51 protein-coding genes are annotated in these 57,466 nt (G+C 60.4%); 17 read left to right on the forward strand and 34 right to left on the reverse strand.

What is annotated here, in order from left to right:
- Positions 1–234: 234 nt before the first annotated feature.
- The 5 genes from apbC to ASD36_RS02800 form a co-directional block, all read right to left on the reverse strand.
- Positions 235–1,431, reverse strand: coding sequence for an iron-sulfur cluster carrier protein ApbC (gene apbC / locus ASD36_RS02780; protein ID WP_060504781.1), 1,197 nt, complete (start codon positions 1,429–1,431; stop codon positions 235–237).
- A 472-nt stretch (positions 1,432–1,903) separates the two neighbouring features.
- The gene (locus tag ASD36_RS02785; RefSeq protein WP_060504780.1) at positions 1,904–4,300 is read right to left on the reverse strand and encodes a methyl-accepting chemotaxis protein; all 2,397 of its coding nucleotides are present in this window, start codon (positions 4,298–4,300) and stop codon (positions 1,904–1,906) included.
- 322 nt (positions 4,301–4,622) lie between these two features.
- Positions 4,623–5,378 carry a LuxR family transcriptional regulator gene (locus ASD36_RS02790; RefSeq protein ID WP_060504779.1) on the reverse strand — a complete coding sequence of 252 codons (756 nt, stop codon included), beginning with the start codon at positions 5,376–5,378 and terminating at the stop codon, positions 4,623–4,625.
- A gap of 112 nt (positions 5,379–5,490) precedes the next feature.
- Complete coding sequence (locus tag ASD36_RS02795; RefSeq protein ID WP_060504778.1) at positions 5,491–6,231, reverse strand: LuxR family transcriptional regulator; 741 nt, start codon at positions 6,229–6,231, stop codon at positions 5,491–5,493.
- A 219-nt stretch (positions 6,232–6,450) separates the two neighbouring features.
- The gene (locus ASD36_RS02800; RefSeq protein ID WP_112834570.1) at positions 6,451–7,263 is read right to left on the reverse strand and encodes an IclR family transcriptional regulator; all 813 of its coding nucleotides are present in this window, start codon (positions 7,261–7,263) and stop codon (positions 6,451–6,453) included.
- A 161-nt stretch (positions 7,264–7,424) separates the two neighbouring features.
- Between ASD36_RS02800 and ASD36_RS02805 the strand changes: the two genes are divergently transcribed.
- The 4 genes from ASD36_RS02805 to ASD36_RS02820 are packed head-to-tail and all read left to right on the forward strand — an operon-like array spanning position 7,425 to position 10,638.
- Entirely contained in the window at positions 7,425–8,195 is a 771-nt protein-coding gene (locus tag ASD36_RS02805) for an SDR family oxidoreductase (RefSeq protein WP_060504776.1), read from the forward strand.
- Entirely contained in the window at positions 8,195–9,112 is a 918-nt protein-coding gene (locus ASD36_RS02810; RefSeq protein WP_060504775.1) for a 2-dehydro-3-deoxygalactonokinase, read from the forward strand. Before ASD36_RS02805 ends, ASD36_RS02810 begins: the two co-directional genes overlap by 1 nt.
- A 12-nt stretch (positions 9,113–9,124) precedes the next feature.
- The gene (locus ASD36_RS02815; protein WP_060504774.1) at positions 9,125–9,757 is read left to right on the forward strand and encodes a 2-dehydro-3-deoxy-6-phosphogalactonate aldolase; all 633 of its coding nucleotides are present in this window, start codon (positions 9,125–9,127) and stop codon (positions 9,755–9,757) included.
- The gene (locus tag ASD36_RS02820; protein WP_060504773.1) at positions 9,754–10,638 is read left to right on the forward strand and encodes an SMP-30/gluconolactonase/LRE family protein; all 885 of its coding nucleotides are present in this window, start codon (positions 9,754–9,756) and stop codon (positions 10,636–10,638) included. Before ASD36_RS02815 ends, ASD36_RS02820 begins: the two co-directional genes overlap by 4 nt.
- Positions 10,639–10,715: 77 nt before the next feature.
- Here the strand turns inward: ASD36_RS02820 and ASD36_RS02825 are convergent, their stop codons facing one another.
- Positions 10,716–11,933 (reverse strand): hypothetical protein, encoded by a 1,218-nt coding sequence (locus ASD36_RS02825; protein WP_156393798.1) that lies wholly within the window; start codon positions 11,931–11,933, stop codon positions 10,716–10,718.
- A 324-nt stretch (positions 11,934–12,257) separates the two neighbouring features.
- Between ASD36_RS02825 and ASD36_RS02830 the strand changes: the two genes are divergently transcribed.
- Positions 12,258–12,884: a PRC-barrel domain-containing protein gene (locus ASD36_RS02830; protein ID WP_060504771.1), complete on the forward strand. Its 627-nt coding sequence runs from the start codon at positions 12,258–12,260 to the stop codon at positions 12,882–12,884.
- 56 nt (positions 12,885–12,940) lie between these two features.
- Here ASD36_RS02830 and ASD36_RS02835 read toward each other — a convergent pair whose 3' ends face one another.
- Both ASD36_RS02835 and ASD36_RS02840 read right to left on the reverse strand, forming a co-directional pair.
- On the reverse strand, positions 12,941–14,989 hold the full coding sequence (locus ASD36_RS02835) for an NADH:flavin oxidoreductase (protein ID WP_060504770.1): 2,049 nt from the start codon (positions 14,987–14,989) through the stop codon (positions 12,941–12,943).
- 31 nt (positions 14,990–15,020) lie between these two features.
- Entirely contained in the window at positions 15,021–16,574 is a 1,554-nt protein-coding gene (locus tag ASD36_RS02840; protein WP_060504769.1) for a trimethylamine methyltransferase family protein, read from the reverse strand.
- A 90-nt stretch (positions 16,575–16,664) separates the two neighbouring features.
- Here ASD36_RS02840 and ASD36_RS02845 point away from each other — a divergent pair, with 90 nt between their 5' ends.
- Positions 16,665–17,588, forward strand: a complete 924-nt coding sequence (locus tag ASD36_RS02845; protein ID WP_060504768.1) for a LysR substrate-binding domain-containing protein — start codon at positions 16,665–16,667, stop codon at positions 17,586–17,588.
- Between the two features lie 4 nt (positions 17,589–17,592).
- Here ASD36_RS02845 and ASD36_RS02850 read toward each other — a convergent pair whose 3' ends face one another.
- Entirely contained in the window at positions 17,593–18,954 is a 1,362-nt protein-coding gene (locus ASD36_RS02850; protein ID WP_060504767.1) for an EAL domain-containing protein, read from the reverse strand.
- A gap of 199 nt (positions 18,955–19,153) precedes the next feature.
- Positions 19,154–20,890: a response regulator gene (locus tag ASD36_RS02855; RefSeq protein ID WP_060504766.1), complete on the reverse strand. Its 1,737-nt coding sequence runs from the start codon at positions 20,888–20,890 to the stop codon at positions 19,154–19,156.
- A gap of 282 nt (positions 20,891–21,172) precedes the next feature.
- Between ASD36_RS02855 and mutL the strand changes: the two genes are divergently transcribed.
- Together mutL and ASD36_RS02865 are read left to right on the forward strand one after the other, a co-directional pair.
- On the forward strand, positions 21,173–22,972 hold the full coding sequence (gene mutL, locus ASD36_RS02860; protein ID WP_060504765.1) for a DNA mismatch repair endonuclease MutL: 1,800 nt from the start codon (positions 21,173–21,175) through the stop codon (positions 22,970–22,972).
- A gap of 161 nt (positions 22,973–23,133) precedes the next feature.
- The gene (locus tag ASD36_RS02865) at positions 23,134–23,361 is read left to right on the forward strand and encodes a DUF2093 domain-containing protein (protein ID WP_060504764.1); all 228 of its coding nucleotides are present in this window, start codon (positions 23,134–23,136) and stop codon (positions 23,359–23,361) included.
- A gap of 41 nt (positions 23,362–23,402) precedes the next feature.
- Here the strand turns inward: ASD36_RS02865 and lpxK are convergent, their stop codons facing one another.
- A complete protein-coding gene (lpxK, locus tag ASD36_RS02870) occupies positions 23,403–24,434 on the reverse strand; it encodes a tetraacyldisaccharide 4'-kinase (RefSeq protein WP_060504763.1) in 1,032 nt (343 codons plus the stop codon).
- 319 nt (positions 24,435–24,753) lie between these two features.
- Here lpxK and ASD36_RS02875 point away from each other — a divergent pair, with 319 nt between their 5' ends.
- Positions 24,754–25,836 carry a flagellin gene (locus tag ASD36_RS02875; RefSeq protein ID WP_060504762.1) on the forward strand — a complete coding sequence of 361 codons (1,083 nt, stop codon included), beginning with the start codon at positions 24,754–24,756 and terminating at the stop codon, positions 25,834–25,836.
- Between the two features lie 15 nt (positions 25,837–25,851).
- Here the strand turns inward: ASD36_RS02875 and ASD36_RS02880 are convergent, their stop codons facing one another.
- From ASD36_RS02880 to ASD36_RS02900, 5 genes are all read right to left on the reverse strand, one after another.
- A complete protein-coding gene (locus ASD36_RS02880; RefSeq protein ID WP_060504761.1) occupies positions 25,852–26,559 on the reverse strand; it encodes an HAD family hydrolase in 708 nt (235 codons plus the stop codon).
- 23 nt (positions 26,560–26,582) lie between these two features.
- Positions 26,583–27,896: a lipid IV(A) 3-deoxy-D-manno-octulosonic acid transferase gene (waaA, locus tag ASD36_RS02885; protein WP_060504760.1), complete on the reverse strand. Its 1,314-nt coding sequence runs from the start codon at positions 27,894–27,896 to the stop codon at positions 26,583–26,585.
- A 100-nt stretch (positions 27,897–27,996) separates the two neighbouring features.
- Positions 27,997–28,233, reverse strand: coding sequence for a DUF4170 domain-containing protein (locus tag ASD36_RS02890; RefSeq protein WP_060504759.1), 237 nt, complete (start codon positions 28,231–28,233; stop codon positions 27,997–27,999).
- 59 nt (positions 28,234–28,292) lie between these two features.
- Positions 28,293–29,105, reverse strand: a complete 813-nt coding sequence (locus ASD36_RS02895) for a 3'(2'),5'-bisphosphate nucleotidase CysQ (RefSeq protein WP_060504758.1) — start codon at positions 29,103–29,105, stop codon at positions 28,293–28,295.
- A gap of 55 nt (positions 29,106–29,160) precedes the next feature.
- Complete coding sequence (locus tag ASD36_RS02900) at positions 29,161–30,507, reverse strand: TldD/PmbA family protein (protein WP_060504757.1); 1,347 nt, start codon at positions 30,505–30,507, stop codon at positions 29,161–29,163.
- A gap of 170 nt (positions 30,508–30,677) precedes the next feature.
- On the opposite strand from ASD36_RS02900, the gene ASD36_RS02905 reads away from it, so the two are divergent.
- Positions 30,678–32,537: a monovalent cation:proton antiporter-2 (CPA2) family protein gene (locus tag ASD36_RS02905; RefSeq protein WP_060508735.1), complete on the forward strand. Its 1,860-nt coding sequence runs from the start codon at positions 30,678–30,680 to the stop codon at positions 32,535–32,537.
- A 6-nt stretch (positions 32,538–32,543) separates the two neighbouring features.
- On the opposite strand, the gene ASD36_RS02910 is transcribed toward ASD36_RS02905, so the two are convergent.
- From ASD36_RS02910 to ASD36_RS02920, 3 genes are read right to left on the reverse strand one after another with little or no spacing between them, the layout of a single operon-like run.
- On the reverse strand, positions 32,544–33,413 hold the full coding sequence (locus ASD36_RS02910; RefSeq protein WP_060504755.1) for a patatin-like phospholipase family protein: 870 nt from the start codon (positions 33,411–33,413) through the stop codon (positions 32,544–32,546).
- Between the two features lie 19 nt (positions 33,414–33,432).
- Positions 33,433–33,990, reverse strand: a complete 558-nt coding sequence (rsmD, locus tag ASD36_RS02915; RefSeq protein WP_060504754.1) for a 16S rRNA (guanine(966)-N(2))-methyltransferase RsmD — start codon at positions 33,988–33,990, stop codon at positions 33,433–33,435.
- A 6-nt stretch (positions 33,991–33,996) separates the two neighbouring features.
- Entirely contained in the window at positions 33,997–36,003 is a 2,007-nt protein-coding gene (locus ASD36_RS02920; protein WP_060504753.1) for a pseudouridine synthase, read from the reverse strand.
- A 76-nt stretch (positions 36,004–36,079) separates the two neighbouring features.
- Here ASD36_RS02920 and ASD36_RS02925 point away from each other — a divergent pair, with 76 nt between their 5' ends.
- On the forward strand, positions 36,080–36,529 hold the full coding sequence (locus ASD36_RS02925; protein WP_060504752.1) for a nucleoside deaminase: 450 nt from the start codon (positions 36,080–36,082) through the stop codon (positions 36,527–36,529).
- A gap of 18 nt (positions 36,530–36,547) precedes the next feature.
- Here ASD36_RS02925 and ASD36_RS02930 read toward each other — a convergent pair whose 3' ends face one another.
- The 3 genes from ASD36_RS02930 to ileS all read right to left on the reverse strand — a co-directional run bounded on the left by ASD36_RS02930 (position 36,548) and on the right by ileS (position 40,684).
- Positions 36,548–37,024 (reverse strand): GNAT family N-acetyltransferase, encoded by a 477-nt coding sequence (locus ASD36_RS02930; protein ID WP_060504751.1) that lies wholly within the window; start codon positions 37,022–37,024, stop codon positions 36,548–36,550.
- A 6-nt stretch (positions 37,025–37,030) separates the two neighbouring features.
- Positions 37,031–37,648: a hypothetical protein gene (locus ASD36_RS02935; protein WP_060504750.1), complete on the reverse strand. Its 618-nt coding sequence runs from the start codon at positions 37,646–37,648 to the stop codon at positions 37,031–37,033.
- 135 nt (positions 37,649–37,783) lie between these two features.
- Positions 37,784–40,684, reverse strand: coding sequence for an isoleucine--tRNA ligase (gene ileS / locus ASD36_RS02940; RefSeq protein ID WP_060504884.1), 2,901 nt, complete (start codon positions 40,682–40,684; stop codon positions 37,784–37,786).
- A 341-nt stretch (positions 40,685–41,025) separates the two neighbouring features.
- Here ileS and ASD36_RS02945 point away from each other — a divergent pair, with 341 nt between their 5' ends.
- A complete protein-coding gene (locus tag ASD36_RS02945) occupies positions 41,026–41,277 on the forward strand; it encodes a DUF1902 domain-containing protein (RefSeq protein WP_060504749.1) in 252 nt (83 codons plus the stop codon).
- Positions 41,278–41,531: 254 nt separating this feature from the next.
- Here the strand turns inward: ASD36_RS02945 and ASD36_RS02955 are convergent, their stop codons facing one another.
- The 5 genes from ASD36_RS02955 to ASD36_RS02975 all read right to left on the reverse strand — a co-directional run bounded on the left by ASD36_RS02955 (position 41,532) and on the right by ASD36_RS02975 (position 45,998).
- Positions 41,532–41,771 carry a BrnA antitoxin family protein gene (locus tag ASD36_RS02955; protein ID WP_060504747.1) on the reverse strand — a complete coding sequence of 80 codons (240 nt, stop codon included), beginning with the start codon at positions 41,769–41,771 and terminating at the stop codon, positions 41,532–41,534.
- A gap of 12 nt (positions 41,772–41,783) precedes the next feature.
- Positions 41,784–42,782 (reverse strand): bifunctional riboflavin kinase/FAD synthetase, encoded by a 999-nt coding sequence (locus tag ASD36_RS02960; protein WP_060504746.1) that lies wholly within the window; start codon positions 42,780–42,782, stop codon positions 41,784–41,786.
- Positions 42,783–42,828: 46 nt separating this feature from the next.
- Positions 42,829–43,677 carry a TIGR01459 family HAD-type hydrolase gene (locus tag ASD36_RS02965; protein WP_060504745.1) on the reverse strand — a complete coding sequence of 283 codons (849 nt, stop codon included), beginning with the start codon at positions 43,675–43,677 and terminating at the stop codon, positions 42,829–42,831.
- A 124-nt stretch (positions 43,678–43,801) separates the two neighbouring features.
- A complete protein-coding gene (gene chrA / locus ASD36_RS02970) occupies positions 43,802–45,172 on the reverse strand; it encodes a chromate efflux transporter (RefSeq protein ID WP_060504744.1) in 1,371 nt (456 codons plus the stop codon).
- Positions 45,165–45,998, reverse strand: a complete 834-nt coding sequence (locus ASD36_RS02975) for a sulfurtransferase/chromate resistance protein (RefSeq protein ID WP_060504743.1) — start codon at positions 45,996–45,998, stop codon at positions 45,165–45,167. The genes chrA and ASD36_RS02975 overlap by 8 nt, the downstream gene beginning before the upstream one ends.
- A 269-nt stretch (positions 45,999–46,267) precedes the next feature.
- Between ASD36_RS02975 and groES the strand changes: the two genes are divergently transcribed.
- From groES to ASD36_RS02990, 3 genes are all read left to right on the forward strand, one after another.
- Entirely contained in the window at positions 46,268–46,564 is a 297-nt protein-coding gene (gene groES, locus ASD36_RS02980; RefSeq protein WP_037105991.1) for a co-chaperone GroES, read from the forward strand.
- 66 nt (positions 46,565–46,630) lie between these two features.
- Positions 46,631–48,274, forward strand: coding sequence for a chaperonin GroEL (gene groL / locus ASD36_RS02985; RefSeq protein ID WP_060504742.1), 1,644 nt, complete (start codon positions 46,631–46,633; stop codon positions 48,272–48,274).
- Between the two features lie 604 nt (positions 48,275–48,878).
- Complete coding sequence (locus tag ASD36_RS02990) at positions 48,879–49,328, forward strand: hypothetical protein (RefSeq protein ID WP_060504741.1); 450 nt, start codon at positions 48,879–48,881, stop codon at positions 49,326–49,328.
- A gap of 21 nt (positions 49,329–49,349) precedes the next feature.
- On the opposite strand, the gene ASD36_RS02995 is transcribed toward ASD36_RS02990, so the two are convergent.
- The 6 genes from ASD36_RS02995 to ASD36_RS03020 all read right to left on the reverse strand — a co-directional run bounded on the left by ASD36_RS02995 (position 49,350) and on the right by ASD36_RS03020 (position 55,821).
- Positions 49,350–50,567: an FAD-dependent oxidoreductase gene (locus ASD36_RS02995; protein WP_060504740.1), complete on the reverse strand. Its 1,218-nt coding sequence runs from the start codon at positions 50,565–50,567 to the stop codon at positions 49,350–49,352.
- Between the two features lie 93 nt (positions 50,568–50,660).
- Positions 50,661–51,368, reverse strand: coding sequence for a glutathione binding-like protein (locus ASD36_RS03000; protein WP_060504739.1), 708 nt, complete (start codon positions 51,366–51,368; stop codon positions 50,661–50,663).
- A 122-nt stretch (positions 51,369–51,490) separates the two neighbouring features.
- Positions 51,491–52,189: an ATP phosphoribosyltransferase gene (gene hisG / locus ASD36_RS03005; RefSeq protein WP_060504883.1), complete on the reverse strand. Its 699-nt coding sequence runs from the start codon at positions 52,187–52,189 to the stop codon at positions 51,491–51,493.
- Positions 52,186–53,307: an ATP phosphoribosyltransferase regulatory subunit gene (locus ASD36_RS03010; RefSeq protein WP_060504738.1), complete on the reverse strand. Its 1,122-nt coding sequence runs from the start codon at positions 53,305–53,307 to the stop codon at positions 52,186–52,188. Before ASD36_RS03010 ends, hisG begins: the two co-directional genes overlap by 4 nt.
- A gap of 267 nt (positions 53,308–53,574) precedes the next feature.
- The gene (hisS, locus tag ASD36_RS03015) at positions 53,575–55,086 is read right to left on the reverse strand and encodes a histidine--tRNA ligase (RefSeq protein WP_060504737.1); all 1,512 of its coding nucleotides are present in this window, start codon (positions 55,084–55,086) and stop codon (positions 53,575–53,577) included.
- A gap of 111 nt (positions 55,087–55,197) precedes the next feature.
- On the reverse strand, positions 55,198–55,821 hold the full coding sequence (locus ASD36_RS03020; RefSeq protein WP_060504736.1) for a helix-turn-helix transcriptional regulator: 624 nt from the start codon (positions 55,819–55,821) through the stop codon (positions 55,198–55,200).
- Positions 55,822–56,104: 283 nt separating this feature from the next.
- Between ASD36_RS03020 and ASD36_RS03025 the strand changes: the two genes are divergently transcribed.
- Positions 56,105–56,515: a hypothetical protein gene (locus ASD36_RS03025; protein WP_060504735.1), complete on the forward strand. Its 411-nt coding sequence runs from the start codon at positions 56,105–56,107 to the stop codon at positions 56,513–56,515.
- Positions 56,516–56,554: 39 nt separating this feature from the next.
- On the opposite strand, the gene ASD36_RS03030 is transcribed toward ASD36_RS03025, so the two are convergent.
- Positions 56,555–56,695 (reverse strand): hypothetical protein, encoded by a 141-nt coding sequence (locus ASD36_RS03030; protein ID WP_156393799.1) that lies wholly within the window; start codon positions 56,693–56,695, stop codon positions 56,555–56,557.
- Between the two features lie 326 nt (positions 56,696–57,021).
- Here ASD36_RS03030 and ASD36_RS03040 point away from each other — a divergent pair, with 326 nt between their 5' ends.
- Complete coding sequence (locus tag ASD36_RS03040; RefSeq protein WP_244482200.1) at positions 57,022–57,405, forward strand: DUF305 domain-containing protein; 384 nt, start codon at positions 57,022–57,024, stop codon at positions 57,403–57,405.
- Positions 57,406–57,466: the final 61 nt, after the last annotated feature.

Below are 57,466 nucleotides of genomic sequence, written 5' to 3' on the forward strand. Positions count from 1 at the left end.
TCACGGTCATGCGGAGCCCGACGGAGGGCAGCACCGCTGGTGCATCCTTTCGGATGCGGGGAGGCATATGGAGCAAGGCACGTTCAAAATCAATGCAGAAAGTGGCACGACGCCACATTCTCGCCTAAAGACTTAACGACGCTCCCCGCCCGAATGTCAACAGCGAGCGTTTGTCAGCGCTGTTTTCACTCAGTGTTACAACAGATATGGGAGACCGACTGGTTTCTTCGGCATCTACTCGAACACGATGTTCGGCATGGTCCGGGCCTTATCCCCCTGGTGGGCGCCAACCTGTTCCCAGACCTTCTTGGCGATCTCGCGATAGACGCGGGTGATTTCGCTGTCGGGCTCCGACGCAACGACGGGTGTTCCTGCATCGGATGTCTCGCGGATGCCCATGGTCAACGGCACTTCACCGAGGAACGGCACACCGATACGCTCGGCCTCCTTGCGGGCACCACCATGACCGAAGATGTCGTAGCGCTTACCCGTATCGGGCGCGATGAAATAACTCATGTTCTCGACGATGCCGAGCACCGGCACCTCAACCTTGCGGAACATCGCCAGCCCCTTGCGGGCATCGATCAGTGCCAGGTCCTGCGGCGTCGAGACGATGACGGCGCCAGCCAGCGGCACCTGCTGCGCCATGGTCAGCTGCGCATCGCCCGTACCCGGCGGCATATCGACCACCAGCACGTCGAGATCGCCCCAGGCGACTTCGCGCAGCATCTGCAGAAGTGCCGATTGGATCATCGGGCCGCGCCAGATCATCGCGACCTCCTCATCAACGAGGAAACCCATCGACATGACCTTCAGGCCATAATTTTCCATTGGCCGGATCATCCGGCCCTCGATCTGCTGCGGCCGCCCGGAAATCTTCATGAGGCGCGGCATCGACGGGCCGTAGATATCAGCGTCGAGAATGCCGACGCGCAGGCCGTTGGCCTTCAGGGCAAGGGCAAGGTTGACCGATGTGGTGGACTTGCCGACACCGCCCTTGCCCGAGGCAACCGCAATGATCGCGCCGACACCCGGAATGCCGGCTTTTGCCGCAGCCGTCGGTGTGCGCGGGGCGGCGGGCGCATGGCTATGGCCCGCATGGGAATGACCGGCATGCGAATGGCCGGTCTGGGATGGTGCAGCGGCAGGCCGTTGAACCGGGGCGGAAGACGAAGCGCCCTTCTTGTCGGCGGTCAGGGCTACCATGGCACCCTTGACGCCCGGCATATCCTTGACCACCCGCTCGGCTGCTGCCCGCAAGGGATCCAGTTCGCGGGCGCGCTCGGCCGGAACCGTGATCGAGAAATAGACCTTGGAATCAGAGATGAAGACATCCGAGACCAGGCCCATATCGACGATATTGCCGTCCATATCCGGTCCGCGAACGCCTCTGAGCTTGTCGAGAACCTGTTCCTTGGTCACGTCGGTCATGTCATTCACTCCTGCCGCCAGCGCGGCTGGTTCGCCCTGCTGTCTCTGCCATGCGTTATGCGCTGACGTTCATACGAAGCCGCGCTGATGAAAGCCCATCATCGAAACTTGGTATTAGATAATCGAGCCGGAGTGTTTCGCCAATGAGGTGGATCAGAAAAACCGGCACAAAAGAAAAGGCCGCTCTCTGCCGGGGGGTGTCCGTACATCCGGGATCACCTTTGGCGGAGAGCGGCCTTACCTGTCGCGACCTTCTTGGGCGCAGTCTTTATTGCAGTCCCCTCTGGACATGCTTTTTACAAAGCAGGAACCGTGCCAGTTTGGGAAAGCCGCTGAAAACCAGCGTTTGATGATCAGCACCACTGCGATGCAGCATCGATTTCGACTACTTATTGTGCAGTTGCGTTGTCCAGATTTCCGCATTGCCGGATTTTGCGACAGGAGCGCCGGCGGGCGGCGCCCCTGTTTTCATTCAGAATTCATCCCAGCCGTCATTGGCTGGCGCCGCTGCAGCACTACCATGCCCCTGAAACGCGCCGGCGAGCTTTTGACCGAGCGACCGGGCCGGTGATTGCACAGCCGGTGTTGTCACCGAGGCCGGGCGGATGCCGGGCTTTGACAGGGAGGAACTGCGGATCGGAGCGGCCGGAGCCCGGTGCGAGCCCGCCTCGGCCGCAGCGCGGTGCATGTTCGCCTGCGACACCTCTCCAAGCTGGAAGTTCGCCAAGAGCGCCGTCAGTGCCGAAGCTTCCGCCGCAAGCGTGTGGCTGGCAGCGGTCGATTCCTCGACCATGGCGGCATTCTGCTGTGTACCCTGATCCATGACGTTGACAGCACGGTTGATGTCGTTGAGGCCGATCGACTGTTCGCGGGCCGCCTCGACGATCGAGGAAACGCGCAGATTGATCTCGTCGACCTCATGGACGATCACTTCCAGCGCCTTGCCGGCCTGCCCGACCAACTCGACACCGGTCTTGACCTGCTGGCCGGACTTCGAAATCAACGCCTTGATTTCCTTGGCGGCATTGGCCGAGCGCTGAGCCAGTTCACGCACTTCCTGGGCAACGACCGCAAAGCCCTTGCCCGCATCGCCTGCACGCGCGGCTTCGACACCGGCGTTGAGCGCAAGCAGATTGGTCTGGAAAGCGATCTCATCGATCACGCCGATGATGCTGGAGATTTCCTGCGACGACGTTTCAATCTGGCCGACGGCATCAATAGCGCTTTTGACGACAGCGCTCGATGTCTGCGCGCCGGATTTCGCCTTGGCAACCAGCTGGCCTGCCTCCTCGGCCCGCACCGTCGAATCGCGCACCGAAGCGGTGATCTGGTCGAGGGCCGCGGCTGTTTCCTCGACAGAGGCAGCCTGCTGTTCCGTGCGTCGGGCCAGATCGTCGGCCGAGGTGCGGATTTCTGCCGACCCGGCCTGAATGCCGAGTGCATTGTTGCCAACCGATTGCAGGGTCTGCTGCAGGGTGCCCATTGAACTGTTGAAGTCTTCGCGCAGCGCATCGAGCGAGCCGATGAACGGCGTCATCAGGCGGAACGTCACGTCGCCATCGGCCAACCGCTGTAGGCCTGTACCAAGTTCGGTGACAGCAAAGCGCATCTGGCGTTCGTTTTCCTGTGTCTCCGCAGCGCGGCGCTGGCGTTCTTCCTCGCCAAGCGTGCGGGTTTCGGCAGCTTCAGCCTCCAGACGCTGCTTGGCGATCGTCGCGTCACGCAGAATGGCAAGCGAGCGGGCCATGTCGCCGATCTCGTCGTTGCGCTCGGCGTCGGCAATAACGATGCCTGTATTACCCCGTGCGATTTCGCCGGTTGCATTGACGATGGCCTCGAGACGGCGCCGGAAGCGGTTGGAGATCATTACGCCAAGCAACACGAGCAGAACCGAGGCGACGCCAATGATGATGACGGAGATCCAGGCCATATGGGTGAGGTAGGCAAAGACTGTCGATTTCGGAACGGAGACGATCGCGTACCAGGCGGTATCCGGCAGCAGTTGCACGGGAACCGCGACGGAAAGGAAAGCGGTCCCATCCTCGCCTGTGACATCGACCGGCTTGCCCGGATTGTCGATCATCTGCTGCCAGGTGGCGGCATCGATGCTGCTATCCTTGAAGGCCTTGCCAAGATTGGCGGCGTTGACATGACTGAGGAAGTGTCCACCTTGCGAGATCAACGCGACATTACCATCACCCAGTGGCTTCATGTCGGCGAGTTTCGATGTCAGGCTGTCGAGCGCAATGTCGATACCGGTCACGCCGAGCGGCTTGCCATCGACGGTGACGGGACCGACGAGCGTGGTCATCATCACGTCCTTGCCGTCGATGACGTATTTGTAGGGCTCGATCACCACCATCTTCTGTGCCTTGAAGGGCAACTGGTAATAATCGCCGGGGCCTGGCTTGTCGTAATCGACCAGCGGCGTCACCTCGATCTTGCCGCCGGAGCGCACCCAGTACGGTACGAAGCGGCCGGTCGCATCATGTCCCGGCTTGTTGACGTAATCCGCATCCTTGCCGTCGAAGGCATTCGGCTCCCAGCCAGTCCAGACGCCAAGCGCAAACGGACTATCCTCCAGCGCCTTCTTCATCATCGCATCCGCCGAGGTCCGGTTCGCGGTACCGGATGTTTCGAGCGCTGAAAAAACGCTCTGGAAGGTGGCGACGAGTTGCAGTCCCTGCGACATCTGCCCCTTCAGATCAGCAGCCGTCAGCGCAGCCGCAGCGTTCATTTCATCGACACTGCGCCGTTTGACTTCGGAATAGGAGATCCAGAACAGGGTGCCCGCCGTTACCACCGTGGCAAAAAGCCCGGTAGCAACAACGGAGAATATATTACGGGAGGTCGCAGTCTTGAACAGCATCTCGTATCCTCGCAAGCGCGACGGCAACGGGCGAATGCCTCAAGTGTTGCTACGTCACATGAATATCATTCTGGAAAAAAGGTGCGGAGGATATCGTTCATGCGACAGTAAAGTTCGTCCTTCCAGACGAACAATGCCGGCAACGTAAAAGCGTTTCACGATCCCTCCCCGATAAAGATCGGAGACAGGAATGTTCACGCACCCTCCCAGTGAAATCATTTCACCGGCAGTAAAAGTGCGCCGCAAATCTTAATGTTCATCTAAAATGCCAGTGATAATTGCAACCGCTGCTTAATTCTTCGCGGCAGGCGAAGGATTGCACTCAGCTGATGTAACCCTTCTTCATGGCCTTAACGACAGCCTGAGTACGGTTGACCGCATCCAGCTTTTTGCTGACATGGTTGAGGTAATGATTGACCGTGTGCTCGGACAGACCGAGGATCCCCGCAATCTCAGAACTCGTCTTGCCGGCGGCGGTCCAGTTGAGACATTGGATTTCACGCTCCGACAGGGTGACGGGAGCCCCCTTCCAGAACGAACCGATTTCGGTCAGGCGATTGTAGACGTGGATGGCGATCATCTGCAGTTCCATCATCACAGACATCGGCAAGTCAGCCCGCCGTCCCATCCAGATGACGGTCGCCCGGCTGCCGTCGGCGTCGTGGACCGGGAAATAGTTGGCCTGCAAAATCCCGTGCTCGCGCAACAGGGTGATATAGCCATTTGTCTGAGGCAGGCGGCCGCTCTCTTTCTCCCACTCATCCACTGTCAACTGGAAGGGTGTCGTAGTCTCCCTCAGACGGCGAATGCCGGTCGAATGCTTCAGGAGCGAGATACTGTCATATGCATTGACCAGATCGGCCGGCATATTGGACAGGATCGAGGTGCTGGACAGCTTTTCCGCATCGAAAGACGGAACCATGCAGACAAGGAACGCCTTGAAGCCGAAGGCCTGCGTGATCTTCTTCATATAGCGGATCGCGTCGAACTGGGTTTCCAGTGCTGCGATATCCGAGGCGAAATCGCCGCCGCGCGACTGCTCTTTTTCAACCGGTTCAGCCATCAACGTATCGCGCATTCACAAACTCCACCGCACATCCGAGTGCGTTGCCGGCCAAGCGCCCCGAGGCTTGCCCGATATTTCACTCTATTCATCATGCCGGTTTCCTGCTTGCATTCATAAACATTTCTCAATTGATCAACCCGGCCCGTATCGCTTTTGCCACGGTTTGCACGCGATTGACAGAATCCAGTTTGCGGGTGGCGCGGCTGAGGTAGTGATTGACTGTATATTCCGACAGATCCAGGATTTTCGCCATTTCCGTGGTCGTCTTGCCGGCCGCTGCCCAATGCAGGCATTCGACTTCACGGCGCGACAGCACTGCGGGCATGGGCGAGCGGATCTCCTTGATTTCACTCAGCCGGCCGAACAGGTAACCGGCCTCGTAGGTCAGTTCCTTCAACTCGGCGGAACTGACCACGTCGCGATTGCCGCCGAAAGCGATCGCACCGCAGGTGCCATGCACATCATGAACCGGAATGTAGACACCGCGCCGCAGGTTGACCCGTTCGAACAAGCTAAGGACCTCGTTTCCCTTGCCGTCGGAGCGCCGATGGGAATCAAGAGTGGTATCGTAGGTAAAGGGAATGGTGCTTTTGCGCAGACGTGCGATGACCGGGCTGCCTGCCATCATGTTGGCCGCATCGTAGTTGATCAGGAAATCAGTGGGCCAGTTGGTCATGACGACTGTATCGGACAGACTGGCGCATGTTTTCCCCGGCACGACCATCACTAGAAAACCTTGAAAACCATACAGACGCGAGACTTTCTCCAGCGCCTGGCGGATATCCGCTTCACGCGTCATCTCCTCAGTTCCCCGCTGGCCAACGGCAACCGTTCCGGGTGATAGATGTCCGCTGAAATCCACCATTTTCTACCTCTTCCAGGCTCGCGCCCAATGGATCAGGCGTCACGAAAACCCGTTGCGACACCACCCCAGGCATTCTCACCGGTCAAATCCCAGCGACCCGTCTTTCGAGGCGGGAGTTCGAGCGTCGGCAGGCACAGAATCTGATATATTAAAACTACAGCTCCGATTTTCCCACGTCCAGTCGATTCACCTAATTAACCGTAAAGGTATCACGAAAGTCTAACGGCCAGGACCGAGACGGATTTCGACGTCTTCGCTGATGGCCATCGCCACCTGTCGAACCGGGCGCGCCCAGTTTTCCAGCTGCTCCATCGTCACCCGATATGCCGGCCCCGTAACCGAGATACCGGCGACAAGATCGAACCCGGCATCATGGATCGGAGCGGCAACACAGCGGATTTCCGTTTCATGTTCCTCGCGATCAAAGGCATAGCCCTGCAAGCGGGCCTCGTCCAGATCACGTGTCAAAGACGCTACGGAAAGATGTGTATTGGCGGTAAAACGATGGAATGTCAGTTGGCTCAGTGTATCGGCGAGCCGTTCCGGCGGCAGCACGGACAGCGCCGCTTTCCCAAGGCCGGTGCAGTAAACCGGAGAAGCATTGCCGATCTGCGATTCCATCCGCACCGTCTGGCGGCTTTCCACCTTGTCGACATAGATGATCTCGGTGCCGCGCAACACGCCCAAATGAACCGTCTCGCCGGTTTCTTCATGCAACCGGCGCAGATGCGGCGCCGCGACTGTGCGGAACTGGTTTTTAGACCAGGACCGGTAGGCAAATTTCAGCAGCCGCAGGCCGGGTTCGTAGCAAAGGTCGCGCCCTTGCGTCAGAAGTCCTTCCTCGACGAGATGGGAAAGTTGCCTGTGCAGAGTGCCGCGCGGCTGACCCGATAGTGCCAGAATATCGCTGAACCGGAGCGGCCGGTCGGATGTCACGACCGTCTCCAGCACGGAAAGAACCTTGCCCAGCGTACCGGTGCCGCTATTGTGTGCAAAAGCGGACGAAGAAATATCCGGCAGATCCTGTTTCATCATTGCTGTCCATTTGCCGCACGCCCCGGCTTCGACCTTGACAAGCCAACGCCTCCAGCGCGATAATTCCAAATAATAAGAGTCAGTTCCATATTGTGGAACAAGACGGATATAAAATCAAGCAGCCTTCAGATGGCTTGCATTCGGGAGAGCACACCATCATGGCCTTGCCAGCCGCGCAATTTCACGACCTTAAAGGGCGTGGCGTCCTGATCACCGGTGGCGGTTCGGGCATCGGCGCCGCTTTGGTCGAAGGCTTTGCCCGGCAGGGTGCGCGTGTTGCCTTTCTCGACATTGCCGAAACCGATAGCCGGGCGCTGGTGGAACGGCTCGCTCCCACTGTCGATCATGTCCCGGTTTTCATCCAGGCCGATCTGCGCGACATTGCGGCGATAAAGTCCGCCGTCGATCAGGCTGCCAGCGCAATGGGGTCACTCAGTATCCTCATCAACAATGCCGCGCGCGACGACCGCCAGCAGCTTGAGGACGTCACCGAAGCGAGCTGGGACGAAAGCCAGGCGGTCAATCTGCGGCATGTGTTTTTCACCTGCCAGGCCGCTGCCCCGCATATGCGCCGGGCGGGCGGCGGCTCGATCGTCAATTTCTCGTCGATCGCCTTCATGCTCAACATGGGCGAAATCCCGGCCTACGCGACCGCCAAGGCCGGGATTGTCGGCCTGACCAAGTCGCTTGCCGGCAAGCTTGGTCCCGACAATATCCGCGTCAACGCGGTTTTGCCGGGCATGGTGGTGACCGAGCGGCAGAAGAAGCTCTGGATCAGCGATGCCGCGATTGCCGGCATGATCGAAAAACAATGCCTGAAAAACATGCTCGTCGCGGACGACATGGTTGGCCCCTGCCTGTATCTCGCTTCCGACTGTTCGGCGCGGATGACGGCACAGGCCATGATCATCGACGGAGGAGTATTTTAATGACGGCAGCATCCTATGCGGCAGTGGATTGGGGAACCTCGAGTTTCCGCCTCTGGGTCATCAGCGAGAGCGGCGCGGTTCTGGCGGAGCGCCGTAGCAGCGAAGGCATGACGACCGCCGTAAAGACAGGTTTTTCCGGCATACTTGAATCCCACCTTGCCGCCGTTGCAGCACCGCCGCATCTGCCGGTGATCGTCTGCGGCATGGCCGGTGCCCGTCAGGGCTGGGTCGAGGCAGGTTATCTGGATACACCTGCCCCACTCAGCGCCATCGTCAAGGCGGCCGTTACCGTGCCCGATGCCAACCGCGATATTCGCATCCTGCCTGGCCTTGCCCAAAGAAGCGAGGAGGCGCCGGACGTGATTCGCGGTGAGGAAACCCAGCTGCTCGGCGCGATCTCGCAGCTCGGGGGCGGCAGCCATCTCGTCTGCATGCCTGGTACACACAGCAAATGGGTGCGCGTGACCGGCGGCATTGTCGATGGTTTCTCGACCTTCATGACCGGCGAATTGTTCGACGTCATCGCCAAGCATTCGATCCTCAGCCACGCCATCGCCGATGCCGGTTCCTTTGCCAATGATGACCCGGCCTTTCTTGGCGCGGTTGCCAAGACGGTGAAAAACCCGGCCCTTGCCACCAATCTGGTCTTTACCGTGCGCAGCGGCCAGCTGCTGCATGGCCTGCCTGCTGGTGATGCCAAGGCTCGCTTGTCCGGCACGCTGATCGGCCTGGAAATCGCCGGTGCGCTTGCCACCGCCAAACCCGGCAGCAGCGTCTGCCTGGTGGCGTCGGGCGGCCTTGCAGGGCTGTATCAATCGGCGCTGACCGCTCTCACTCTCAATCCCGTTATCATCGATGCCGATGAAGCCGTTCGCCACGGCCTTGCCGCCGCGGCCAACGCCATCTGGCCAGCCTGAAGGACGACCCGCATGAACCGCATACCCTTTCCACCAATGAAATATCCGCTGATCGCCATCCTGCGCGGCCTGAAGCCCGAGGAAACGCAGGGCGTCGTCGGCGCGCTGATCGAAGCCGGATTTACCGCCATCGAGATTCCGCTCAATTCACCCGATCCGTTCCGGTCGATCGAGATTGCCGTAAAGATGGCGCCGGCCGGTTGCCTGATCGGCGCAGGTACAGTCTTGACCACCGAGCAGGTTGAAAAGCTCGATGGCGTCGGCGGCAAGCTGATGGTCAGTCCGAATGTCGAGACCGACGTGATCGCCCTTGCTGCGGCACGCGGCATGGTCACCATGCCGGGCGTCCTCACTCCGACCGAAGCGCTCGCTGCCGCCCATGCCGGCGCAACCGGCCTCAAGTTTTTTCCGGCCAGCGTGCTTGGCCCGGCCGGCATCGCGGCGATCCGCACCATCCTGCCAACAGACCTCGAAATCGCCGCCGTCGGTGGCGTTTCCGATACCAATTTCGGCGACTATGCCGCGATCGGCATCAAGAGCTTCGGCCTCGGTTCCAGCCTCTACAAGGCCGGTATGACCGCTGCCGAGGTTGCGGAGCGGGCGCGGGTGACGATCAAGGCCTATGATGCGGTGTACGGAGCATGAGCGAAACTATTCCCTTTTCCGGCCGGATCCTCAGCGAGTTGACACTCGAACTCGGCGAAGGCCCGACCTTCGACCCCGCCACCGGCACCGCCTGGTGGTTCAACATCAAGGGCCGCGAACTGCATGAACTGCATCTGGAAAGCGGCCGCAAAACCCTGCATGTCCTGCCCTTCATGGGCAGCGTGCTGGCGGTCATCGATCCGCAACGCCAGTTGATCGCATCGGACAAAGGCCTGTTCATCCGCGACACCAAAACCGGAGAGCTGAGCGCCTACGCAGCTCTGGAAAGCAACCCGGGCAACCGCTCGAATGACGGCCGCGTACATCCATCCGGCAGCATTTGGGTCAGCACCATGGGCCGCAAGGCCGAAAAGGAAGCCGGTGCCATCTATCACGTCGCCAAGGGCGCGGTGACACGGCTTTACGGCGGTATCAGCATTCCCAACGGCATCTGCTTTTCGCCCGACGGCAGTATCGGCTATTTCGTCGATAGCGCTATCAACCACATCATGCGGGTCGATCTCGATCCGGCGACAGGTCTGCCGGTCGGCGAAGCAACCGTGTTCAGCGACCAGAGCGACAACCCTGGCGATGTCGATGGTTCCGTCTGTGACGCCGATGGCCGGATCTGGAATGCACGCTGGGGTCAGGGCGCCGTCGATGTCTATACGCCTGACGGCACGCGGGTTGCCCGCCATGCACTGCCCGCCACCCAGTCGAGCTGCCCCGCCTTCATCGGTGCCAAGGCAGACCGCCTGCTGGTGACATCCGCCTGGCAGGACATGGATGACGCCGCCCGCAAGGCCGATCCGAATGCCGGCAAGACGTTCGAACTCGGCGTGGCGGTCAATGGCCGTTTCGAGCCGGGCTACAAGCTCTGAAGCGGAACTCCTGTTTTGCTTGAAGAGTGAACGAAAAAGCCGGACATTTGCCCGGCTTTTTCTTTGTTATCAGCATGTCAGGCGTGTGAAGCGGCCGGTCGAGACGGCCGCAGCCGCCACCAGGTCTCGCCGGCATAAATCGCCAGGCCTGCGGCGATGAAGAGTTCCTTGTACTCAGTCGGATCCCAGAGCCGCAGCAGGCGGTCGGATTCGGCCAGGAACAGTTGCTGCACCGCAACGATCGAGATTGCCAGAATGGCATACAGTAGAAACTCTTTCCACAGACCATGCCGCAGCGCCAGATTGACCAGAACGAGAAGGATGATCACGGTCATCATCACCGATATCTGTGTTGGCAGCACACCCCATCGTCCGCTGTTGAACGCGACCATGGGGGCACTGGCCGCGAGCACGAAGACGCTGGGCATCACCGCAGCACCAGTGCTGCCCTTCAACCACCGCCGCAAAAACAGGCCAACGAAAGGAACAAACACCAAAAGGAAAAAAGCGCCACTATAATAGATGAGCTCGGATGCTCCGGTTGCTATGTTGTGGAAGTTGAATTCCTTCTGGTCGTTCAGGGCCGCGAATGCCTGCGGTGTCGCCACATTGAAGACGCGCTGCATCCACGAAATCTCTTCCATACCGATGACGAAGAAAACCAGAGCGAACATACCAGCAAAACCGGCGAGCCAGACCGGACGCCCGCCGCCGGGTCGTGTTCCAGCCAATTGTCCGATCGCAACAAGCACGAAAAAGGCTGACGCAATGAAGAGGAAGAGCGCCGACAGCCATTCGAAAGGACCATCTTCCAGCGATAAAGCATTGAAACGCTGAGGGTTACGCGAGAACAACCAGGCGCACCAGAGGGCAAAAACCGTCACCCCAGCGCTGATCAAAATCGATTCCAGTGGCAGCCGCGGCACAGCCGGTCCCCCATGCGGCACGCCATCTTTCCAAAGCGCGCGGACCAAAGCCGTCGACAGGAGAAAGGCGACGAACGACCGGAAAAGATCATAGGGGTGCAGGCGCGGCGCCCTTTCGGTGTTGTAGCTGACACCGAGAAAGGCGTGTTCATAAACGAACATGGCAGCCATCACGGCGAGCGAGACAATGCCCATGCGCAACACATGCAACTGCAACACGCGCTCCAACAACATCCACTTCAATTGATACAACTCCATAGCGGGGATCAAAAAACGGCCGTCTTTGCAGCACAGCCCCAAGCCGGTAAAAATTTTTAATTTTAGTGTTTGAGCGGAGCGTGAATTCCAGTCTTGCCGCTGGAATGACACGCCCAATCTGCAGCGCACAGTTGCAGGACTTGGTTACTTTTTCCTGCCAAAAGAAGTGCGATGAGATAAAAACGCCGAAAAATTCCCGCCAAAATAGAAGTAGCCAGCATTACCTGGTTCAAGCGTATTGGCCGAATTCCTTTCCGTTCTGGCTGAAGCCAGCTTCCGTAGCCTGCTTATAAAACGAAAAGTTCCTCCTCCAATTGCATATTTTTTTACGGAACCACCCTCCACCTGAGCCGTTGTGTTTGCATCACCGGTGCGGCGGCAAGGATTTGAACCCCGCGCTTTGATCGACAAAGAGAACGAAAAGGTAGGTTTACAATGACCAAGAAACTCGTAGCTTCCGTCGCCGCAGGTGCACTTTTTGCTGGCGTCACCGTATTCGCACCCATGAGTTTTGCTCAGGAAACAACACAGCCGTCGGCTCAGCCGCAGACCATGGAAACGCCAATGAGCGGCACCGAGCAGCCGGCTGACGCGATGAAGAAGCCGATGGACCAGGCGGCCGCAACCACGCCAGCCGCAGGTTCCGGTTACCTGACCGAACAGGGAGCAGACCAGATTGCGGCCAGCACCTATATCGGCCAGTCCGTCTACAATGCTTCGGATGAAAGCATCGGTGAGATCAATGACGTGATCTTCACCAAGGACGGCTCGGTCGAAGCGGCTGTCATCGGCGTTGGTGGCTTCCTGGGGATCGGTGAAAAGAACGTCGCCGTTCCGCTGGATACGATTACGGTTGCCGATGTACCGAACTCCGACGACCTGAAGCTGACCACGGCGGAAACCGCCGATACGCTGAAGGCAGCGCCGGAATTCAAGACCAAGTCGCAGCAGGTAGCTGAACAGAATGCCAATACGCCGGTTGATACGACAACCACGTCGTCAACGGCTCCGGCAGCGGATCCTGCAATGAAGCCGGCTGAACAGCCTGCGACCAACCCGTAATCCCGTAGAGGGCTGGGTGAGGCGAAACGGCGGTGCGAAAGCGCCGCCGTTTCTGTTTAGAACAGTACCCCGTAGCGAAGCGCGTCATAGATGCCCGCGTGAATATTGCGGCTGGCAACGGCGTCGCCGATGCGGAAAAGATCGAACTCCCCGTCCGGATTACGAGTCTTGATCGGATTTTCCTGGCGGATCAGCGCCTTGTAGTCCACCGCACCGAGATTGCGCGACAGCGGCTTCAGCGCGAGATAGAGGTCGGCCATCGGCAGGGTTCCGTGTTCGACCACGACCTGCGCCACCCGCCGTTCGACCGCGGCCCTTTCCGAATAGTCAGAGCCAAGCACAGCAACCAATTGGTTGCCCTCGCGGCGCACCGATTTCAGCCTTGTATTGATCGTCACCCGGACATTCTTTTCGGCAAATGCCTTGGCATAGGGAACATGGTTCATGCCGCCGATTTCCGGGGCGAACATGCGTTCCGGGGAGACGATCTCCAGTTCGGCACCACTTGCCGCAATCAATTCCGCCGCTGTCATGCCGGTATGGGCGCCATTGTCATCGTAGAGCAGGACGGGACCTTCCGGCTTGATAACACCGGCGATGATATCCCAGCTGGAGACCACCAGGTCTTCGCCCGCTTCGAGAACCGGATTTTGTGCGATGCCGCCGGTGGCGATGACCACCAGATCCGGCTTTCGCTCCACGATATCCTCAGCTTCGGCAAAGACATTGAAATGAATAGGAACGCCGAGACGCTCCAGCTCGGACAGGCGCCAGTCAACGATGCCGATCATTTCCTTGCGGCGCGGATTGCGGGCTGCGAGCAGGATCTGGCCCCCGGCCTCCCCGGTCGCCTCGAGCACTTCGACGGAATGACCACGCTCCGCCAGAACCCGTGCGGCCTCAAGTCCCGCCGGCCCCGCTCCGACCACGACGGCTTTCCGCAGAGGTCCGATTGTCTTCGAAATCACATGCGGGATGGTTGCCTCACGGCCTGTCGCCGCATTGTGAATACAGAGCGCACCGCCGCCCTCGTAAATGCGATCAAGACAATACGTGGCGCCGACGCATGGGCGGATCTGGTTTTCGCGGCCTTCGATGATTTTCTTGACGATATGCGGATCGGCGATATGGGCGCGCGTCATGCCCACCATATCGAGCTTGCCTTCGGCGATCGCATGGCGGGCGGTCGCGACATCGGCAATGCGGGCGGCGTGGAAGACCGGGAATTTGGTGGCGGTGCGAACCTCGCCTGCGAAATCCAGATGCGGCGATGCGACCATGCCCTGGATCGGGATAACATTGGTCAGATGCGCATCGTGATCGATATGACCGCGGATGATGTTCAGGAAATCGACCTTGCCGGACCCGGCCAGCCGTTTGGCGATCGCGACGCCTTCCTCGCGCGAGAGGCCGATATCCCATTGCTCATCCGCCACCATGCGGATACCGACGATGAAATCCGGGCCGACAGCCTTGCGCACCGCATCGAGAACCATGTCGGAAAAGCGCATGCGGTTATCGAGCGAACCGCCGAATTCGTCGTCGCGATGGTTGGTCGCGGGAGACCAGAAACCATCCATCAGATGGCCGTAGGCTTCGAACTCTATGCCGTCCAGCCCTGCCGCCTGCATGCGCTGAGCGGCGCTGGCATAATCGCCAACGATGCGCTCGATATCCCAATCCTCGATCTCCTTTGGAAACGCCCGATGGGCGGCTTCGCGCACGGGTGACGGCGACAGCACCGGCAGCCAGTCGCCCTTGTTCCAGCCGGTGCGGCGGCCCAGATGGGTAAGCTGGATCATCACGGCGGCGCCGTGCTCATGACAGTCGTCAGCAATCTTCTTCAGCCATGGCACGATCTCATCGGAATAGGCATAGAGATTGCCAAAGGCCGGCGGCGAATCCTCCGAGACGATCGCCGAACCCGCCGTCATGGTCAGCGCGATGCCGCCCTTGGCCTTTTCGAGATGATAGAGCCGGTAGCGGTCTTTCGGCATGCCGTCTTCGGAATAGGCCGGCTCATGCGAGGTCGACATGATCCGGTTTTTCAATGTCAGATGCCTGAGCTGATAGGGCTGGAGCAACGGATCTTTCGTCGAGGTCATTCTGTTTTCCCGGGAGGCGAGATGCCCGGTATCAATACCAGGCATCGGCCATGCTGCTCTTGCGTCGTGTCATATAGTCGTCCAACGCCTCGTCGATTGCCACATCCAGCGGCGGCGCTTCATATTCGGCCAGCGTCTTTTTCCAGCGCTTGTTGGCGCGCGCCGCCATGTCGGTCGAGCCGCCCTCCTCGCTCCATTTTTCAAAAGGTTCGTTGTCGGAGAGAGCGGAATCCCAAAATGCGGTTTGATAGTTGCGCATGGTGTGATCGCAGCCGAGAAAATGGCTACCCGGTCCCACCTGCAGGAAGGCGTCCATGGCCAGCGTATTGTCGTCCACCACGACACCCGCGAGGTAGGAATGCAATGCGCCGCAAAAATCCGTGTCCATGACGAATTTCTCGTAGGACATCGCCAGCAGCCCATCGAGGAAGCCGGCGGAATGCAGGATGAAGTTGGCGCCGCAATGCACGGCAGACAGCATCGACATGACGCCTTCCTGCATTGCCTGTGCATCCGGCAGCTTCGAATTGGAGAAATTGCCGGCGCAGCGCAGCGGCAATTTCAGCCGCCGGGCGAGTTGGCCGATCACCATCGAGCCTATGGCCGGTTCCGGTGTGCCGAAGGTCGGCGATCCCGAGCGCAGCGACATGGACGACAGGAAATTGCCGAAGATCACCGGCGCGCCCTTGCGCTCCAGCTGGGTCAACGCACAGCCGGCCAGCGTCTCAGCGTAAGACTGGGCAATCGCTCCGGCATTGGTGACCGGCCCCATGGCGCCACCGAGAATGAACGGCACGATGACGGCAGCCTGATTGGCACGGGCATAGGCGCGCAGCGATTTCGTCATGGTGCCATCCCAGACGAGCGGCGAGTTGACGTTGACATTGCCAAGGATGACGCAGTTCTGATCGACGAAATCACGGCCGAAGACGATCCGCGCCATGTCGATCGAATCCTCCGCCCGGTCTTCGGCGGTGATCGACCCCATGAAGGCGCGATCGGAATATTTGATATGGCTGTAGACCATGTCGAGATGGCGCTTATTGACCGGCACATCGACCGGCTCGCAGATCGTACCGCCGGAATGGTGCAGCCAGGGGCTCGACTGGGCGAGCTTGATGAAATTGCGGAAATCTTCCAGCGTGCCGTAACGGCGGCCCTTGTCGAGGTCCATGACGAAGGGCGAGCCATAGGCCGGGGAGAAGACAACATTCCTGCCGCCGATCTCGACATTATGGGCGGGATTGCGGGCGTGCTGGGTAAACTGGGCGGGTGCAGTGGAAACGATCTCGTTCAGCATGCCGGGCTCGAAGCGGACAAGCAGACCATCGACCTTCGCCCCTGCCCGCTTCCAGTGGTCGATCGATGCGGGATCGTCGCGGAACTCGATGCCAACCTCAGACAGGATGCGATCGGCGACCCGCTCGATCTTCTGAAGGTTTTCCTCGCTGAGGATATCATAGGTCGGGATGTTGCGGGCGATATAGGGGACGCCCGTAATCCTGGCCGAATTGTCACGCCTTGCCGGTCGCGCCGAGCGTGAACGTCTTGCCGGTTCTGCTTCGTTAGCCACAAGCGTTTCCATCGGATGCCTCCCCTTTTCTCAGTCGAGGCTAGCCGCGAAAAAGATCAGTGTAACGCTGGAAAAATTGGAGACATGATATAAGCTGTATTTATGGAAACTCTGCGCCGCCTGCTGCCTTCTGCCTCCAGTCTGATCGTCTTTGAGGCGGCCGGGCGACATCAGAACTTCACGCGTGCCGCCAATGAGCTGGCAATGACGCAGGCCGCCGTTTCCTATGCCATTCGTGGCCTGGAGGAACAACTGGGCGTGCCGTTGTTTCACCGGGTTCATCGCGCGGTGCAATTGACGGAAGCGGGCGAAAAGTTCCATGCCGACGTGTCGCTCGGACTGTCGCGCATCCAGAAATCGGCCGAAGAAATCCGGGCCAAGCGGCGCGAGACCAATGTGACGCTCGCCGCATCCACAGCCTTTGCCTCGATGTGGATGCTGCCACGGCTGACGAAACTGCGTGAAGACCTGCCCGAGATCGACCTGCGCATCCAGACCAGCGTGCGCGATCTCGATCTTGAGGAAGAGCCGATCCCGCTTGCCATCCGCGGCGGCGGCGATCCGGTCAACTGGCCGCGCTACCATACCGCACTTCTGGCGCCCGAGGTGATCTGCGCCGTCGCATCACCCGCCTTCGTCGAGGCCAACGGCATGCCGCAACGGCCGGCCGATTTGTTGAAGCACCCGTTGATCCATCTGGAAGAACCAGTCAGGCAAGCCTACAGCTGGCAGGAATGGTTTGCCAGTGCCGGCGTTTCCTACCCCGCCAAGGCACGGCGGTTGACGCTGAACGATTATGTCCTGGTGATCCAGGCGGTGCTGGCCGGTGAAGGCGTCGCGCTTGGATGGAACCATCTGATCGAGCGGCAGGTTCGCTCGGGCGCGCTGGTTCCGGTCGGCAATCATGTGCTGAAGACCGATCTGGCCTTTTACGTCGTCTGGCCGCGCTCACGCGAACTCAACCAACAGGCACGCCGGGTGCGCGATTGGCTCCTGGAGGAAGGACGCCGGGAGCGGGAGAGTTGAAGGCTCAGACCGCGACGGAGAGTGCGGGGCTGGTCTCGCGATATTTCTCAGCGAGATAACGCAGCGTCGTGACAGAGTCTGCTGGCTTGCCGTAAAAATAGCCCTGCCCCATGCCGCAGCCAAGCCCTTTGAGCTTCAGCGCCTCGGAGAAATCCTCGATCCCCTCGGCAACGACCTCGAGGTTGAGCCCCTCGCACATGGCGATGATCGCCTTGACGATATGCTCGGACGCGCGGTCGGCGGAGATGCGCGAAACGAAGGCGCGATCGACCTTGACCTTGTCGAAGGAGAAATCCCGCAGGCGCCCAAGACTTGATTGCCCCGTGCCGAAATCGTCGAGCGAGATGCGAACGCCGGCGGCGCGCAGTTCGGTGACGATCCTCTGGGCAACATCCGCATCGGTCATCACAGCGGTCTCGGTGATTTCGAGTTCCAGCCGACGTGGATCAAGTCCCGCACGCTGGATGATCGACAGGACATTGGTGGCCGTCATCGGGTCCATCAGCTGCGCCGACGACAGATTGAAGGATAAAAACAGCTCCTTCGGCCAGAGCAGTGCCGTCTCAGCCGCCTTGCGCAGCAGGGTCTCGGACAGGGAATCGATGAAGCCGCGCTCTTCGGCGAGCGGCACGAAAACGGCGGGAGAGACATAGCCCAGATCCGGATCACACCAGCGGGCGAGCGCTTCGAAACCCACCACCATTTCAGTCTTCAAATTGACGATCGGCTGAAAATGGACATCGACCTCATCGGCGATGATTGCATTGCGCAGCGCCTGCTCCAGCTGCGTCGCGCGCTTCATCTCCTGGGCGATTTCCTGGGAATAGACGGTGATCTGGCCACGGCCGCGACGTTTGGAACGGTAGAGCGCCGTATCGGCGCTTTTCAAGAGGTCCTCGAATTCCTCACCGGCGAACGGATAAACGGCGAATCCGAAGGAGGCGGACAGGCGAACATTGCGCTCGCCCAGATCAAAGGGGGCCGACAAAACCTCTTTCAGCATCTGGCCGATCTTTTCGGCGGCCTTGCGCTCGAAGACCAGCGGCAAGACGAAGGCGAACTCGTCGCCGCCAGCGCGGATGACCGTTGCACCATCCGGTACGCAGGCCAGAAGGCGGCTTGCCACCTGGCACAGGATTTCATCGCCGGCATTGGGACCGAAGAGATCGTTGATAGGCTTGAATCCGTCGAGATTGGCAAGGCCGATCGTGAACGGCGCGGGATCGCTGGCGCGATCGGCGGCGATTTCACGCACCTTGTCACGCAGTCTGTAGGAATTGCCCAGCCCGGTCAGCGGATCGGTATAGGCCATTGCATGCAGGTCATTCCGGCTGATGTGCTGAGACGGTGTTTCAGCAGAATTCATAAACGCATTCCCAGGATTTGGATTCAGGCAGTCTCAGGAACAGACGATGGGCATGGAGAGTTAAAATTTCGAAAGCGCCTCTTGCCCTCTTTCCGCATCCTTCTCCCTAATTCTAGGGAGTTGACATAAATATGGTTCAAACCCGTGCTTTTGCTTGGCTTTCCCGCCTTATTTTAGAGATTGCAAACTTGGTGAGCGATTACCCCGCCATGCGTTCAGTTTTCGCGTTGACGAACTTGCGGTAGACGGCCTCGATCATGTCTGGGCTGATCGGCTTGGTGATATAGTCATCCATGCCGGCCAGCTTGCTTTGTTCTATATCGATGTCGAGCGCCTGCGCCGTGACGGCGATGATGGGCGTCTGGAACACTGCATTTTTCTCAAGAGCGCGGATGGCGCGTGTCGCGTCAAATCCATTCATCACCGGCATCGAGACGTCCATCAGCACAAGGTTCGGCCGGTATTGCTGCCACAGCTTGACGGCCTCCTCGCCGTTGGCGGCGATACGATAGGATATGCCGATCCCTTCGAGAATCTGGGCAAAGACGAACTGGTTGATTTCGTTGTCCTCGGCGACCACGACTTCGACTTCCGGCATGGGCCGGCCGGTCAGGTTGGCTTCCGGCACAATAATATCCCAATCGGCAGGGCCTTCGGCTTCCACCGACGGCAACGCGCCGATGCCGTGTTCGCATAACGCCGTAATGCTGGCGCGCAATTCGACGGCTTTCCAATCCTTGGCGATCAACAGGGAGGGAGACACCGTCCAGTTCGCAAGCGTCGCCAGTGCATGGGCCATCGTGCCGTCGATCAGAAGGGCATCGATCGTGATCCCGCGCGCTGTACACGCATCCTTGAACGCTGCAAGCTCAGTGGCGTTTCTGACCGCGCAGGCATCAAAACCCCAGCGGCGCAGCTGCGGCACCAGGTTGATTTCAAGAGCAGCGGCGGCCGTCATCAAGAGGATTTTCTGCCTGCCCCTCATGTCGGGGTCGATGATGGCACCCGCCTCGACCAGATGCTGCATGTCAATCGAGCGGAAGGGGTCGTAGCAATTCTGCGCCGGGGCAAAGGTGCTGTAATCCTTGACTTGCAACGGCGACCGGCCGGACGTGATGCCATCCAGCCCGTCATATCCCACGACCAGATCGGTCACGTCGTTCATGCAGGTGACCAGCAGATGTTTGCCGGGATCGCCGACACGGAACTTGCGGGTGACGACCCAGAGATCCTCGCCATCCGCCTTCACAATCTGCTCCGGCTGGCAATGGATAACGCCGCTCTCCAGCGTTACGCGGTCGGAGCGTTCGAATTTTTCGGCCAGATCCGGCTCGAGAAGATCCCAGACGGACCGACCAAGGATGGCGTCCGGGGTCATGCCGTGGAGGTCACAGAAGGCCTTGTTGACGGCGATATAGCTGAGGTTGCGATCTTTCACGCAGAGCGGGTTGGGCAGGCAATCGAGAATGCCCTCGGTCAGTTCGACGCGTTCCATATCGAGCTGCATCTGCTCGTCGCGCTTTTTCTGCTCGGAAACATCGTTGATTGCGACGATGCCGAGACCGTTCGACAAGCGCCGCGTGCGCACGTTGATCCAGCGGTGGCGGCCGATGCGTTCGACCACATCGAAACGCTCGCGCCAATGGTGCGACAGATGTTCGGAAATCCATTCCTCACGATTGGCATGGCGGCGGCTGCTCTCGGGCGCCGTGCCGCTGCGAACGCCGGAATCGAAGATCGCGCCGAGAAAATCCTTCAGCCGTGTTCCAGCCTCCAGAAAATGCGCCGGAATGGGATAGAACTGGAGAATGGGGCGTGTGGCAAAAACAATCTCATCATTCTTGTCGCAGACAAGAATGGCCAAGCCGAGCGCGTCAGACGTCGCCTCAAGCACCGTTTTCTGGATGTTCGCGCCGAAAGACGCTACATCATTCATTGCATAGCCCTCATATAACCTTGGCGGCTTCTTTTTCCGGGGACATGCTGACGAACGCGCCGATCAGGCCGTATCTGGGGTTCCGTTCCCGGGCGGACAGCTGCGCCACAGGCTCCAAATGACAAAACCTGTGCTCATTCAGGCTGTCGCCGAACCTCGCAGCTTTGTATTAAGGCCAGATTAAACCCGGCTAAATTTGTCATGGGGCCTACACCTCGACACAGCCGGGGATAGACCCTCGATCACACTTTCCATGTGCAGCCGAATCCCCGACAATAGACCATGGCCATCAAGCAACTTTCGGAAACCCTCATCAATCAGATCGCCGCCGGTGAGGTCATTGAACGCCCTGCCAGCGCGGCCAAGGAACTGATCGAGAATGCGCTCGATGCGGGCGCCACCCGTATCGAAATCGCCACTGCGGGCGGCGGCAAGACCTTGTTGCGGGTGACTGACAATGGCTGCGGCATGGGGCCGGACGATCTGGAACTGGCGGTGCGTCGCCATTGCACGTCCAAGCTCGATGACAATCTTCTCGATATCCGCACGCTCGGGTTTCGTGGCGAAGCTCTGCCATCGATCGGTTCGGTTGCCCGGCTGACGATCACCAGCCGGCCTGGTGGTGCCAGCCACGGTGCCGAGATCGGCGTTTTCGGTGGCAAGCTGCAGCCGGTGAAACCCGCCGCCGTCAACCAGGGTACCGTGGTCGAAGTCCGCGATCTCTTTTTCGCGACGCCGGCACGGCTCAACTTCATGAAGACCGAACGGGCGGAAGCATCCGCCATCTCCGAGGTCGTGCGGCGCATGGCGATCGCCTTTCCGGAGGTGCGTTTCGTGCTGTCCGGCTCTGATCGCACGACGCTGGAATTCGCTTCTACCGGTGATGACCGGCTGGCCCGCATCGCCCAGGTGCTGGGCCGGGATTTCCGCGACAATGCGATCGAGATCGATGCCGAGCGCGAGGGCGCGCGGCTGACCGGCTTTGCCGGAGTACCGACTTTCAATCGTGGCAATTCATTGCAGCAATATGCCTTCGTCAATGGCCGTCCGGTACAGGACAAACTGATCTGGTCGGCATTGCGGGCCGCCTATGCCGAGACCATCCCGCAGGGGCGCTATCCGGTGGCCGTATTGTCACTGACGATCGATCCGGATGTCGTCGATGTCAACGTGCACCCGGCAAAGTCCGACGTCCGCTTCCGTGATCCGGGAATGATACGCGGCCTGATCATCGGCGCGATCCGCCAGGCGCTGGCTCAAGATGGCGACCGGGCTTCGACCACCGGTGCCAGCGGGCTGATGCGAGCCTTCCGGCCGGAGCCGCAAAGGCAAAACGCAAACTGGACGGCCGCCTCCTCCCCCTACCGGCCTATGGATTTCGGCTCGGAGTCCAATGGCTTCAGCGAACGGCCGCAGGCAGCCTTTGCCGAAATGGCGATACCGTCCGCTCGCGCCCCAATGAGCGAACCCGAACTGGCGGCGGCTCCGCAACCGGATAAAGCCCACCCGCTGGGTGCGGCGCGGGCACAGCTGCACGAAAACTACATCGTTGCCCAGACCGAAGACGGCCTCGTCATCGTCGATCAGCATGCCGCCCATGAACGGCTGGTGTTCGAGGAATTGCGCAAGGGCCTGAATTCGCGGCCGATCCCGGCCCAGGCCCTGCTCATTCCCGAGATCGTCGATCTGCCGGAAGACGATTGCGACCGGTTGATCAGCCATTCGGCCGAATTCTCAAGGCTCGGGCTCGGCATCGAACGGTTCGGCCCGGGTGCCATCGCCATCCGCGAGACACCTTCCATGCTCGGCGAGATGGATGCGGTTGGGCTGGTACGGCAACTGGCCGACGAACTGGCCGAATGGGATACCGCCAACGGTCTTGCCAGCCGGCTCGATTATCTCGCTGCTACGATGGCCTGCCACGGCTCGGTGCGTTCCGGACGGCGGCTGCGCCCCGAGGAAATGAACGCGCTGCTCAGGCAGATGGAGGCGACGCCCGGTTCTGGCCAGTGCAACCACGGACGACCGACCTATATCGAGCTGAAGCTTTCCGATATCGAACGGCTGTTCGGGCGCAGTTAAGCAGCCAGTCCGTCAATTGCGCTGGAAATCTCGGCAATGTCGCGCTAGAGCATGGTCACAACAGATGACGCTGGAACGCTCGTCTTGACGCGTTCATCCGGATGCCCGTCGAGACAGCGCCACCAAAGAGCGGACGACAAGTGATGCGGGGTCGCAGGACGATGAACAGATTTGAGGGCAACAGCAACCGGGAAGCCAAAATCCGCTATCTCGACGGCGACTTCCAGATCGTGCTGCCCGGATCGCATGTCATCTGCGCGATGACCGGCGCGGTCATCCCCGTCGATGAGTTGCGTTACTGGAGCGTTGCGCGGCAAGAGCCCTATGCCGACGCCGAAGCCTCCTATGAGGCCGACAAGCGTGCCGGCATCCTGCCAAACCAGAAGTAAATCTGCTTCATTCCTACCGGATCACCTCTTGCAGCCTGCGCTTACGACTTGCGCAGGTTTCGGGTGCGGGCCGCGTTGACGGCTGCGTCGATGATCTTAGCCGGTGATCCGGGATCGTCGAAACGGACTTCCACTTCGATCACCCGGCTTTTTTCCATCAGTTCTCCGGCACGTCCATGCCCGGGTTCCAGTCGCACCATGTCCTTGGCAGTGGTCACCAACTGATAGCCGTGGGCGGCGGCATGGTCGAGAAGATCGCCGATCTCGTCCTCGGTAAAATGATGATGATCGGGAAAGCTGCGGGTTTCGGCGATGACCGCCCCCGTTTCGCGAACCGTACGGAAGAATTTTTCCGGATCGGCAATACCGGCCCAAGCCAAAACCTGCACATCCTTCAGCCCACCATCATCGAGATGTTCGACATTGGCGGCATAAATCTGCTTGCCGGCGCGGGCGGAGCGGCGGATCAGGGCATCGGCGCGATCGCCGTTGCCGATCTTCAACAGCGCGGAGGCATGACGGATCTGCTGGGGGATCGGCGCCCGCACAGGACCGGCAGGGATCAGGAAGCCGTTGCCGATGCCACGGCGGCTATCGATCACCAGCAGGGAAAAATCGAATGTCAGCCGGGCGCTCTGAAAACCGTCGTCCATGATGATGAGGTCGGCGCCCTCAGCCACCAGCCGGCGCGCGCCTTCGACGCGTTTGCGGCAAACCACGGCCAGCCCCTCGCGGGCGAGAAGCAGCGGTTCGTCGCCGACGTCGCGGGCCCGGTGATGCGCCGGATCGACCACGGTCGTGACATCAAGCGAACCGCCATAACCGCGGCTGAGGAAGCCGGGTTTCAACCCGCGCTGACGGGCAGCCCGGGCAAGCGCGATTGCGGTCGGCGTCTTGCCTGCTCCACCAACGGTGAAATTGCCCACGCAAATGACCGGAACTGGCACGGATGCGCGCCGCGCGTGATCCATGCGCGAGCCGGAAATACGCCCGTAAATCCAGGAAAACGGCCAGAGTCCGTAGGCGCGCCAATCCGCTTTTGTCCACCAGAATGGCGGTGCATCAGAAACCATCAGTCCTTCCAGGCCTCCCGCGCCGGCCGGTCACTCCCGGTTTTCGCAATCTTCTGCGCGGCAAATTCGTGTCCTATCGAAAACATTTTCTCAGCAGAGAAAACACTCCCGATCCGCGACACCAAACGTCAGATCGCCGGGAATTGCAAGCCGCGGGCGTACCAGCAGGCCCGATCGGCTGTTGACGCAGCACTGCCAAGCATGCCTGCGGCGCCTGCCACAACCCAGGCGGTATACCGAGTATTAACCAGACTACGGCACTCTCGATTAACCAGGTTTGGTGCCCTCCGTTTTCTTGTTTTTCGTAGCGGATCTAAAAATGAATATAAGTTTCAACTCGGCGGCCACCGCCGCTTTGGCGATTCTGCGCCATAATGACAGCACTCATGCCAAGATGCAGGATGTCATCACCACCGGCATGCGGATATCGGAAGCCGCCGACAATGCTGCCTATTGGTCGATCGCCACCGATATGCGCAACACCACCAAGGCCACGAGCACCGTAATCGACGCACTTGAACTGGGTGCCGCGCTGGTCGATGTGTCCTATCAGGGGATGGAGGACCTGATCTCCATCACATCCGAGATCAAGACCAAGATCATGGCGATGAAGGAGCCTGGCGTCGATCGCTACAAGGTCAGCGCCGAGATTTACGAACTGGAAAAACAGTTTCTCTCGACGACGCAGTCGTCGTCATTCAACGGGCGCAACCTTCTGGCGCCCGGCGAACTGCACTATACCGAGAAAAGCTATGTCGACGGCAACGGCAAGACGTTGAACTATATCGAGATGAGCCCCCCGGACACCAATGTCGCCTTTGGCGGCATCGTTGCAAGCTATACCAAAGGCACGGTCGGCATCATCAACATCTATGGCGACAGCAACCTCAATGTGTTCGGCCCTGCCACCTACAAGAACGCCGACGGCAGCACGTCGGCGCAGAACGGGTTGGTCGATACCCCGCAAGCCGACGGCATGACCGGCGGCGTGCCGCACCCGGACCCGGCCAAGACCACCGCATGGCTGCCAGCCTTCAACGGCCGCACCCAGATCGGCCTTGGCACCGACGATATGTTCAGCGCCTCGCATATGGGCGAGGTCCCTGCCGATCTCGTTGAAACAGCAACCGATCTGCTGCTGAAGCGCTATGACGATATCCACAAGACGCTGACCGACCGGGCAGCAACGCTTGGATCGCTCAGCATGCGCATCGACATGCAGACGGATTTCAACAGGACCCTGACCGCGACGATCCAGAAGGGTATCGGCCGCCTGGTGGACGCCGACATGAGCGATGCCTCGACCAAGCTCAAGGCCGTCCAGGCACAGGTCCAGCTGGCGGTTCAGGCGCTCAACATCGCCAACAACGCGCCGTCACTGCTGATGCAGCTGTTCCGCTGACGGCTGGGGTGGGCGTTAGACCAGTACCGTCTCAAGTTCGGTGATGTCGTTCAAGCAATGATCCGATGCCGCCGCGAGCGATTGCGGCGAGCCGGTGCCAGTCAGAACGGCAACCGTCAGGCCGACACCAGCATTGCGGCCCATGTGCAGGTCGTGATTGTTATCACCGACGACGGCGACCTGGTGGGGCTCAAGCCCCGTCGCCGCGCAGAAACCGTGCACCATGCCCGGCTGGGGCTTGGTGCCGAACCCGCTGTCATAACCTGCGACATAGTGCAGGTACCCGTCGAAACCGAAACGCTTGGCGGTTTCGCGGATCGAGCGTTCATTGTCGCTGGAGGCGACGCCAAGACGATAGCCCTTGGCATGCAGATTGGCAAAGAACGTGGCGAGATCGGTGACCGGCACCGCATATCCAGCCGAATTGGAAAACAGTCCGTCGAGCTTCACCGTCAGTGCCTCAACCGTATAGGGCGCGCCCGCCGCGACCATGCCGGTGGCAATCTCCACGGTATTGCCTGCGGCCAGCAGGCTGTCGGGCAGGACGTGGCCGGTGTCGGGATCCATGCCACCGGCGACCAGCAGTCGCTTTGCCAGTTCGGCGTCGCCATTGGCGGCGATGCTGGCGACTTCATAGTTCACCGGCACCCAGCTCTTCACATAGTCGAGCAGCGTCCCGTCCTTGTCGAAGAGAATGCCGGAAATGGTCTTGTCGGTCGTCATGGATGCCCCACCGGAAGAAAGTGTCAGTTATCACCGCGTGGCTGCAGCCGCGCCTTCACCGTCAGCGGATTGATATAAGGCTCCAGGCCCCGGATCGTCGCCGACAGCGCTCCGCGCATTTCATGCACGGTTTCGAGCCCGGCATCGATCATCTTGCGACGAACCTCGTCGTTGACGAGAAGATAATTCACGCCCTTGGCCAACATCTCGACATCACGGATGATCTTGGCGCTGCCGTTCTTGGCGAGCATCTGGTAGGTATCGCGGAAATTCTGGACATTGCCGCCCGAAAGGATGGCGCAGCCAAGCATGGCCGGCTCCAGCGGGTTCTGCCCGCCTTCGCCAAACAACGAGCGGCCGACAAAGGCAACCTCGGTCAAACGCAGATAGAGCCCCATCTCCCCGATCGTATCTCCGAGAAAGATATCGGTTTCCGGCGTGATCGGGTCGTTGCGGGTGCGCCGCGCGACCGTCAGCCCCTTGGACGTGAGCATCGCCTCGATCGCATCGCAGCGCTCGGGATGGCGGGGTACAATGATGGTCAGGAGGCCGGTGCGTTCCTTCAGGGCGCGATGAACGATACCGGCGGCATTTTCCTCGCCCTCGAACGTGGAGATGGCAGCCCAGGTCTTGCGGTCACGAATTTGCTGGCGGTAGTGCTTCAGCGCCTGGTTGTCATACGGCGGCGCATCGGTATCGACCTTCAGATTACCCGACACCATGACCGGCAGCGCGCCGAGCGTGCGGAAGCGTTCAGCATCGGCCTCGGACTGGGCAATGACAAGCGCCAGGTTTTCAAAGAGCGCGTCAGCCAGCCAGAGGCGCTTCTTCCAGCGGCCGAAGGTCCGGTCCGACAGGCGGCCGTTGACGAGAACCTGTGGAATATGGCGCCGACCAAGCTCCATCATCGTCATCGGCCAGATCTCCGACTCCGCGATGATTGCCAGATCCGGCTCCCAATAATCGAGGAACCGGCTGACAGCCGGTTTGAAATCGAGCGGCACATATTGATGAATGACGCGTGAGCCGAGCCGATCGGCGACAATGCGCGCCGATGTCTTCGTACCCGTGGTCAAGACCACCGAGATGCCGCGGCGCGCGACTTCATTGATCAGCGGGATGATGGCAGTGGTTTCGCCGACGCTGGCCGCATGAAACCAGACCAGCGGCCCTTGCGGGCGTGGTGCGCTGGCATGGCCATAGCGCTCCTGGCGGCGGGCACTGTCTTCCTTGCCCTTGGCGGCCCGGGCGGCGAGGTAGCCCCAGACCAACGGATAGACCGCGGTGCCGATCCAGCGATAGCTGGACAGCGCCAGCCGGGCGAGCATACGGGTCATATGGACAGGCCCCCCGCGCAGCGGCGGCCACGAAGGCTATCCGCGTGTGCGGCGGCGGCCCGTTCAGCCGCGCGGTTTACCTGCCCAAAACGCCTTGGCATCAAGCCTGTTCCGGATCCAGCAGCCGGTGCATGTGCACGATGAAATAGCGCATATGGGCGTTGTCGACGGTCAACTGGGCCTTGGACTTCCAGGCCGTGAGGGCACTGTCATAGTCAGGGTAGATGCCGACGACATCGAGTTTTTCCAGATCGCGGAACTCAACACCGGTCAGCGTTGTCAGTTCACCGCCGAACACCAGATGCAGACGCTGCTTAGTTTCCAAATTCTGAGCCATCAGACCTTCCAATTTTCTTGTCGTATTTTCTTGTGGTTTGCGGCATTCAGCCGGAAAGGTCAATGGCCCTCCAGCCCCCGTGACGCGGCAATCAACGCCGGTAATGCAGGCTTTGCCGCCGCACACAGGACCGTATGGCGAACATTGGGGCGATTGTAGGAAAGCGGCTGTCCGTCCAGGTTAAAAACTGCCCCACCCGCCCGCTCCAGGATCAGATCGGCCGCTGCCAGATCCCAATCATGCGAATTCTTCTTGACGACAGTGCCGTCGATCCGGCCATCGGCGATCATCGCAATCCGGTAGGCCAGCGACGGCACATGGGGGATGCGCGACACGCTGGCCCGGAAGCCGGGCTCCAGCAAGCCGACGGTTTCTTCGGCAAGTGCAATCCGCAACATCTCCGCGCCCATCGGCCTGACGGTAATCGGTTCGCCGTTCTTCAGCACCTCGCCCGACGCTGTCGCCTGAAACAGTTCGCCAAGCGCCGGAGCGAAAAGAACGCCAGCGACAGGCCGGCCAAGATGCACGACAGCGACGCTGACGCACCAGACATCCTTGCCGGCGATAAAGGCGCGAGTGCCATCGATCGGATCGACAACGAAGACGGTATCGCAGCCGAGCCTCGCCTCGTCATCGTCGGTTTCCTCCGACAGCCAGCCATAGTTTGGCCGGGCTGCCAGAAGCTTTTCCTTGAGGATATCGTTGGCAGCGAAATCCGCCTCGCTGACAGGCGAGCGGCCGCCGTTCTTCCACTGGACGTCCGGATCCTTGCGGAAGTAGGACATCGCCTTTTCACCCGCAGCCTTCGCCGCCATCGTGATCAACTCCAGATCACTGGACCATTGCTCCGGCGATGGGCGAACGGCATTCATGTCAAACTTCCGTTTCCCGCGGCATCCGCCGCGTTAAAGATGCGTGTAGTAGCGCTTACTTACCGGCGAGCGTCATGCCTTCAATAGCAAGCGTCGGGGCAGCTATGCCGAACTTGCGGTCAATATCGTCGGCAAGCGTGATGGCAAAGAACATCTGCTTGAGATTGGAAGCAATCGTTACCTCCGAGACCGGGAAGGTCAATTCGCCATTCTCGATCCAGAAACCGGATGCACCACGGCTGTATTCGCCGGTCAGCATATTGACGCCCTGACCGATCAGTTCGGTCACATAAAAACCCGTTCCGATGCTGCGGATCAGGTCTTCGCGCGAGATATTGCCGGGTTCCAGCGCAAAGTTGGTCGCAGAAGGGGAGACCGCGGTGCCGCCGCGCACGCCGCGCCCGTTGGTCTCCAGACCCAATTCCCGGCCGGTCGATGTGGACAGGAACCACTGCTGCAGCACGCCATCCTCGATCATCGACAATTTCTGCCCGGTGACACCTTCGCCGTCGAACGGGCGGGACGACGAACCGCGCACCACCAACGGATCATCGGTGACCGTAATCCCGGCCTTCATCACCGGCTTTCCCATCATGTCGCGCAGGAACGAGGTCTTGCGGGCAACCGACGCACCATTGATCGCACCGGCAATGTGTCCGGCAAAACCGCGCGACATGCGCGGATCAAACACGACAGTGACGTTTTTCTGCGTCGGCACCTGGCGCGGACCAATGCGCGCAACTGCCCGTTCGCCAGCCGTGCGGCCGATCTCGGCTGCGGATTTCAGGTCGGCGAAATAAAGGCGGCTGTCGAAGTCGTAGTCGCGCTCCATCTTGGTGCCGTCGCCGGCAATGGCGCTGACGGAACGGCCGAAACGCGTGCCCATATAGGCACCGGAAAAACCATGCGACGTGACCAGTACTAGGCCGCCCATGCCGGCGGAGGCGCCTGCACCGCTGGAGTTGGTAACGCCGCTGACGGCAAGCGCTGCCTCTTCAGCCTCGAGTGCTGCAGCGGTCAACGTTTCCGTCGAGACTTCCGTTGAATCGTAAAGTTCGAGGTCAGGGTAGGATTTTGCCAGCCGCTCGCTGTCTGCAAGGCTTGCATACGGGTCTTCAGGAGAGGCCTTGGCCATCGCCACGGCACGCTCGGCCAAGACCTTGAGATCGAACCCCGGATTGGCAGAAACGCTGGCGACACGACGGCCAACGAAAACCCGCAACGAGAAATCATCACTTTCCGAGGCATCGGTGCCCTCGACCTTGCCGAGGCGAACGGAAACGGACCGTGAGCGTCCCCGGACCACCACGGCATCCGCCTGGTCGGCCCCCGCTTTCAGCGCCAAATCGATGAGCGCTGCCGCCCTTGTCTGCAGAACACCGGAATCGATAATATCGGACATGATTTAGCCTTTCATTCCCGCTCCATTTATTGTGCAGTAGGACCGGCATCAAGGGCATATCCTGATTCTTGATCGCCGCCTCCGGCCAAATGCCGAATTTAGGGCGACTCCTGCCCGCCCAGACACGCCAGAGCTGCAACATGCAGCTGCGCGCCAGGAAAGAACACGTAATGTCGACGACACCCGCCCTTACCTCACAGGCTCTGCTCTTGCTCGGCGGCGCCGTCGCGGCAGCGCCGATCTTCAAGAAACTCGGGCTCGGCACCGTTCTCGGCTATCTTGCGGCCGGTATCATCATCGGCCCGCTGCTCCACCAGATCAGCGATGGCGAGCAGATCCTCGGATTTGCCGAGCTCGGCGTTGTCTTCCTGCTTTTCCTCATCGGACTGGAGCTGAAGCCATCCCGGCTCTGGCAGATGCGGCGCGATATCTTTGGGCTTGGCACCGCACAGGTCCTTGTGACCGGCACCGTGATCTCGGCGATCGTTTTCTGCAGCGGCCTGTTGGACTGGAGCGGCAGCATCATCACCGGTTTCGGACTGGCGCTGTCATCGACGGCCTTTGCGCTGCAGATTCTCGATGAAAAGGGCGATACCAATACGCGCTACGGTCAGCGTGCCTTTTCCGTCCTCCTCTTGCAGGATCTGGCGATCGTGCCGCTTTTGGCACTCATCCCACTGGTCGCGCTACAGGCCCCTGAAGATACGACACCGCCGCTTCAGGATTTCGCCGTAGCCATTGGCGCAATCCTGATCCTGGTCATTGCCGGCCGCTATCTGCTCAACCCACTCTTCCAGGTCATTGCCCGCACCGGGGCGCGCGAAGTCATGATCGCAGCAGCGCTGCTTATCGTCCTGGGGGCCGCCACGCTGATGCAGCTCGCAGGGCTTTCCATGGCGATGGGAGCCTTTCTCGCCGGCGTGCTTCTGGCGGAGTCGTCCTATCGGCATGAGCTCGAAGCCGATATCGAGCCTTTCCGCGGACTGCTGCTCGCCCTGTTTTTCATGGCGGTCGGGCTGTCACTGGACCTGCGTGTCATCACCGGAAACTATGTGCTGATCCTGATCGCCGTCCCCTTGCTGATGCTGGTCAAGGCCGTGGCCATCTATACGCTCTGCCGGATCACTGGCTCGCCGCATAATGATGCCGTGCGCATCGGCCTGCTCCTGCCACAGGGAGGCGAATTCGGTTTCGTGCTGTTCACGGCGGCGGCCACTGCAGGCGTGTTTCCCGACAGCTGGGCCTCGCTCCTGATCGTCGTCGTTACCCTGTCGATGGCGCTGACGCCTGCAGCCTCCGCCTTGGCCGGGCTGCTCATGCAGGATCAGGAAGAAGCAACGGAAGAGCTGGAAGAGGATTTCGACGGCGCCGGTGCCGATGTGCTGATGATCGGGTTTTCCCGCTTCGGCCAGATCGCCTCGCAGATCCTTCTGGCAGGTGGCCGAGAAGTGACAATCATCGATCATTCCGCCGCCCGCGTCCGGCAGGCGGCAACTTTCGGATTCCGCATCTATTTCGGCGATGGAACACGGCTGGACGTGCTGCGCGCGGCCGGGATCGAGCGAGCCAAGATCGTCGCCGTCTGCACCCAGAAACAGGCAATCACCGACAGGATCGTCGATATGGTGCAGGCGGAATATCCGAATGCCCGGATTTACGCACGCGCCTATGACCGGCTGCACACCCTGTCGCTGCGCGCCCGCGGCGTCGATTACGAGTTGCGCGAGACGTTCGAGTCCGGCCTGGTGTTCGGCCGCAAGACGCTGGAAGGATTGGGGATCGCCGACAACGAGGCGCAAGAAATCATGAACGATATTCGCCGTCGCGACGAGGCCCGGCTGGTGGTGCAGGAAGCGGAGGGCATCACCGCCGGGCGCGACATGCTGCATTTCGAACCGGTCAAGCCAGAGCCACTGATCAAGCCGAAGCGCGAGACAGCATCCTCGCTGGCAGCCGATGACGACATCCTGCCGTCAGGCCCTGCCAGCAAGGCAAAGCCTGCAAACGACGCTCTGGCCGGAGCCGATTGATCCGTCTCAGCCCCGGGCTCTCGCGCTGAAGGCGGCATCAAGCGCTGTCTTCAGCTGATCCTTCACCGCAACAGTCGCGGTCAGCACTTCCTGCGCCTTCAAGAAATCCATCACCCGGAAACGGTTGACCTCCGGGCGCAGCAGAATGTGCGGCGGATGCGCCTTCACCTTCATGGCAATGATCGATTGCATCATCAGCTGGCTTGCCCCGAACAGACTGTCGATGCGGCTCGGCATGGTCTCGCCGTCGCCATCCGGGCCGCCGACCACGTCGACGCCAATGACGATATCGGCACGGCCCATCAGGTGATCGAAGGGAACCGGATTGTAGATGCCACCATCGATCATCACACGCCCGTTAATCCGGACGGGCATGAACATGGCCGGGATTGCCGCCGATGCAGCCAGAGCTTGATGAAGATCGCCGCTCTGGCAGACATGTTCCGCCTGCCCGTAATAATCCGTCACGGCAATCTGCAGCGGAATACCGAGTTCGCCAAAGTCTTTCGGGATCGCCTCCGGCAGGAAAGCGGGCAGAATTCTCTCCAGATTGAACTGCCCGAACCGGAAGCCACCGGCCACGGCCTGCGTGAAGCTCGACGGGCGTAGACTCCAGAGGCGGTTGACGATCTCCTTGCGGCGGCCAACGGTCGCAAGCGTATGGTCGCGGATGTCGGCACCTGTGAGGCCCGCCGCCATGCCCGCCCCCATGATCGCCCCAATGGATGAGCCAGCAATGGCAACCGGGCGAATACCGAGTTCGTTCAGCGTTTCGATGACGTGAATATGGGCGAGGCCGCGCGCGCCGCCACCGCCAAAGGCGATGGCAACGGTCGGATCCGCCGATTTTTTCAATGTTTCGAAGCCTTGCGTCATGCTCAGCGTCTTTCCGGTATCACGCGGCGCGGTAACGGTAGAAATGCATCTTGGTTTCGCCGAATAGGCGGTCGTCGATGAAGTCGAACCCAGTCTGCAAGACGGGATGCACATCGGCCCGCTCTTCGAGCACGGCAAGTGCACCCGGCACCAGCCAGCCGCCACTCGCAGCCGACGCAAGTGCCTTTTCTCCGAAGCCCTTGCCATAGGGCGGATCGGCAAACAGGAAATTGAACGGCTCGACGGTGCCGGCCGGACCGAGATCGGTCGCATCGCGACGGAAGACACGTGCCCGACCGGTCAGGCCGAACGCTTCGATATTGGTGCGCAGCAGTCCCCTGCCCTCAGCGCCCATTTCAACGAACAGCGCCTGTCGGCAGCCGCGCGACAGGGCTTCAAGCCCGACCGCGCCAGTGCCGGCAAAGAGATCGAGAACACGGCCGCCGAGCGCTTCCGGATAGGAATGGCTCAGGATGTTGAACAGGCTTTCGCGCGTCCGGTCCGTGGTCGGCCGGATGTCGTTGGAATTGGGCGTTGCGAGCCCGCGCCCGCGAAACTCGCCACCGACGATCCGCACCGGCGCTTAGTTCCCGCGTCCGCGTGGCTTACCACCACCGGCCGGACGGCCCCCCGAAGGCTTGCCGCCGCCCGTGCCGGGCTTGCGCGGACCACCGGTCTTGGCGCCGAACGGCTTTGCGCCACCCGGCTTGCCGCCAAACGATTTTCCACCGGAAGGCCGGTCGCCAGAGGGCTTGCCACCGAACGGACGGTCACCGTCGCGACGCGGCGGGCGGTCGCCCTGGGGACGATCCCCACGCGGTGGACGATCACCGAAATCACGCGGCTTGCGGTCGCCATCCTCACGCGAGAACGACTTTTCGCCAAAGGGCTTGCGCGGGCGGTCGCCTTGCGGGCGATCACCGGCAGGCCGATCGCTTCTGGGCCGGTCGGAGAACGAACGGGCGCCTTCGGCACGCGGTTTGCGAGCACCGAACGGCTTGTCGCCATCGCGACGCGGCGGACGATCCCCCTGAGGACGATCGCCACGCGGGGCGCGGTCGCCAAAACTGCGGCCACCACGATCATCACCACCGGAACGCCTGCGGTCGCTGCCACGGCCTTCATCGCGGCTTGGCTCGTCAGTTGCGCGGATCCAATCGTTGTCGTCGGAATCACGGGTCACGATCACACGCGGGCCACGGTCGGGGCGGTCGTAGACCGACGCCTTCTTGCGGTCCGGATCGAACTTCCTGTTGGACTTGGTCGCGACGCCGTCCTTGTTGCGGCCGTAGCGCTTGCTCGTCGGCGCGCCTTCCGGGCGCTCGCGGCGGACTGGCTTCTCGGCACCATCGGCAGCCTGTGCGTCCTTCGGCTTCTTTTCCGCCAGCGGCTTGGCGCCGGGCGCCATCCAGACATTGGCCTTGCGGGCGCGAAAACCCGGTTCACGCTTCGGCTCGTCGAATTTCGCAGCCGGCGCATCACGTCCGCCACGGTCATTGCGGTCACCACGGCCGCCGCTGCGGTCATCACGCCGTGTTGTATCGAGGCGCGACAGCGCCCGCTCGCGCTTGTCGCCGGCCTTTTCCTTGAAACCACCGCGTTCGCGGGCTTCCGGCTTTCCGGCGGCCCATTCGTTCTTCTGCGGCTTTTCGTCTTCGGCGGCAGCGTCGAAGATCGGTGCATCGAAATTCGCCTTGGCATCCTCGATCAGGCGAGGACCCAGCTGGTCGCGCAGCGTGCGGCCACGGATTTCCTGCGCCTGGCCTTCCGGCAGTTCGCCGAGCTGGAACGGACCGTAGGAAATGCGGATCAACCGGTTCACGTCGAGGCCGAGCGCGCCCATGACGTTCTTGATTTCGCGGTTCTTGCCTTCGCGCAGGCCCATGGTGATCCAGACGTTGGAACCCTGAACCTTGTCGAGCGTCGCATCGATGGCGCCGTAGAGCACGCCGTCGACGGCAATGCCGTCCTTCAGCTTGTCGAGCGCCGCTTGGTCGATCGAACCATGCGCGCGGACGCGGTAGCGGCGCAGCCAGCCAGTGGCGGGCAGTTCGAGAACACGAGCCAGACCGCCATCATTGGTGAGCAGCAGCAGGCCTTCGGTGTTGATGTCGAGACGGCCGATGGACAGGACGCGCGGCAGGTCTTCCGGCAAGTTGTCAAAAACCGTCGGGCGGCCTTCCGGATCGGAATTGGTGGTCACCAGGCCAGACGGCTTGTGATAGAGCCAGAGGCGAGTGCGTTCGATGCCGCGGATCGGCTGGCCATCCACTTCAATGTGATCGGCGAGCGTCGCGTTGACGACCGGGCTGTCGAGCAGCTTGCCGTTCAGCGAAACGCGGCCTTCCATGATCATGCGCTCGATATCGCGGCGCGAGGCCACGCCAGCGCGCGCCATGATCTTGGAAATACGCTGCGGCACATCGGCGCCGACGGTTTCTGCCGCCGCCGGCCGTGGCTTGCGCGGCTTTTCCGTTTCGTTCGTTTCGCCCGAATGATCGGCAGCGGTCTTGCGCGCGCCGGTATGGGGCTTCTTGTCGGACCGTACGGGCTTGCCGCCAGGCCGCTGGGGCTTGTCTTTGAATGTCATTTGTGTTGCCTGCCTTTTGGGCTGTCCTATCAGGTCACGGCCCTTGGGTTAAGAGAAATTATCACGGGTCTTAACGATGGCTGAAACGAGCCGGTTTATGGATTTGGCCTTGGAAGAAGCCAGAATGGCGGCGGCGCGTGGCGAAGTGCCGGTCGGCGCCGTCCTTGTCGTCAATGGCGCGGTCATCGCCAGCGCCGGAAACCGCACGCGCGAGCGCAACGATGTCACCGCGCATGCCGAAATCGAAGTGATCCGCGCGGCAGCAGGCGCCATCGGGGCAGAACGGCTGAACGGTGCCGATCTCTACGTCACGCTGGAGCCCTGCACCATGTGCGCGGCAGCGATTTCGTTTGCCCGTCTGCGCCGGGTATATTATGGCGCCGAAGATCCGAAGGGCGGCGGCGTCGACAATGGCGTCCGCTTCTTCCATCAACCGACCTGCCATCATGCGCCGGATGTGTATTCCGGTCTTTCCGGTCAGAGTGCGGCAGATATCCTCAGGGCGTTCTTTGCCGGAAGACGCTAAACAGCCAAACAGGAAATCCTATCCGGCAGCAAAGCTTTCAAGAGCCGCGCCGGACAGGCGATAGCGTGTCCATTCCGACAGCGGCTCGGCGCCGATTGCCTCATAGGCCTTGATCGCCGGCTCGTTCCAGTCGAGCACGCTCCACTCGAAGCGGCCGCATCCCTTCTCGACCGCGATCTGCGCCAGATAGCGCAGCATCGTGCGCCCGGCGCCCGATCCGCGCTGGTCCGGCGTGATATACAGGTCTTCGAGATAAAGCCCGTTGCGCGCCAGCCATGTGGAATAGCTGAAGAACCACACGGCGAAACCGACGGGAACGCCATCGCGCTCGCAGATCGCCGCATGCGAAACGGAATTTTCGCCGAACAGCGAAGAGGTGACCGACTGAACGGTCGCCTCGACCTCGTGGCCGGCCTTCTCGTAGATTGCCAATTCGGTGATGAAACGCAGGATCGTGCCTGCGTCGTCAGGTGTGGCCGCGCGGATCTTGAACATGCCGGATCAGAAAACCTGGTACCACTTCTTGCCGCTGCCCTTGATCGCGGCTTCCTTCTTGCGGCGGCGCTCCTTGACCTGTTCCGGCTCGCCCAGATCCGCCGTCGCCTCTTCCGGCAGCTTGCGGTATTCGAGCGGCGGGTCGCTGAGGAACCGGCGCTTGTCGGCATAGGCGCCCATCTGGATCTTGCGGGCCTCGCGATAGGCCTGTGTCTGCTCGCTCTTGGTCAAGGCCCGACCGTTGGCACTCGCCTTGGCCAGCGGCGAAACGTAGTTCGGATTATCGGCATTGGCGTCGGCTTCCTCGCGCAGACGCTGGCGCGTGTCTTCCGGCGATTCGAGCCACTGCGGATTGTCTTTGGTCGCCAGGTTTTGCTGCGGCTGCACGAGTTGCGCCGTTTCGCTCGAGGGCGGCAACACCAGGCCGGGGCGCGGCTGATACTTGACGTTGTTGGGATTGGACGGCGCGATGCTGACTGCACTGCCAAGGTCATCGACCAGATGCTCGCCGGCGGTCTTGTCCGTGCCGTAGGTCGGGCCGCCGATGCAGCCGGTCAAGACAAAGCTGCCGGTTACAATGCCGAACAGGCCGGCATACAGTCGAAACTCTCGCGTCATTCCCATGAAAACCCTTCCAGCGGTGCCGGCACGATCGATACTTGAGCGGCATTGCTGCGCCCATGACGGATAAATCCGCCGATTTTCAGGCAGGTTTACCGGATGAACCGCAATTACGCAATTCATCCGGTAAACAATCCCTTAAGAAGCGTATCCGAGCTCGCGAAGCGCAATGGCATCGCGGGCGGAGACATCGGGGAATGCCGGATCGGAGCCGACATCGGCCGTGATGCGCCAGGACCGGGCGCATTTGACGCCTTCGGCAAGCACGGGCTCGACGCTGACTGATGCCAGATCGCCAAGCGAGAAGGCGCCGGCCGGTCCCATGCCCGCAACGATGGTGACGCCGGAAGTGATGCAGATTTCTGCAAAATCCTGACCATCCAATGCCTGCATCAGATCCGCATCGGCAACGTGCACCACCGGGGCCGCTTCCAGCGAAGAGCCGATCCGCTTGTCGCGGCGCTCGATTTCCAGAGCACCGGTGACGGCGCGGCGAACGTCGCGGATCTTCTTCCACTTCTCGGCCAGAGCCTCGTCGCGCCACTCGGCCGGCACGATCGGGAACTGTTCCAGATGCACGGAGACCGCAGACGGATCACGCGACAACCAGGCCTCTTCCGTGGTGAAGGGCAGCATCGGCGCAAGCCAGGTCACGAGGCACTCGAACAGCTTGCGGATGACCGCAAGCGAGGCACGGCGACGCAGGCTCGACGGCGCGTCGCAATAGAGCGCGTCCTTGCGGATATCGAAGTAGAAGGCCGAGAGCTCGACATTCGAGAAGTCGATCAGCGCGCGGGCGATCTTCTTGAAGTCGAAGGCGTCGTAGCCCTCGCGTACCAACTGGTCGAGTTCGGCCAGGCGATGCAGCATCAGGCGTTCGAGTTCGGGCATGTCAGCGAGAGCGATCTCCTCGCCCTTGTCATGGGCGAGCGTGCCGAGCATCCAGCGGATGGTGTTGCGTAGCTTGCGGTACGCATCGACATTGGTCTGGATGATCGTCTTGCCGAGACGCTGGTCCTCCCAATAATCCGTGGTCATGACCCAGAGACGCAGGATATCGGCGCCAGAATCCTTCATCACGTCCTGCGGCGAGACGACGTTGCCAAGCGACTTCGACATCTTCTGGCCCTTTTCGTCCATGGTGAAGCCATGGGTGATGACCGTATCGTAGGGCGCGCGGCCGCGGGTGGCGGCGGATTCGAGCAGCGAGGAATGGAACCAGCCGCGATGCTGGTCGGAACCTTCCAGATAGACGTCCGCCGGCCATTTCAGGTCCGGGCGGTCTTCCAGCGTGAAGGTGTGGGTCGAGCCACTGTCAAACCAGACGTCAAGGATGTCCATGACCTGTGTCCACTTGGATGCGTCATGCTTGTTGCCGAGGAAACGCTCCTTGGCACCGGCGGCAAACCAGGCATCCGCACCTTCGGCATCGAAGGCCTCGAGGATGCGGGCATTGACCTCGGCATCCTGCAGGACATTGCCTTCTTCGTCGGCAAAGACGCAGATCGGCACGCCCCAGGCGCGCTGACGCGACAGAACCCAGTCCGGGCGCTGTTCGATCATGGCGCGCAGGCGGTTCTGGCCGGCAGCCGGCACGAAACGGGTGTCGTCGATCGCGGTCAGGGCGCGGGTGCGCAGCGTCGTGCCGTCCGTCAGGTCCTTGTCCATATAGACGAACCACTGCGGCGTATTGCGGAAGATGATCGGCTTCTTGGAGCGCCAGCTGTGCGGATACTGGTGCTTCAGGCGGCCGCGGGCAAACAGCGCGTTGCGCTCGATCAGCGCCTTGATGACGCGGTCGTTGGCATCACCCTTCTTGCCGTTGTCGTCCATGACGCGGGCGCCCTCAAAACCGGGAGCGTCGGCGGTGTAGGTGCCCGAGTCATCGACCGGGAACGGGATGCGCGTGTCGATGCCACGGGCTTCGAGTTCCTTGACGCCCGACATCCAGGCCTCGAAGTCTTCGCGGCCGTGCGACGGCGCGGTGTGGACGAAGCCAGTACCGGCATCGTCAGTGACGTGATCACCTGGGAGGAGTGGGACGACGAAGTCGTAGCCGAGATCCTTGAGTGGGTGGGCAGCCGTGAGACCCGCAAGATCGTCTGCCGACACGTCGAGCAGACGCTTGAACGTCAGCTTGGACTTGGCGGCGGATTCGTCTGCAAGCGCATCGGCGAAGATCAGCTTCTCGCCCGGACGCGGACCAAAGTCGTTCTCGGCAGCCGTCACTTCGTACAGGCCATAGGAGACCTTCGGCGAATAGGCGACGGCGCGGTTGCCCGGGATCGTCCAGGGCGTAGTCGTCCAGATGACAACATGGGCGCCGACGAGAGCCGGCGCACCGGCAGCCACCGGGAACTTCACCCAGATCGCATCGCTCTCATATTCATGATACTCGACCTCGGCTTCCGCCAGCGCCGTGCGCTCGACAACCGACCACATGATCGGCTTAGAGCCTCGGTAGAGCTGGCCGCTCATGGCGATCTTCAGGAGTTCGCCGGCGATGCGGCTTTCCGCGTGAAAATTCATCGTCAGGTACGGATTGTCGAAATCGCCGATGATGCCGAGGCGCTTGAACTCGTCGCCCTGGATCTTGATCCATTTTTCAGCGTAGGCGCGGCATTCCTTGCGGAACTCGATCATCGCGTCCGGCTGCTTCAGGTCTGGCTTGGCCTTGCCCTTGGCCCGGTAGTTTTCCTCTTCGATCTTCCACTCGATCGGCAGACCGTGGCAATCCCAGCCCGGAACATAGTTACTATCATAGCCGCGCATCTGGAACGAGCGGGTGATGACGTCTTTCAGGATCTTGTTCAGCGCGTGGCCGATGTGGATGTTGCCGTTGGCATAGGGAGGGCCGTCATGCAGGACGAACTTTTCGCGGCCAGCGGCGGAAGCCCGCAGCTTCTTGTAGAGGTCCATCTCACGCCAGCGGGCAACCGTTTCCGGCTCCTTCTGCGGCAGGCCGGCGCGCATCGGAAATTCGGTTTCCGGCAGATAGAGGGTCTTGGAATAATCGAGCTTTTCAACGGTATCGGTCATGGTTTCAGCAATCATATCTGGGCGCGTGTCGCCGCGCGTGCGAACGGGATATCATAAGGGAAACGGTGGCGTTCAGGCCGAACGCCGAAAACCCGGACCTTCCGGCTGCAGTCAGAGCGCTCAGAAGGCCGGGCCAATAATTCGCTGATCACGTATCAATCGACGATATCGGGTCATGGTGGCCGGTTGTTTAAGCGGTTTTTGCGCGAAAAGGAAGATGACAACGGCAAAGTTTCAAAGAACGATATGGTTCATTGTGATGAAACGTAATTTCCACTGCATTATATGATATTGGATCAGATAGCGCATCGCCGATAGCAAGGTCGAAACGGGAGCAACAGATGGTCAAGCGGACATTTTTTGTAAAGGCGGTCTGGGACCCTGAGGCAATGGTGTTTTATTCGGAAAGCGACATCGAAGGTTTCCACATCGAAGCCACCACGATCGACGAGTTCGAAGAGATTATTTTCGGTACGGCGATCGACCTGATTGTGGCGAACCATATCAGCCTGCCCGACCTTGCCGGAACGCCGTTACGTGACCTCATTCCAGCCATTCTCTGGCAGAGACCAGCGTTTCCGGTGGCGGCATAATGGTGCAAGGATACTACAGGCTGGTCTGTGATATCCTCCTTGCCCTCGGCTACGAATATCTAACAAATGCCAAAGGCTCACACGAGAAATGGCAATCGCGTGCCACCGGTAAAATGGTGCTCGTTCCGCGAAATTTGAAAAGCCGCCATACTGCGAACGCCATTCTCAAGACTGCGGGATCCGACCGCAAGCTTTGATACGGCCTCACTGGAAGCGACGAAGCGAACCGTATCGGACAAATCGGATAAGCTGACTCAGTCCTTCGGATTCGCCTGCATTGCGGCGCGCAGTGCATCGTTGATGCGGTCCTGCCAGCCGGGGCCATCGTCCTGGAAATAATGCAACACGGCGCTGTCGAGCTTGATCGACACCAGTTCCTTGGTTTCCGGCAGAGCGCGCTTTTCGACGGCTGGTGCCGGTGCCTTCTTGGCCGGTTTGAACAGGGCCTCTGCAGCATCCATGGCGCTGACGGGCCGGCGGGGCGTGGTAGCCATCGGCATTATCCTTTAGGAATTGGCATCCGGACCGAATGCGATTTTGCTGTCGATCACACTGAGCGGCTTGACGCCGGAAAGCAAGGCGCGGGCTTCCGCATCATCCTGCTTCATCTGCACCACCAGCGGATCGAGACCATCGAACTTCAGCTCATCGCGCAGATGGCCGAAGAAGGAGACCGAACAGATTTCACCATAGAGATCGCCGGAGAAATCGAAGACGAAGGTTTCGAGCAGGGCAATGCCGTCGCTATCGACCGTCGGGCGCTTGCCGAAGCTCGCCACACCATCATGAAGGCTGCCATCGGCGCGGCGGAAGCGCACGGCGTAGATACCGTTGCGCAATTCAACTTCCGGCGGCAGCTGCATGTTGGCGGTGGGATAACCCAGCGTGCGGCCAAGCTTCTTGCCGCCGATGACTTCCGCTTCCACCGTATAGCGGTAGCCGAGCAGACCGGCCGCCTGGGTGACATCGCCCTCGCCCAGCAATCCGCGAATATGGCTGGAGGAGATCACCGAGGCGTTCTCATCCCGAAACGCATCGACCAGCGTCACGCCAAAGCCGTTTTCGCCACCGGCAGCCATGAGGAAGGCAGGGCCGCCTTCCCTGCCCTTGCCGAAATGGAAATCGAAACCGGTGACCACATGGCTCGCATGCAGCCAGTCCATCAGGATGGAGCGGATGAAATCGGATGCGGACAGCTGCGAGAACGTCTTGTCGAACGGATATTCGATGACGGCGGAAAAACCCATGCCTTCAAGGATGCGTGCCTTCAGCGGTGCCGGCGTCAGCCGGAATACCGGCTGGTCCGGCCGGAAGACGCTGCGGGGATGCGGCTCGAAGGTGAGAACCAGCGCCGGAACGCCCCGCGCCTGCGCTTCTTCCAGCGCCCGGTTCAGAACCGATTGATGACCACGATGCACGCCATCGAAATTACCGATGGCGATGACGCCGCCGCGCAGCGCTTCGGGAAGAGGTTCGCGGGTCTCGTTGCGATGAAAAACTGTCATGTCCGTTCGCCAGTCGTCTCTCGTGCGGGCCGATCGCGCCAATCCGTCAAGCCAGTCTCGGCATCCACCATTTTGGCGTGACGCCTTCGTTTTTCAAGAATGCCGTCAGCTTGGATTCGTCGGTCTTTTCACCGGTCATATATTCGGCGGCGTGAATGCCCGCGCTGATATAAAGGACGTCGAGACCGAAATCCTGCGCGCCCTTGACATCCGTCGGCATGCCGTCACCAATCGCGATCACCCGTGACAGGTCGAGCCCGCCGCGCGCGGCCTTGGCTTCCGTCAGGGACGCCCGGTAAATCGGCACATAAGGTTTTCCGGAAATCCGGGTTTCGCCGCCAAGTTCTTCGTAAACCTTGGCAATGGCGCCAGCGCACGGAATGAGCTTGTGGCCACGCTCCACCACCAGATCCGGATTGGCGCAGATGAACGGCACCTTGCGCCTGGCAAGGCCGGTCAGCGTTGCGCGGTAATCCTCGGCAGTCTCGCTTTCGTCGTCAAAAAAGCCGGCGCAGACAATGATCTCGGCCTCCTCGGAGGAAACCATGCTGACGCCCAGGCCTTCGAGCAGCGGCAGGTCCTTTTCGGCGCCGATGAAATAGATCTTCTTCGGGCCGGCCGAAATCAGTGCGCGGGTGACATCGCCTGACGTGACGATCCGGTCATAGGCGCTGTCCGGCACGCCAAGGCCGCGGATCTGGACGATGACGCCGGGATGCGGGCGGGGCGAGTTGGTGATCAACACGACGGTCAGCCCCTTGGCGCGCGCTTCCGTCAGCGCCACGCAGGCGCCTTTGAACGCCTCGACGCCATTGTGCAGCACGCCCCAGACATCGCAGAGCACGACGTCATAACGGCTGGCAATGTCGCGAAAACTGTTGATCCGAACGGCCATGCTGGCTTCCCGCAGAAAAGAAATGGTCGGGCTGACATCGCAGGCAGACGTTAAAAACACAAGTCTCCATGGGAAAAATGGCGGCGGAATTCCAAGGTTTCCGGCGCGCAACGGGATCGAACCACTAAAATCCGCGGATCAGCCAACCGGCGGCCGCGCAGAGGACAAGCGTTGTCACGACGCCGCGCTTGAAGAAAAACAGCAGCGCGGCTGCCAGAAGTGCCAGGCAGAAGGACGGTAGCTGGAAGGTCTGCCAGACGGGGAGCGGCATGGAAACAGGCCCTGCAGCAAAGCGCTCCACGCTGGAAAAGAGAACGTGCAGACCGAACCAGATGGCCAGATTGAGGATAACGCCGGTGACCGCTGCCGAAATGGCCGCCAGCGCGCCGGACAAAGCCCTGTTGTTGCGCAAGGCCTCGACATAAGGAGCGCCCAGAAAAATCCAGAGGAAACAGGGCACGAAAGTCACCCATGTGGCGAGCGTCGCCCCGAGCAGGCCGGACATAAGCGGATCGAGCCCGAGCGGTGCACGGAAGGCCGCCATGAAGCCGACGAAGGACAGTACCAGCACCAACGGTCCCGGCGTAGTTTCGGCCAACGCCAGACCATCCAGCATCTCGCCGGGCTTGAGCCAATGATAGGTCTCGACCGCCTGCTGCGCGACATAGGCAAGAACCGCATAGGCCCCACCGAAGGTCACCACGGCCATCTTGGAGAAGAACAGCCCGATGGCGCTGTAAACGGTGTCAAATCCAAGCATCACACCGATGACGGCGAACGGCGCGATCCACAGCGCCAGCCAGGTGGCAAGAAGCTGAAACGTGCGGCCCCAGCTTGAAGCACCATCGGGAAAGCTGCTGTCGATGACCGACGGTTTATCGGCAAGTATCTGCTTTGCCGCCGCCGCCATGGCTTTTTCGCCAGTTGCGGGCTGCAGGCGCGTGGCAAGATATCCGGCAATGCCGGCCGCCAGCACGACAAGCGGGAATGGCAGATCAAAAAAGAACAGGGCTGCGAAGGCGAACGCTGCAACGATGAGCGCAAAGCGGGTTTTGAGCGCGCGGCGGCCGACGCGGATGACCGCCTCGACGACGATGGCCAGCACCGCCGCCTTCAGCCCGAAGAACAGGCTTGTCAGCCAGTCGGTCTCATGAAACAGCGCATAGGCCGACGACAAGCCGAGGATGACGAAAAAGCCCGGCAAAATGAACAGCAACCCGGCAACGATGCCACCGCGTGTGCCGTGCAGCAGCCAGCCGATATAGGTGGCAAGCTGCTGCGCCTCCGGCCCCGGCAGGAGCATGCAGAAATTCAGCGCATGCAGGAACCGGCTCTCGGAGATCCAGCGGCGTTCCTCCACCAACTCCCTATGCATCAATGCGATCTGCCCGGCCGGGCCGCCAAAACTGAGCAAACCGATCTTCGCCCAGACTTTGGTGGCTTCGCCGAATGTCGGATGCGATGGCGGCAGGATGACGGTTACCGCCTCATTCATGGCCTTTGGCCTTCTTCGCGATGTGCTGCACCCATTCGTGCTTTTCCTGTGTGGCGTCGCGCGCCCAGCGATAGAAGGCATCGTAGAGCGTCATGCCCGCTTCCAGCTGTTCCAGATCGTCGGCGAACATCCGCGAGAAACCGAGCGACGCCGCGAGCAGTCCGGCGGCTTCGGAAACCAGATCGAGCCTGTCGGTGTCGGCGGCGCGGACGATCAGGGCGAGATGCTGAAGTGCCGGAAATGCCAGACCAAATTCCTTGACCATCGTATCGAAGGTGCAGTTCTCTCCCCTGTGGCTCCAGAAGACATTTTCCACATCAAACGGTGTTGCATCGAAACGATCTGCTACGGCCTCAACCTCAGGGGCAGCGACAAAGAGGAATGTCGCGGCCGGATCGACGAAGCGGCGAATCAGCCACGGGCAAGCAATACGATCGATCTTGGGGCGAGAGCGCGTGACCCAGACTGTTCCGCCATTCGTGTTTTCACCCGGTAGGGCAGCGACTGGAACGAGCGGCAGGCGAGCAGCCTGCCAGGCTTCGAATCCGCCTTCCAGCGTCTCTGCCGTGGCACCGGCATTTCTGAGCCATGCAGCGACGCCTTCGGAGAGCTTCTTACCCTTCTGGCAAATCACAACCACCCAGCGACCGCGATAATCCGCCCCCCATCGCCGCACGTCGGCGTAAGGACGCCGGAAAGACGATGGGACAAGAAACGGCTGGGCGGCGAAGTCTTCATCGTCGCGCACATCTATGACGACCGGCCCTTTGGCCGTGCCGATCAGGCGGGCAAGTTTTTCGGTGGAAATAGCGTTATACGAGGCCATGGTTTACGTCCTTTTCGTGGGATTGGACGCGAAGTGATGGCATGACGCCTCGTGGGGCAGTTCGCAGACCCCATGCGCAAGTTAGACAAAAAAGCGGAAACCAAGTCAACCATATTTCCCGATGCAAAGAATCTTGCCGGGCCGTTCTTGACTCACCTCGATGCCGTCCTTATCTCCAAGCCGCTAGCACTCAAGCAATAGGAGTGCTAACATCCATCCATCGGATCGCAAAGACGGTCCGTGAAGTCATTTGATCGAGGGATTAGACAATGACAAGCACCAATTTCCGCCCGCTACATGACCGCGTCGTTGTACGTCGCGTCGAGTCTGAAGCCAAGACCAAGGGCGGCATCATCATTCCGGATACCGCCAAGGAAAAGCCGCAGGAAGGCGAAATCGTCGCTGTTGGCACCGGTACCCGTGACGACAAGGGCACGCTCATCGCGCTCGACGTCAAGGCTGGCGATCGCGTTCTGTTCGGCAAGTGGTCGGGCACCGAAGTCAAGCTCAACGGCGAAGACCTTCTGATCATGAAGGAAGCCGACATCATGGGCATCATCGGCTGATTTAGCCGGTTCCCGCCTTTTCACTTTCCATAAAACCAATTGGGCACCAGCCCGGGAGTTTTTAACATGGCAGCCAAAGAAATTAAGTTCGGCCGTACCGCGCGCGAAAAGATGCTGCGCGGCGTCGACATCCTCGCAGACGCAGTGAAGGTAACGCTGGGTCCTAAGGGCCGCAACGTCATCATCGACAAGTCCTTCGGCGCACCGCGCATCACCAAGGACGGCGTTTCCGTCGCCAAGGAAATCGAACTTGAAGACAAGTTCGAGAACATGGGCGCGCAGATGGTCCGTGAAGTTGCTTCGAAGACCAACGACATCGCCGGCGACGGCACCACGACTGCTACCGTTCTTGCGCAGGCCATCGTTCGCGAAGGCGGCAAGGCCGTTGCAGCCGGCATGAACCCGATGGACCTGAAGCGCGGCATCGACCTCGCAGTCGCAGCCATCGTCAAGGACCTCGTTGCCAAGGCAAAGAAGATCAGCACTTCGGACGAAGTGGCCCAGGTCGGCACGATCTCCGCCAACGGCGAAAAGGAAATCGGCCAGTACATCGCTGAAGCGATGCAGAAGGTCGGCAATGAAGGCGTCATCACGGTTGAAGAAGCCAAGACCGCCGAAACCGAACTCGAAGTCGTCGAAGGCATGCAGTTCGACCGCGGCTACCTCTCGCCCTACTTCGTGACCAACCCGGAAAAGATGGTTGCCGAACTGGAAGACGCTTACATCCTTCTCCATGAGAAGAAGCTCTCCAACCTGCAGGCGATGCTTCCGGTTCTCGAAGCCGTCGTTCAGACCGGCAAGCCGCTCCTCATCATCTCGGAAGACGTTGAAGGCGAAGCTCTTGCTACGCTGGTCGTCAACAAGCTGCGTGGCGGCCTGAAGATCGCTGCCGTCAAGGCTCCTGGCTTCGGCGATCGCCGCAAGGCCATGCTCGAAGACATCGCGATCCTGACCGGTGGCCAGGTCATCTCCGAAGACATCGGCATCAAGCTGGAAAACGTCACGCTCGAAATGCTCGGCCGTGCGAAGAAGGTTTCGATCTCGAAGGAAAACACCACGATCGTCGACGGTTCCGGCAAGAAGGCTGAAATCGAAGGCCGCGTTGCCCAGATCAAGGGCCAGATCGAAGAAACCACTTCGGACTACGACCGCGAAAAGCTGCAGGAACGCCTTGCCAAGCTCGCTGGTGGCGTTGCCGTCATCCGCGTCGGCGGTGCGACTGAAATCGAAGTCAAGGAAAAGAAGGACCGTATCGACGACGCGCTCAACGCAACGCGCGCCGCTGTTCAGGAAGGTATCGTTCCTGGCGGTGGTACGGCTCTGCTCCGCGCCTCGATCGTTCTCGACCTCAAGGGCGCAAACGACGATCAGACCGCCGGTATCAGCATCATCCGCAAGGCACTTCAGTCGCTGGTTCGCCAGATCGCTGAAAACGCAGGCGACGAAGGCTCGATCATCGTTGGCAAGATCCTCGAAAGCAACACCGACAACTTCGGCTACAACGCCCAGACCGGCGAATTTGGCGACATGATCGCCATGGGTATCGTCGATCCGGTCAAGGTTGTCCGTACGGCTCTGCAGAACGCAGCTTCGGTTGCCTCGCTGCTGATCACCACGGAAGCCATGATTGCCGAACTGCCGAAGAAGGAAGCTGCCGGCGGCGGCATGCCTGACATGGGCGGCATGGGTGGCATGGGCGGCATGATGTAATAAGGCGTTTGCCTTATTACCAATGACGACCATCGATCTTTCCGGGTTTCCGGATTGAGAAGGGGCAGGCCGCAAGGTCTGCCCTTTTTTCGTTCGCACCAAACAGAGTTGCGGACGACATCACGCCCCTCCCCTCAGGCGCATTGCACGAACCTCAATATCATGCTCTGATTGTACGGTGACCGAACCGGTGCAATCGGGAATATTTATCTCGGATCACAAAATATTTCTCAAAAGACCATTGAAGCCAGAGAAAAAGCAATTATAACAACGCTCCAAGTGAACCCCAGATTCACAGGGATCAAGAACTTGGACGAATTGACGATAAAGAAGTTCAATTTTTCCGCATTAACTGTCTGCCCAACATTGTTTTGATTCCAGACCGCAATGCCTATAGATTTTCCTTGCCTACAATTTGTTTTGTCTTGCCGGTACACACGCCCAAGACCTGAAAATTGAGTTTTCTATCTTTCTCAGTAAACTACGCCTCGTCATGTATTTGTCGTGTCGTCTAATTCTGTTGAAAAATGGAAGCTGTTTCTTGTGAACACTTACGGGAACGGACGAATGAATTTCGGATTTTGTGAATATACCGGGGTCAGCCTTGTTTAAAATTGCAAGAACAGGCCTTTCACAGCCCCGGGGCGCTGATTCTTTTGCCCGTGGCGAAAGCGAGCTGGATATGCTCGTTCAATTCTGCTCTTCCGAAGGTTGGTCCGGCGACTTGTCGAACGGCCTGTTCCGTCTCGGCGAAAATGCAGCTGCCATGCACGGCCTCAATCAGGCCGAATGCGGCCTGCTCAATCTGATCCGCTGCTATGACAGCGCCGACCGCAATCACGTGCTGGCGCTTTTCGAGCAGGCGGCCACGACCTCGTCGTCCTTCTGCTTTTCGACGACGATCATCCTGGCGTCCGGCCAGAAACAGCCGGTTTTCTGCATTGGCGAATCCACCGGACTGGAACAGCGCTATTCAGGCTCGATCCTCGGCGTGTTCTTCTTCCCGCGCTTCCAGCTGGAAGCACGCAGACACGTTTTCACCCACCATCAATAACCGGCAACAAACGCCGGGAGATTACGGCAGCAGCGTCTTCAGATCGGTCAGCGGGTCTTCGAGAAGGGCCCGGTCGGGCGTCAGGCCGAGATCGAGCAGCTTCTTGCCGGTGACATAGGCTTTCGCGTCGTTGAGCGCATCGACGGCCACCAGCTTGCCCGCCGTGAAATACCAGACCGAAATGCTGCCCTCGCGCTGTCCCTTGCGCACCACCGTCTCGTCATGACCCTGGCCAAAGCCGGCGATCTGCAGCTTCACGTCATACTGATCCGACCAGAACCACGGCTTCGGCGCATAGGGCGCCTCGCCGCCAGCCAGCAGTGCGGCCACCGCTTCGGCCTGATCGACGGCGTTCTGGACGGATTCCAGCCGGATCCGCATGTCTTTCCACGGCAGCACAGCACAATCGCCCATCGCATGGATGGCCGGGTCAGATGTCCGCCCGAAGCAATCGACGACAATACCGTTGGCCACTTCGAGATCGGCGCCGTGAGCCAGCGCATCATTGGCCGTCACGCCGATACCGACAATCACCAGGTCAACCGGAATGGTCGAGCCATCCGTCAGTTCCGCCGCTGTCACCCGGCCACTGGTGCCGACCAAGCGGACGAGGCCAGTGCCTTCGCGGATATCAACGCCGCGCGATGTATGGATGTCCTTGACGAGATAGGAGGTGGCAACGGAGGCAACCCGCTGCAGGATACGATCGGCCATTTCGATGACGGTCACATCAAGCCCGCTCGAGCGCGCCACGGCGGCTGCTTCGAGGCCGATATAACCACCGCCGATGATCAGCGCGCGTTTGCCGGGCTTCATCTCATCGGCAAGGCGATCGGCATCAGTAAAATCGCGCACCACGAAGACACCGTCGAGATCTCCGCCAACACTGGCAGGCAGTTTGCGCGGGGTCGAGCCGGTGGCGAGCGCCAGCACGTCATAGTCCAGCATCGAGCCATCGCTGAGAGTGACGGTCTTGGCAGGCCGGTCAATCGCCGTGACCGACGTGGATAGGCGGATATCGATGTTGTGTTCGGCGTACCAGCTTTCCGGCCGGTAGAGCAGCCGGTCCAGATCCATTTCGCGCAGCAGGTATTTCTTCGACAGAGGCGGGCGTTGATAGGGATGGCTTGCTTCCGCCGCGACGATCGTGATCGGACGCTCGTCCTTCAAGGCCCGCAATTTGGCCACCAACGCAAAGGCGGCCTGACCGCCGCCAACCACAACAAGTCTACCTGTCACGTGTGTTCACCCGTCGAAAATGCTTCTTTTCCCAAGACGTAGCCTGTCCGCCCGAGTGCCGTCAACTCGGACGGACGGCAGCATTTGACGCGATCAGTCGCGCTTGGGGATCTCCATGCCCTTCTGTGCCGCCGGACGGGCAAGGCCGCGATCGACCCATGCCATGACATTCGGGAAACTCTTGTATTCCAGCACGTCGGCGCCGCCGTAGAACTTGCGGGCACCTTCGATCCACGGATAGGTGGCGATATCGGCGATGGTGTACTGATCGCCCATCAGCCACTGACGGCCTTCAAGACGCGTCTCCAGAATGCCGAGAAGCCGCTTGGCCTCATCGCGGTAGCGCTCCATCGGATAGGAATTGTTGGCGACCTTATCGGCTGCGAATTTGAAGAAATGGCCGAACTGGCCGAACATCGGCCCGACGCCGCCCATCTGGAACATCACCCATGCGAGCGTCTCGTAACGTCCGGCCGCATCGGCCGGAATGAGCTTGCCGGTCTTTTCGGCGAGATAGACGAGAATGGCGCCGGATTCGAACAGACCGATCGGCTTTCCGTCCGGACCATTCGGATCGATGATCGCCGGAATGCGGCCATTCGGGTTGAGCGAAACGAATTCCGGTGATTTCTGATCGTTGGTGCCGAAGGAAATCAGATGGGGTTCGTACGCCAGGCCGAGTTCTTCCAGAGCGATGGAAACCTTCACCCCGTTGGGCGTCGGCAACGAGTAGAGCTGAATGATATCAGGGTTTTGGGCGGGCCAGCGGGTGGTGATCGGAAAAGCACTGAGGTCGGCCATGCGGAACTCCTTGTGGTGGGAGTTCGAACATAGGACAGATGTGTCCAGAATGTTAGACTGCCGCATGCATTTGGCCGGAGGTTTTTTAGGACCTGCCCATACATGGCCCTGACGCGCAGGCCTCAGGCGAGCGCGCCGTTTACCGCATCAATGATCTTTGCCACCAGGGGATCACCCGTATGCTCGGCCTTGCGTGCCCGCACCAGGCAGGCCTGCGACCGCAGGATGATGCCATCCGACAGGATCTTCAGATGGTTGGCCTTCAGCGTCGAGCCGGTCGAGGTGATATCGACGATGATATCGGCCGAACCGGAGGCCGGTGCACCTTCTGTAGCGCCGAGGCTTTCGACGATGCGGTAGAGCTGTATCCCATGCTGCGACGAGAAGAACTGCTGGGTCAGGCGCCAGTATTTGGTGGCGATCGCCAAGCGGCGGCCATGACGGGCACGAAAGTCAGCAGCGACATCGCCAAGATCGGCCATGGTATCGACATCGAGCCAGATTTCCGGCACGGCAACGACGACATCGGCATGGCCGAAGCCGAGCCGGGCGCAGAATTCAACGCGCGCATCGGCCTCCGACAGACCCTCGCGGATCAGATCTTCGCCGGTGACGCCGAAATCGATCGAGCCGCTGCCGATTTCGCGGGAAATTTCCGACGCAGAAAGAAAGGCGATCTCGACGTCATCAAGGCCTTCGACACGGCCGCGATAGGAGCGATCGTTGCCGACGGCGACGATCTTCAGGCCCGCTTTTTCGAAGATGGCGGAGGCATCGTCCTTCATCCGGCCCTTGGAGGGCAAGGCTATGGTGATCATCAGTGCTCTCCCCTCACCGCCTCGATCCGGTCGAGCCACAGCGAGAAGCCGACGGCCGGGATGTTTTCCTCGGCACCGAGCAGCGTCAGCATGCCGTCATAGCGGCCGCCACCAGCCAGTACCCGGTGATCGTTGCGCAAGGTGACCTCGAAGACGAGGCCGGTGTAATAATCGAGCGGACGGCCGAAGGCGGCCCGCCAGGTGATATCCGCCAGCTTGACGCCGGCAGCGGTGAAGGCCGCGACGCGGGCATCGAAACGATCGACGGCAGCCTGCAGCGGCAGTCCAGTGCTCTTGGCGAAATCGGCAAGTACACCCGGCGCGTAGCGCAGGCTGACATCGAGCGACAGGAATTCCCGGAGCACATCGAGCTTGCCGGGATCGAGCGAAGTGCCGGCCAGCGCCAGCTTTTCCTTCAACCGGAAGGCTATTTCCTTCGGTGAGCGGCTGGCATTGGTGAGATAGCCGGTCGCCTCCATCACACCGTCGATATGGGCAACGAGACCTTGCTCATCCCCCTTGGCGAGCAGCGCTTCGACCTCGGCGCCAAGGCCGGCAACCTGCTCGGGCTTTGCCAGCCGCAGCATCAGGGCTTCCAGCTGCGTCTGCTCGCCGAAGGCACGGATCAGGCGTTTCTGCCAGCCGCCGGGCAGGCCGAGCGCTGCGACGACCGCTTCGAACATCGCCTGATCACCCATGGTGACGGCAAACGGCCGCTCTGGCAGAAGCCGGCCGAGGATCGTCACGGCATCGGCCACAGCGCGAGCATCGGCGCTCGCCGCATCGCGGGTACCGAGATCCTCGATGCCAGCCTGATAAAACTCGCTGCCGCCTTCGCGGCGCTGGCGGAAGACTTCGCCGAGATAGGAATAACGCTTCGGTGTCCCGGTCGCGGTTTCGATATGGCGCATGCAGACGGGAATGGTGAATTCCGGGCGCAGGCACAGGTTTTCGCCGGTCTCGCTCTGGGTGAGGAAGATACGGCGGCGCAGATCCTCCCCGGCCATGTCGAGGAAGGGTTCGGCCGGCTGGATAACGGGGGTGTCGACACGCAGCGTTCCCAGCCGCTCGAAATCGGCCAGAAGGTCAGCGGCGAAGGCTGGGAGGTTGATCAGGGGCATGGGAAACTCGCAACGCAGGTGGGTGCGGGAATGCCCCTCCCCAACCCTCCCCACAAGGGGGAGGGAGTTAATTTGCTGAACCGACCGTTCTGCATATCCAAAACTCTGGGAATGACAGCTCGCAAGCCGTCACCTAGCTTCGCTCTCGATGGCAACTTGCGGTCGGTTGTTGTGGTGAATGATATTGTCGGCGCGTACAAAACCACTCCCTCCCCCTTGTGGGGAGGGTTGGGGAGGGGTCTGATTACCGGCGCAACCTTACACATCTTAGCCGCGCGCCCGGTCTTCCGCCTGCTCGGCCAGCATTTCACGGACCTTGGCGACGAGGTCACCTTCCGGCACCGAGACCTGCGCCACGCGGGCTTCGCGCCAGGTGGTGTTGTCCTCGATCTCGCCGGACAGGCGCTTGCCTTCGATCAGGTCCTTGATCTGCACGAGGCCCTGTGCGCGTTCATCGCCGCCCTGGATGATGGCAAGCGGCGAGCCGCGGCGGTCGGCATATTTCAGCTGGTCGCCAAAGTTCTTCTTGTTGCCCTGATACATTTCGGCCCGAATGCCAGCGTGGCGCAGCGCCTGTGTGAACTGCTGGTACTTGCCGAGGCTTTCGGTGTCGCGGTCCATAACGCAGACAACGACCGGGGCAATGACCTCTTCCATACCGAGCTTGCCGAGGTTCTTCAGCGCCGTCATGAGGCGCGAGACGCCGATGGAAAAGCCGGTGGCCGGCACCGGCTGGCCCATGAAGCGAGAGACGAGCCCATCATAGCGGCCACCGCCGCCGACCGAGCCGAAGACGACCTTTTCACCCTTTTCGTTGGTGACGGCGAACTGCAGTTCGGCTTCGAAAACGGGTCCCGTGTAATATTCGAGACCACGGACGACGGATGGGTCGATCTTGATGCGGCCGGAATCGTAACCGGCGCTTGTCACCAGGCTGCCGATTAGGTTCAATTCTTCAACGCCCTCAGCGCCTTTCGACGTTCCGGCAACCAGCGCGGCCAGATCGGCGGCGCTTGCCGCATAGTCGGTGATGCCGATGAAGAAGATCACCTTGGCGATCTGGTCTTCATTCAGCCCAGCTCCCTTGGTGAAATCGCCACTCTCGTCCTTGCGGCCAGGGCCGAGCAGCAGCTTGACGCCCTCCGGACCGAACTTATCGAGCTTGTCGATGGCACGCAGCACGGTCAGCCGTGCATTGGCATTTTCGTCGCCGCCAAGACCAATGGCTTCGAGCACACCATCAAGTACCTTGCGGTTGTTGACCCGGATCACATAGTCGCCGCGGGCAATGCCCAGCGCTTCCATCGTGTCGGCCATCATCATGCACATTTCGGCATCCGCCTGGACACCCGCGGCGCCAACCGTATCGGCGTCAAACTGCATGAACTGACGGAAGCGGCCGGGGCCTGGCTTTTCGTTGCGGAAAACGTAGCCGGCGCGATAGGTGCGGTAGGGCAGCTGGATATCGTTGAAATTTTCCGCAACATGGCGGGCGAGCGGCGCCGTCAGGTCGTAGCGGGCGCTCATCCACTGTTCGTCGTCATCCTGCAGCGAGAACACACCTTCGTTCGGACGGTCGCTGTCGGGCAGGAATTTGCCGAGCGCGTCGGTATATTCGAACAACGGCGTTTCGACCGGATCGAAACCGTAACGCTCGTAGACTTCGCGGATCTTCGCAGTCATCTCATCGACGGCGCGAATGTCCGCGGCGGAGCGATCGACGAAACCACGCGGCAGGCGGGCCTTCAGCTTCTGTGGCTTCTTCTTTTTGTCGTTCATGGCAACAGCACTTTCAGCGTCGATCGGTCATGTCCGATCCGTCATGGCAATTGGCGCTTTCCCTAGCCGATCAAGGCCAAGGCGGCAAGTCTTTGCGCTGACGGCACGGGCCTAAAGCGGCTGTGACAGCATATCCCAGGTATGAACGATCGTGCCCTCTGTCATCGGCGCTTCGGCCGCGGGAATGAGGATCGAATGGCTATCGCCGCGGATGACGCCTCTGACTTCCGACTGGAAGCTCATCCGCTTGAATTGCACGAACCCATCGGGAATGCTGGTCACCGACATCGCCGCACCGCTGTAGAAATCGATGCTGGCGAGTTCGCCGGATTTTAGGCTCGCAACGATTGCCTGATCCTCGATGAAATCGTGGTAGAGACCGGTCATGTAGCGGCGGATGCTTTTGCCGACCATCGTCCGCATGAGCGGTGTATCGATAAACTCCTGCCGGGAGCCGGCGAGATAGCGGATATCTTCCCCTTCCCAGAGATTGCGGCTGTCCTTGGCTGACAGGATCGATCGCAGCAGAGCCCTTTCCGTATGCGCATCGGCACGGCGCAGAAAATCGACGATGGCGCCGATGGCGCGCAGGTCAGGCGTACACGCGCCGCGCTCCCACCGGGACACCGTTGGCAGAGAAAAGCCGAGCTTCCAGGCAATGTCTGCCTGGGTCAGCCCAGCCTTCAGCCGGTAGGCCTGTAATTGCTGGATCAATTCGCCCTGAATGAGATTCACCGAATGCGCCCTTTCATGAAATCAAGAGTTGTATTCGGTAATTTCTATGAGCTAAAGGGAGAATCAATGATCAATTGCCGCCGTTTCGGCGAAAGCTTTTGTCGACTATTTTTTGAAACCATGAAGACCAATTTCTGCTGATTACAACGCTGTGACGCATCGTGAGATCAGCGCTTTTCCGGTTGCCGGTAAAGCGCTTTTTGATGGGGGCGCCGAACACGGTGCAGAAAGTGTCTCAGACGTGAAAATGCTGCATCCAGGCGGCCATTGAAAATGGAATAGCATGCTCAGATTCGTGAAACCGGGCTTCGGTACGATCCTTCCCGAGGACGCTCGCGCCCACGAAGGATGGATCGCCGAACTCACCGGCCATGACTATGTCATCGAAGGGTGGCACTGTGATCTTTCAACCGGCATCTTCTCCGTCGGCGAGATGACGCAGCATATTCACGCGCTTGAGCAGAATCTTTGCGGGTTGCTGGACATCATTCGCGGATATGCGGAAAACCATCGCAAGATCGTGCTGGCTATTCTCGAAGAAGCCACGGCTACGGCATCATCCTTCTGTTATTGCACGGATATTGCGGATGCCTCCATTGGCCCGCTCTACTGCATCGGAACGTCGTCGATCGATGCGGTGGCCGCTACCGGCCGTATGCAGGGCGTCTTTGCATTTTCAAACCTTGAGCGCTAACTGGACGCTCCGCCCAAAAAAGTCTGTGCCGCCAGCCTTTTAATCGACATCGACAGCCTCTATCTGTGTGTTATGCGTCTCGCCGTCCTTACCCTTGCTCTCTTCTGCGCCTTGATCAGCGGCTGGACGGCCGCGCTTGCCCAGGTCCAGGGCCTGAATGGCAATGGCACGGGTCACCATGGGATGACTTCGACCCATCACGCGGTTTCGGCGCATGCCAGCGAGCATAGTTGCGCGGCAGCAAAGTCCTGCTCCCATCAGCCGAAAATGGTGCATCCGATATCCTGTTCGGCCTGTTTTGCCGTTGTCCTGAATGTGCACGGCATCGACCGGATCGAGCTTCCCGCCAGTACTGTGCTTCCCGCATTGCAAAAGCCAATGCTGGCGACGACCCTCAAGCCGCGTTTCCCGCCTCCCAAGACCTCTCTCTCGTTTTCCTGAATACGGGCCAAAGCCCGCATATTGCGATTTCAAGAGATGAAAGAGAGCACATCATGTCTCTGAGAATGATCACGGCTGCAACCTTGCTGGCCATTACCTTCACCACTCCCCTTGCCGCCCAGGAAATGGATCACAGCAAGATGAACCATGGCGCCATGACAATGGACGGCATGGCACAGCCGAAGGGCGACACAGGCCCTTCCAGCACGGCCTTTGCCGAGGCCAATGCGAAGATGCACGGCGGCATGGATATTGTCTTTACCGGCAACGCCGATGTCGACTTCGTCCGCGGCATGATCGCCCATCATCAGGGCGCGATCGACATGGCCAAGATCGAGCTTCAGTACGGCAAGGATGCCGAACTGCGTAAATTGGCAGAGGGCGTCATTTCCGCCCAGGAAGCGGAGATCAAGACGATGACGGAGTGGCTCGCCAAGAACGGCGGCTGATCCCTGAAGCAGGGCGCCGGAGCCTGTCTCCGGCGCCTACCCACCATCCGCTTGACGAATA

Source organism: Rhizobium sp. Root1334, from assembly GCF_001426665.1.
Taxonomy (GTDB): Bacteria; Pseudomonadota; Alphaproteobacteria; order Rhizobiales; family Rhizobiaceae; genus Pararhizobium.

Bases quoted from the DNA above. Each gene is read 5' to 3' on its own strand.
- ASD36_RS02850 (WP_060504767.1), bottom strand. From the start codon at position 18,954: ATGAATTCTGCTGAAACACCGTCTCAGCACATCAGCCGGAATGACCTG.
- ASD36_RS02880 (WP_060504761.1), bottom strand. From the start codon at position 26,559: ATGACGACCGACAAGACCATTTCCGGCATTCTCTTCGACAAGGACGGG.
- ASD36_RS02795 (WP_060504778.1), bottom strand. From the start codon at position 6,231: ATGGTGGATTTCAGCGGACATCTATCACCCGGAACGGTTGCCGTTGGC.
- ASD36_RS02895 (WP_060504758.1), bottom strand. From the start codon at position 29,105: ATGAATGCCGTTCGCCCATCGCCGGAGCAATGGTCCAGTGATCTGGAG.
- ASD36_RS02960 (WP_060504746.1), bottom strand. From the start codon at position 42,782: ATGACAGTTTTTCATCGCAACGAGACCCGCGAACCTCTTCCCGAAGCG.
- ASD36_RS02840 (WP_060504769.1), bottom strand. From the start codon at position 16,574: ATGGAAACGCTTGTGGCTAACGAAGCAGAACCGGCAAGACGTTCACGC.
- ASD36_RS02865 (WP_060504764.1), top strand. From the start codon at position 23,134: ATGAACAGATTTGAGGGCAACAGCAACCGGGAAGCCAAAATCCGCTAT.
- ASD36_RS02830 (WP_060504771.1), top strand. From the start codon at position 12,258: ATGACCAAGAAACTCGTAGCTTCCGTCGCCGCAGGTGCACTTTTTGCT.
- ASD36_RS02875 (WP_060504762.1), top strand. From the start codon at position 24,754: ATGAATATAAGTTTCAACTCGGCGGCCACCGCCGCTTTGGCGATTCTG.
- ASD36_RS02905 (WP_060508735.1), top strand. From the start codon at position 30,678: ATGTCGACGACACCCGCCCTTACCTCACAGGCTCTGCTCTTGCTCGGC.
- ASD36_RS02785 (WP_060504780.1), bottom strand. From the start codon at position 4,300: ATGCTGTTCAAGACTGCGACCTCCCGTAATATATTCTCCGTTGTTGCT.
- groES (WP_037105991.1), top strand. From the start codon at position 46,268: ATGACAAGCACCAATTTCCGCCCGCTACATGACCGCGTCGTTGTACGT.
- ASD36_RS02820 (WP_060504773.1), top strand. From the start codon at position 9,754: ATGAGCGAAACTATTCCCTTTTCCGGCCGGATCCTCAGCGAGTTGACA.
- ASD36_RS03030 (WP_156393799.1), bottom strand. From the start codon at position 56,695: ATGGTGACCCGTGCCATTGCCATTCAGGCCCTGGACCTGGGCAAGCGC.
- ASD36_RS03025 (WP_060504735.1), top strand. From the start codon at position 56,105: ATGCTCAGATTCGTGAAACCGGGCTTCGGTACGATCCTTCCCGAGGAC.
- ASD36_RS02815 (WP_060504774.1), top strand. From the start codon at position 9,125: ATGAACCGCATACCCTTTCCACCAATGAAATATCCGCTGATCGCCATC.
- apbC (WP_060504781.1), bottom strand. From the start codon at position 1,431: ATGACCGACGTGACCAAGGAACAGGTTCTCGACAAGCTCAGAGGCGTT.
- waaA (WP_060504760.1), bottom strand. From the start codon at position 27,896: ATGACCCGTATGCTCGCCCGGCTGGCGCTGTCCAGCTATCGCTGGATC.
- ASD36_RS02855 (WP_060504766.1), bottom strand. From the start codon at position 20,890: ATGAATGATGTAGCGTCTTTCGGCGCGAACATCCAGAAAACGGTGCTT.
- mutL (WP_060504765.1), top strand. From the start codon at position 21,173: ATGGCCATCAAGCAACTTTCGGAAACCCTCATCAATCAGATCGCCGCC.
- ASD36_RS02790 (WP_060504779.1), bottom strand. From the start codon at position 5,378: ATGCGCGATACGTTGATGGCTGAACCGGTTGAAAAAGAGCAGTCGCGC.
- ASD36_RS02890 (WP_060504759.1), bottom strand. From the start codon at position 28,233: ATGGCTCAGAATTTGGAAACTAAGCAGCGTCTGCATCTGGTGTTCGGC.
- ASD36_RS02845 (WP_060504768.1), top strand. From the start codon at position 16,665: ATGGAAACTCTGCGCCGCCTGCTGCCTTCTGCCTCCAGTCTGATCGTC.
- ASD36_RS02945 (WP_060504749.1), top strand. From the start codon at position 41,026: ATGGTCAAGCGGACATTTTTTGTAAAGGCGGTCTGGGACCCTGAGGCA.
- ASD36_RS03000 (WP_060504739.1), bottom strand. From the start codon at position 51,368: ATGGCCGACCTCAGTGCTTTTCCGATCACCACCCGCTGGCCCGCCCAA.
- hisS (WP_060504737.1), bottom strand. From the start codon at position 55,086: ATGAACGACAAAAAGAAGAAGCCACAGAAGCTGAAGGCCCGCCTGCCG.
- ASD36_RS03010 (WP_060504738.1), bottom strand. From the start codon at position 53,307: ATGCCCCTGATCAACCTCCCAGCCTTCGCCGCTGACCTTCTGGCCGAT.
- ASD36_RS02955 (WP_060504747.1), bottom strand. From the start codon at position 41,771: ATGGCTACCACGCCCCGCCGGCCCGTCAGCGCCATGGATGCTGCAGAG.
- lpxK (WP_060504763.1), bottom strand. From the start codon at position 24,434: ATGGTTTCTGATGCACCGCCATTCTGGTGGACAAAAGCGGATTGGCGC.
- ASD36_RS03040 (WP_244482200.1), top strand. From the start codon at position 57,022: ATGATCACGGCTGCAACCTTGCTGGCCATTACCTTCACCACTCCCCTT.
- ASD36_RS02810 (WP_060504775.1), top strand. From the start codon at position 8,195: ATGACGGCAGCATCCTATGCGGCAGTGGATTGGGGAACCTCGAGTTTC.
- ASD36_RS02920 (WP_060504753.1), bottom strand. From the start codon at position 36,003: ATGACATTCAAAGACAAGCCCCAGCGGCCTGGCGGCAAGCCCGTACGG.
- ASD36_RS02835 (WP_060504770.1), bottom strand. From the start codon at position 14,989: ATGACCTCGACGAAAGATCCGTTGCTCCAGCCCTATCAGCTCAGGCAT.
- chrA (WP_060504744.1), bottom strand. From the start codon at position 45,172: ATGAATGAGGCGGTAACCGTCATCCTGCCGCCATCGCATCCGACATTC.
- groL (WP_060504742.1), top strand. From the start codon at position 46,631: ATGGCAGCCAAAGAAATTAAGTTCGGCCGTACCGCGCGCGAAAAGATG.
- ASD36_RS02965 (WP_060504745.1), bottom strand. From the start codon at position 43,677: ATGGCCGTTCGGATCAACAGTTTTCGCGACATTGCCAGCCGTTATGAC.
- ASD36_RS02800 (WP_112834570.1), bottom strand. From the start codon at position 7,263: ATGAAACAGGATCTGCCGGATATTTCTTCGTCCGCTTTTGCACACAAT.
- ASD36_RS02900 (WP_060504757.1), bottom strand. From the start codon at position 30,507: ATGTCCGATATTATCGATTCCGGTGTTCTGCAGACAAGGGCGGCAGCG.
- ASD36_RS02925 (WP_060504752.1), top strand. From the start codon at position 36,080: ATGGCTGAAACGAGCCGGTTTATGGATTTGGCCTTGGAAGAAGCCAGA.
- ASD36_RS02975 (WP_060504743.1), bottom strand. From the start codon at position 45,998: ATGGCCTCGTATAACGCTATTTCCACCGAAAAACTTGCCCGCCTGATC.
- ASD36_RS02930 (WP_060504751.1), bottom strand. From the start codon at position 37,024: ATGTTCAAGATCCGCGCGGCCACACCTGACGACGCAGGCACGATCCTG.
- ASD36_RS02910 (WP_060504755.1), bottom strand. From the start codon at position 33,413: ATGACGCAAGGCTTCGAAACATTGAAAAAATCGGCGGATCCGACCGTT.
- ASD36_RS02935 (WP_060504750.1), bottom strand. From the start codon at position 37,648: ATGGGAATGACGCGAGAGTTTCGACTGTATGCCGGCCTGTTCGGCATT.
- ileS (WP_060504884.1), bottom strand. From the start codon at position 40,684: ATGACCGATACCGTTGAAAAGCTCGATTATTCCAAGACCCTCTATCTG.
- ASD36_RS02805 (WP_060504776.1), top strand. From the start codon at position 7,425: ATGGCCTTGCCAGCCGCGCAATTTCACGACCTTAAAGGGCGTGGCGTC.